The sequence below is a fragment of the Acidimicrobiia bacterium genome, assembly GCA_041393965.1.
In the GTDB taxonomy this organism is placed as follows: Bacteria; Actinomycetota; Acidimicrobiia; order Spongiisociales; family UBA5794; genus UBA5794.
Genome location: JAWKJB010000002.1, coordinates 687,778 through 745,448, shown reverse-complemented (window position 1 = coordinate 745,448; position 57,671 = coordinate 687,778). Strand labels below are relative to the sequence as shown.

The following is a 57,671-nucleotide window of genomic DNA, read 5'->3' as shown; positions in this document are numbered from 1 at the left end:
CCAGCGCAAAGGCGAGGACGCCGAGATCGTCACCCAGTACGAGATGTATGGCGTTGAGGCGCTCGGCTTGCTGAAGATGGACTTCCTCGGGCTTCGCAACCTTGCAACGATCGAGCGGGCACTCGAACTGATCGAGCGCAACACCGGACAACGACCAGACATCGACGGTGTTCCGCTCGACGACACCGAGGTGTACGCGATGTTCCGAGCAGGCGATTCGATGGGGGTCTTCCAGTTCGAGGGGGGTCCGATGCGGGCGCTCATGCGAAACCTCGGGCCGGACCGATTCGAGCATCTCATCGCGCTCAACGCCCTGTACCGGCCAGGACCGCTGCTTGCGGGCATGCACCTGGAATACGCCGATCGGAAGAATGCGAAATCGGCTGTCGGGTATCTCCACGACGATCTCGAGCCCGTCCTGTCCGGCACCTACGGGATCATGGTGTACCAGGAGCAGGTGATGCAGGCGGCACAGAACATCGCGGGTTTCTCGATGATCGAAGCCGACAGCCTCCGTAAGGCGATGGGCAAGAAGATCCCATCGGTGATGCGCGAACAAAAAGAGAAGTTCGTCGCCGGTTGTATTGCGAAGGGCTATGGCGAGGATCTCGGCAAGGAGCTCTTCGGCTTCATCGAGAAGTTCGCCGGGTACGGGTTCAACAAGAGTCACTCGGCCGCGTACGCCCTGGTTGCCTACCAGACCGCATGGCTCAAGGTTCACTACCCGGTTGAGTACATGGCTGCGCTGTTGACTTCCGCGAAATCGAACAAGGACCGCACCGCCGCGTACCTCCACGAATGCCGAATGATGGGCATCGATGTCGATGTCCCTGGCGTCAATGTGTCAGAACGGGACTTCCTCGCGCACGAGGGACGAATCATCTTCGGCCTTTCAGCGGTGCGCAATGTCGGTGAGGCCGTCACCGACCTGATCGTTGCCGAGCGCAACAACAACGGTCTCTTCGCGTCTTTCTTCGATTTCATCGACCGGGTCGATGTGCAGGTCCTGAACAAGAGGACGATCGAGTCAATGATCAAGGCGGGGGCGTTCGACAACCTTCACCGCTCACGAAGAGGACTGCTGGAGGTTGCGCTCCAGATTGTCGATGCCACCATGGCGCGGCGCAGAGCCGAAGAGGTTGGACAGTTCAGCCTGTTCGGGGGCGATGCTGCGGATATGGCCGAGGTTCGTCCCGAGATTCCGCACCACGAGTGGGACAAGAAGGTGCGGCTCGGGTTCGAGAAGGAGATGCTCGGACTCTATATCTCGGACCATCCGCTGTTGGGTGTTGAGAAGACGATGCGAGCGATGACCGACACCGCGATTCCCGACCTATGGGAGCGTGAAGACCGTTCCCAGGCGACGATCGGCGGGGTCATCAGCGGACTCAACCGTCGATTCACCCGCGCACAGAAGCCGATGGTGTACTTCACCGTCGAGGACCTCACCGGCACCGTCGAGGCGGTTGCGTTCCCCAATGTCGTGGAGGAGTACGGACCGATGATCGCAGAGGATGCGGTTCTCGTCCTGCGCGGCAGGGTCGACCACGCGGGGGACTCGATCAAGTTCATCGTGCAGGGAGTCACCGAGCCACAGCTCGGTGGTGACACGAGTGTGAGGGTGCGGGTGTCTGCGTCGCGCATGTCGGCGACGGTCGCAGAGAAACTCAAGACCGTGCTCTCCAACCATCCCGGTGCGGCACCGGTATACATCCACATGACGGGGGACAAGGGTGAGCGGATCGTCAGGGTGAGCCCTGAGCATTCGGTCGACCCGCGCTCAGGCCTGTTCGCCGAACTGCGTGAGCTGTTCGGACCGCAGTCGGTGATGTGATCAGGTCGACGGCAGGGGGATGTCGGAGACCAACGCAGCGAGATCGTCGAGCGTTGCCGGTGGTGGCACCCTCCACATCACCTCGTGGACTGGCAGCCCGTGTCTCGCGGAGAGCTCGGTGGCGGCGTCTGCCTGTCGCTGTGCTTCGCCTGCCCATCGCTTCAGGTTGGCGGCGGCGACCTCCCCGAGCGCGGCATCCTCGACGATCGGTGGCTTGTTCCGCTTCGCCGCCGCGACCCACGAGGCGGGCAGCATCTGGTTGAAAAGTATGGCGGCAGGCTCGATCCGGATGTCAGCGAGCTCATCGAAGAATCGTCGAGTTTCGTGGATCGGCGTTGGATCCGCCGTTGTTGCAATGAGCGTCTCGGCGTTGCGCAGATGTCGCTCGATGGTCTTGGAACGAACCGTCAGACGGTCGTACATCGTGCCGAGGTCCAGCAGGAAGTCGGCAACCTCGGACAACATCGGTCCCCCGAGCACCGTATCGGCAAGTCGGAGCATCGGGCGCGCGGTGAATCGATACAGCACCGATCGCCCCGGAACCCGTGTGCCGGTCAGCCACCGCAGGAGCCGTCCCGAGAGCAGATGTCCGGTCCGCGCCGGTGCGAGAAAGAAGTCGATGCCCCCGGCCGATGGGGGCGTGTCGACGACGATCGCGTCGAAACGCCCCGACTCGATGTGTTCGGCCATCCGCTCACCCGCGGCGTATGACTGCGCCGCAGGGAACCGGTCGGCGATCGCCCTGAAGTAGGGATTGACGAGGAGACGGTCGACGACATCCGGTTCGGCGTACCGGTGAATGATCGCCTCCCAGGACGCGGCCACATCGAGCATCGCCGCAAACAGGTTCGGTTCGGACGCCACCCGATGCGGATCGTCTCCGAGGGCATCGAGTCCGAGGGCATCAGCGAGTCGGCGGGCAGGGTCGATTGTCATCACGAGCGTCGTTGAGCCCGACCGCGCGAACGCCACACCGAGGGCTGCTGACAGCGTTGTCTTCCCGACCCCTCCGGCCCCGGTGACGATCACCGTGGTGGTCATAGCATCTCCAAGGAGTCCGCAAGACGCAGCGCTACTTCTCCCGGTGTGAGGACGCCCATCAGATACGGGAGCGTGGCCTGGTAGTCCAACATCTCGAGCCAGTGCTCCTGGAGGCGCTCGACGGAGCGTTGATGGATGGCGGCGTCGCGAAACGGACCTTCCGGGAGCGTGGCGATGGCATCGTCACTGATGGACATCGTCGTCACGAGGCGGTTGACGACGACCGTCGGCGGGGGACAGAGACCCTCGTTTCTGATCGTCGCGATCGCTTCCATGGTCTCTATCACGGGAAGCTCCGCGGGTGTCGTCACGAGCACCACCCGCGTCGTGTCGCGGTCGGCGAGTGTGGTGGCGAGCTCTGCCGCCTGGCGCTGGACATTCCCCGTCGGAACGATCGCGGCGATGGTCTCGGGTGCCCTGAGATATGACTGGAACTGTCCGAGGGAAGGCGTGTCGACGAGGACGGCGTCCCACTCGTGTTTCCACAGCTCGAAGATCGGCTTGCCGATCGAGATGATCTCCCGAACTCCCGGAGCCGTGTCGACCAGCACATTGAGCGCAGCCGTCACGGCGCCGGTTGGAGCTCCGTGGGGAACCCTGAGCTGGGTCTTGAGGTATTCGTCGAGGGCGGCGGCACGCACCATCGTCATCGCCCACAGGCCCGGCCGGACCTGGACCGGCCGGTAGTCGAGGGCAGTCACTCGGAGATGCGCGCCGAGTCCGAGACCTGACCCGAGGTCGACGGCAAGGACACGACGACCCCTTCGTGCCTGTTCGATCGCAAGGGCCGCCGTGAGCGCAGACTTGCCCGTGCCTCCCTTGCCTGAGACGAGAACAAGCTCGGATGTGGCCATGGGCGGATCGTACCGTCACAAGCCGCGGTGCACCTGCCTACGATCATCACGGTCGATCAAGGATGGCATTGTGGCTCAGCTTGACATGGACGAGTTCCTCGAGCGTTTCGAACGGCGAGCGAGAGCGGTTCGTGAGCGGGGTGTTCCGCCGCTCGAGGGGGATGCCCGGCGGGTGTTCATCGAATCCGCCGAGAAGGACTACCTGGACTATTCGCTTGTTGCCGCCGCTTCGTGGACGGTTGAAGACGGCGAGCTCGTTCTTCGAATTCCGCTTTCGGGCGACTAGTGGTGATCGCTCCCGAGCGACAGAGCACTAGACCGACGGGTCGGTGATTCCGGCGGCGGCGCGCCGTGATGCGGCCTTTCGTTCGGTTTCGAGGCGGGCGAGGTCGTACTCGCTGTGGTCGACGAAGGACATGGCCTCTGCGATCCGTCGATGCCCTGCCACCTCTGCGATGGCTCGGTGCATCTCTTGGCAGACGCGCCGATAGTCGGGATGGCCGCCCTGTTGGGTTCTGAGTTCGATGAGGTGGAACGCTTCTCTCGCGTTGAGGTTCATGACGAATCGAATCCTGCTGGCGAACGGAACGGCGTATTGCGCCACGGTTCGAGAGATGCTGTGGGTGATGTCCTCGACGAGGAGTGCTGCCCGTTCCATGGCCTCGTCCCACATTGCACGCGCACCGATGTCGTCGATGGCAGGCGGTGTGGCGTATCCGTGGTCGGTGGTGAGATCCTGCCATTCGATCGTCAGCATGCGGTGCCGTTGAAGATCGCGGAAGATCCCGTAGTCGCACAGGACATCGAACCGGTAATAGGTCTGTTCCATGCCGCGGCCGGGCTTGTGTCTCCGGTTGGTACGGTCCCCAACGAAGGCCGTGAAGATTGCATCGATCTCGTCGTCGGTCATGTCATCGACGAGTCCCCTGATCTGGGCATCCGGGAGATCGGTGTGGGCGTACAGGGCCGCGGCGGCCACCTTTTGCTCACCGTGTGGGTCGAAATCGACGAGGGTCACGATCGGAGCCGGGTCAGGCTCGACACCGAGCACTGCGGCACGGTTCCCCATCGCCTCGGCGATCTCCGTGAAGTACCGTGACCACGCCCCGCCGCGGTCCGGGACATCCACCCGTTTCATGAAGGCGGGGATCATCTTTCGCAGCTCACCGAGGATGAGGTCGGAACACATCCGCACCTCTTGCAGAGGATGGCTCCGCATCCGAACCAGCAGCGCCTCGTAGGCCTGGCCGGAAGCGAAGATCCCCACATTCGAGGTCGTCGAAGCCGGAAGGAGTCCCCTTGCGTCATCGCATGCCTTTGCTCTGATCGTCGATCGCCATACATAGTCCGAGTCGCCGTCGGCCTTCGGGTACAGGGCTTCGTAGTGCTCGACGAGTCGGGCCACCACATCCGAGTAGGTCGCAAACGACCTGTCCATGTCGTGTCGATACCGGTCGGTGAGACCCACCGTGTCGATCTCGGAAGGAATGTGGTAGCGGTACCTCCCACCGAGTTGCTTGTCGTAGAAGATGTAGCGCGTCGACTGCTCAAGATACGAGGCGAGCCGTCCCCACTCAAGCACCTTGGTGAGGATGTTCGAGGCCTGCTCGACCGCGATGTGGGCTCCGCCGAGCTGTGCGACGGAGTCATCGCCGTATTGGGTGAAGACCCGGTCGTACAGTTGCTGCGCCCGTGCCACGCCGACATGACTCACGGAGCCAGCCGGGTCGGCGTCGAGGCCGAACGATGCCTCGGACGCGAACTCGTCGAGGAACAGCCTGCGAATCGACTTCGGTGAGCGACTGTAACGGGCGAACAGCGCACCCTTGACGACCTCAGGGAGTCCGATGATCCCGAACACCGGAAGGTCCGTGTTCGTGAAATGGCGATTGAGGATGGCGAGTTCCGAATCGGTGAATTCCTCGATATGGAAGACCGGATCTGCTGTCATTGTTGCCCCGCGCGAATCGCCGGATTCGATGTCGGCAACCGTACCGGAGCCGATGTCCGTCGGCAATCGGTGCCCGGCGGTAGCCTCCGAGGGATGATCGCTGTTCGAGTCGTACTCGGTGCACTCATCGTGCTCCTCGCTGCCGTCGTGGTCCTCCCAGCCGTCGTGCTCGTCGATCTCGTCACGGGCGGCTCAGGGCTCGGGCTGTGTCCGGACGGGCTCGGTACCTGCGAGACCTCCCTGTTCACCCTGCTTGAGCTTGCCTTGGTCTTCGGTGCTCTCGCAGGTGGCCTCGGCTTCGGTATTGCAGGGTGTTGGCGCATGCTCACACGCCACCGACGCCGACCGGTGAGTTGAGGCATCCGTTCATGCTCAGATCGCCTCATGCGGCACTTGGGCCGCTACCACGAAGAGGCCCGATGCCTCAGCAACGGTGATTCCGCCGGTTGCCATCGCCCCTTCGATGGACAGCCGCTTGCCCCGCCGTTCGATGACCCGCCCCGTGAGGAGGAAGGTTGCGGATGTCTCAGCCTTCCTTCGGAAACGGATGTCGAGGTTCGCGGTGAACACGAACACACCCTCGGTCAGCATGGCAGCCCACGCAGCAATCTCGTCGAGCGCCGTCGCGATGACACCACCGTGGAGGATGCCGTCGAATCCGGAGAACTCCTGTCTCGGCACGAATGGCACCGTGACGGTTCCGTTGTCGACGGTGAACCCATCGAGATGCAGACCGATGGCGTTGTCGGCTCCGCAGCCGAAGCACCGTGCATACTCGCGACGGAGCGCCGCAATCGTCGTTTCGTCAGGAATCATCGCCGGACCACACCATAGGTAGCATCGTTGCTCATGACCGCATCCAAGGGTGGCGATCGTACCTTCACCACGGACGACAAGCGCAACGCCTCGGTGATCCTGAACGGGATCACACGGCGATATCCCGATGTCGGCACCGCGCTGGACTACCGGGACCCGTGGCAGCTCCTCGTTGCCACGGTTCTGTCCGCGCAGACGACGGACGACAATGTCAACCGGGTGGCGCCTCAACTGTTCGCCGCGTACTCGACCCCGGAGGATCTTGCCGCCGCGAATCCCGAAGAGGTCGAGCAGATCATCTACTCGACGGGCTACTACCGACAGAAGACCAAGAGCATCATCGCGCTCGCGGGCGACCTCGTCGATCGGTACGGCGGGAAGGTCCCGGCCGATCTCGACGAATTGGTGAAGCTGCGCGGTGTCGGTCGCAAGACGGCCTCCGTCGTGCTTGCCGAAGTGTGGGGGCTCCCAGCGATCGCCGTCGACACCCATGTCAAGCGAGTGGTCAATCGGCTCGGTCTCACCGCCGAGACCGATCCCGTGCGAATCGAGGAAGATCTCAAGGAATTGTTCCCGAAGAAGCGCTGGTCGGGAGTCTCGATGCCCATCATCCGGTTCGGTCGGGACCTCTGTGATGCGCGCAAACCGCGGTGCTGGGAGTGTTTCTTGCGAGACCGTTGTCCATACGAGCCGAAAACGCCGCGTCCCGCGCGATGAGCACTGAGCTGCGTACGGCCTTTCGGCGAAACCCACGCGATCGCGCCATCGTCGTCCTGGCTCTGCCTGCGTTGGGAACCCTCGCGATCGACCCTGTCGTGACGATCGTCGACACAGCCTGGGTTGGTCGGCTCGGTACGGCCCAGCTCGCTGCGCTCGCGATCGCTGGTGCGGTGTTCGCTGCCGTGTTCTCCGTATTCAACTTCGTCCAAGTGACGATCACACCCTTGATTGCCGGCGAGGTCGCACGGGGGAAACTCGGCAAGGCTGGGCGGATCGCCACCGGTTCGATGTGGATCGCCGTCGCGCTCGGCGCAGGACTCGGGTTCGTCTTCATCGCCTTGACGCCGGCCATCACCAACCTGTTCGGTGCCGATCCGACGGTTGGATCCGAAGCCATGGTGTACCTGAGGATCCGGTTCGTTTCACTGCCATTGCTTCTCCTGACCACCGTCGGACATGGTGTCTACCGGGGCCATCAGAACACGACGACACCGCTGTGGGTCGCGGTCGGGATGAATATCGTGAACCTGATTCTCGATCCGCTGCTGATCTTCGGCTTGGGGCTCGGCATCGCTGGGGCTGCGTGGGCGACCGTGATCGCACACGCGACCGCAGCCGTGTGGTTCCTCGTCCTCATCCTCGGCGTCGATCGGGTCAAGCTGGGCGTGGGGCTTCTTCGCGGCAAGCTTGAGTCTCTTCCCGTCGGTGATGTGCTGCACGCCGGCTGGCCGATGATTGTTCGTTCGCTTGCCCTGCTCGGAGCGATCACGGCAACGACCTTCGCTGCCTCACGAATCGGGACCGCTGAAACGGCGGCACATCAGGTCGCACTCCAGGTGTGGCTCTTTCTCGCCTTCGTCCTCGACTCGTACGCCATCGCAGCTCAGGCGATGATCGGTTCAGATTTCGGAACGCGAAACATCGCAGCGGCGAGATCGCTTGCGAACCGGCTGCTCGCGCTTGGTGTGATCACCGGCATCGGCCTTTCGGTGATGCTCGTCATTTCCGCTCCGCTGCTTCCCATCCTGTTCGATCTCCAACCCGCGGTGGAATCGTTGCTTTCGGACATCTACATCTTCGTGATCGTGCTCCAGCCCCTGACCGCCTTGGTGTATGTCTGGGACGGGGTCGGCATCGGCGCATCGGCCTTTCGATATCTCGCCGTGTCGATGGTCGTCGCCGGGATCGCGACGGTGATCTGTCTCGTGGCATTCGGCGATTCGCTCGTCGGGGTCTGGGCGTCCCTCGGCGTGCTGACGCTGGTCAGGTTGTTTGCACTCGCCGGTTGGCATCGCTGGGGGCCGCTCGGCGTCGTACGAGATCCATCCCCCGCGTCTCGGGGAGCCTGAGGATCAACAGGATCGAGATCACGAGCCCGGCCCCAAGCACTGCAACGGTTGTGGTGAGTCCGTACCGGTCGATCATGAACCCTCCGAACAGAAAGCCCGCGATCGACCCGATGATGCCGATGTTGGTCAGCCATCCGCCTGCCGTTGCACGGAGCCTCGTCGGGAACAGCTCGGCACGCTGCGCAGCGATCGACGGCGCCAGCATCGTGGCGCCGAGAGTCGCGAGGAAGATCGCCGCGGCGAGGAACCATCCCGAGTCGAGGGTGTAGAACCCGACCCCTCCGACGAGCCCGATGGCGAGCGCAAGCGACGAGGTCTGGCGCCTGCCGACACGGTCGGCGAGGCGGCCACCGACGAGAAGGCCGACCGTTCCGACACCCGAGAACAGAATGAGGAGGAACCTTGCGGCGGACGCATCCCACGCGAGATCGTTGATCAACCGTTCCAGGACGAAGTCGAAGGCGGGACTTGAGAAGGCAGCGACGAAAAAAGCGACCCCGGCCAGTGGCCAGAAGTGCTTGTTGAGACCCATGCCGAGTGCCTTGACGAAGGGAAAAGGCGGAGCAGGCGTGAAGGCTCTGGACTCGGGCAGGAAACGGTTCAAGAGCGGAAAGGCGAGAAGGCCGAGCGATGCAAGGCCGAACAGGATGCGCCACGCGTTGTCGGTGCCCTCGGCGATCGGGAGAAGGAGGAGTCCGAAGCCGACTCCCATCGAACCGGAGAGACCGTAGAAACCGAGGGCCATGGCCCGAGACCCGGCAGGGACCTCCTCGGCGATGAGCACGATCGAGATCGAAGCGATCGCCACAACCCCGACGCGGACGGCCGACTGCGACACGGTGTATGCGACGACCGAAGGGACGAAGGCGGTGAGGGCGCTCGCAAGACAGACGAGGGCGAACGCCCCCAGCAGCGGTCGACGCCTTCCCGACCGATCGGCGATCATCGTCAACAGGACTCCGACGAGCGACACGGCACGCACAACGGCGAACACGGTGCTCATCTGCCCCTCGGAGAGCTGGAGGGATGTGCGAGCGAATGGGAGCGTGTGAGACATCTCGCTCCCGGCGAATCCGGCGACAAAGCCGATGATGGCGGTCAGGAAGATGATGCGCCGTGCGGCTGGTGTGAGGCGCGGCGCTCGCTGCTTGTGTTGCCCGTAGACGGACCCGGTCATGACGGCTTCAACTGTTCAATGGTTTGGGGGACGCACGCGGAGGTTAGCCAACGACCGTCAGAATCCCGGTGTTGTGGGTCTTGTGGGTGTTCGTTGGGAACAATCCCCCAATCCCTACCGTTGTGGATGCAGCCGATCCAAGGAAGAAACACGGTGGAAGTCTCACTCGTTGCCGCCCTGTTTGCCGGTGTGGCATCGTTCGTTTCGCCGTGTGTCCTTCCGCTCCTCCCGGGATACATCTCCCTGATGTCGGGCTACGACTTGCAGGCCATCTCCCAGGGGCAGGTGTCGACCCGGAGGGTGGTGATGCGCACGGCGCTGTTCGTTGCTGGCTTTACGGTCGTGTTCGTGTCACTCGGAGCCAGCGCGACGGGACTCTCCTCGTTCCTCAACAACTCCGTCTTCACGGTCATTGCAGGGTGGCTCATCATCGCGATGGGGCTGTTCATCGCTGTCACGGCGGTGTGGACCCCTTCGTTTCTCCTCCCGCTCATGAAGGAACGCCGGATCGAGTCGAGTGGAGCGACCCGATTCGGGTTGATCGGCGTGCCGATCATGGGTGGAGCGTTCGCATTCGGCTGGACCCCATGCATCGGGCCCTTCCTCGCGTCTGCGCTCGCGTTGGGGGCGGACCGTGACACCGTGCTCGAAGGGATGCTTGTGCTGTTCGTCTACAGTCTCGGCCTCGGCATCCCCTTCCTGCTCACATCGCTGCTTCTGACGAAGGCGTTCTCCGCCTTCAACTGGGTCAAGCGGTACCTCACCCAGATCACCGTCATCTCGGGACTGCTGCTTGCGTTCTTCGGCTGGTTGATGGTGTCTGGCAACATCACGGACCTGTCGAGCTGGTTCGCGGATGTTCTCCAATGGCTCGGCCTCGACAGCCTCGCCGATGTGTAGAGATGTAGGGTGACGGGTCGCATCTATTCCGCTGCGGACGCACGCCGAGTAGCCTCGCCCTTCCATGGAGCCGAACCTCGACCGTGCCGCGTTCGTCGATCTCGCCTCGCGCTACAGCGTCGTGCCGGTTGCCATCGAGGTCCTCGCCGATTCCTGGACGCCGTTGTCGGTGTTCCGCAGGCTCACCGGTGATGGAGACGGCTTTCTTCTGGAGTCCGTCGAAGGAGGCGAGCGCTGGGGGAGGTGGTCGTTCATCGGTTGGGATCCTGCCTTCACGCTCACGGCGATCGACGGGGTGTCTTCGCTGGATGACCCCTCCGTTGCCCTCAAGGATGGTGATCCCCTCGATGTGCTTGCGGAACTGATCGATCGGTTCACGGTCCCGGCGCCTTCCGAGCTCGGATTCACCGGACCGGTTCCCCCGCTTCATACCGGCGCCGTCGGCATGCTGGCGTACGACACCGTCCGGTACCTCGAGCGTCTTGGGGACGGTCCACCCGATGATCGTGGGCTCCCCGAATCGCTGTGGCAGTTCTGCGGGGGTATTGCGGCGTTCGACCGACTGCGCGAGACCGTGACACTGATCAGGAATGTCTTCGTCTCCGACGATCCGGATGCGGATTACACCGTCGCCGTCGAGGCGCTCTCGGCAGCGGCGGCACGGTTGGCAGACCAACCCCCGGTTACGGTGCGGCGCCGTCCCACCTTCGACGCGACACCTCAGACGACCCAGAACCTCACCCAAGCGCAATTCGAGGAGGCGGTGGTCAAGGCGATCGCCCACATTCGCGCCGGTGACGCCTTCCAGGTCGTGCCGTCGCTGCGATTCGAAACAGAGTTCTCGGGGGACGCGGTCAGCGTGTATCGGGCGCTTCGGCTCATCAATCCTTCCCCCTTCATGTTTCTCGTTCGCAGCGGTGAGTTCGCCGTCGTCGGCTCCTCCCCCGAGTTGATGTCACGGGTACGAGACGGTGTTGCCTACTCACGGCCCATCGCAGGAACGCGCCGGCGTGGGGCGACCGAGGCCGAAGATGTGGCTCTCGAAGCCGAGCTGCTCGTCGATCCAAAGGAACGGGCGGAGCATGTGATGCTGATCGATCTCGCTCGGAACGATCTCGGGAGGATCTGTGAGTACGGCACCGTCGCCGTCGACGATCTGATGGTGATCGAGCGCTACAGCCATGTGATGCACATCGTGTCGGGGATTTCGGGAAGGCTCATGCCCGAGGTGGGTCCGGTGGATGTCCTGAGGGCGACTTTCCCCCATGGGACCGTGACGGGAGCACCGAAGGTACGGGCGATGGAGATCATCGACACCCTCGAACCGACGCGCCGCGGCCCGTATGCGGGAGCGGTCGGCTATGTCGACTTCTCGGGGTCGGTCGACACGGCGATCGGCTTGCGCACCTGCGTGATCAACGGCACCACCGCATGGGTTCAAGCCGGGGCCGGCGTGGTCGTGGACTCTGATCCCGCCACGGAGTACGCGGAGTGCGTGAACAAGGCCACGGCCGTTCTTACCGCCATCGCGGCCGCGGCGGAGTTCGCCGACGAGTGTTGAGAGCTGTCAGCTCTCTCTCACATTCTTCTTACAACCGTGCCGTACGATCTCCGCACAAGCCATGATCGAAGGGACCGGGATTGTCTGGCGGAACGGTGTTGCTGATCGAAGATCACGACGAGATCGCCGACCTGCTTCGTCTCTACCTCGAGCGCGAAGGGTTCTCACTCGTACATGCGATCTCGGGTGAGGACGGCCTCGACCGAATGCACGAACGGGCACCCCGCGTCGTCCTCTTGGATCTCGGACTTCCCGGCATCGACGGGATTGCCGTGTGTCGTGAGATCCGCCGACGGTCGGATGTCCCGATCCTGATGCTTACCGCTCGCGACTCGGAGACCGACACGATCATCGGCCTCGAAGTCGGAGCGGACGACTACATCACGAAGCCCTTCTCGCCGCGCGAGGTGGTCGCACGCGTCCTTGCCGTGCTTCGTCGCGCCGAAGAACGACCGGTAACGGCTGCCGTCCGAACCGTGAGCGGATGCACCATCGACTCCGGCCGTCGGGAAGTCGTGCTCCCTGATTCCACCGTCGTGCGGCCGACCGCGAGGGAATTCGATCTTCTGTGGTTCCTCGCCGAACACGCCGGACTCGTCCTGACCCGCTCCCAGATCCTCGAAGGCGTCTGGGGCTACGACTACTTCGGAGAGACCCGCACCGTGGATGTACACATCAGACAGCTCCGCAAGAAGCTCCCCCCGCTCGTCATCGACACCGTGTGGGGCGTCGGCTACCGGATCGAGGTCTGATGCGGCGCAAGATCGTCGTAGCTGCCCTCGTCGTGGCCGCCGCGATGGTCACCGTCGGTGTCGGGGCGCTTGTTTTCATCCGGAACCGGGTCGATGCACGCGCTGCCGACGAACTCCACCGGCAGGCAGAGGTCACCGCAGCGCAGCTCGACAGCGACCTCGACCGGCTTCGCTTTCGCCCAACTGCCAACCTCGCCGCGACGGTGCGAGGCCTTCGCTCCGATCTCGAACGGTCCCTCGAACGCGCGCAGCGGCTCGGGGGACATGACATCGTCGAGGGTGAGATCATCGTCGGGTCTCGGAGCGCACCGATCGTCCCACCCCTCGTGGTTCTTCCGCTGGTGGCCGGCGAGACCCAAGCCGGTGAGGTGGTCTCGGTCGATGTCGCTGGGGAACGAATGCTCGTCGCCGTCGAGGAAGTCGAGACGCCGAATGTCACCGTGCGCGTCGCCGTTGGACGGTCCCAGCCGCTCGTTCCCCTCGATGTCGTCTCGATTCCGGTCGGCATTGCAATCACGGTCGGCGCCATCCTGGTCGTGCTATTCGGCGTCGTTGTCGGACAGTCGGTCACGAACCGGCTCTCATCGCTCGAACGGGCCGCATCGGCGGTCGGCCATGGGGACCTGTCGACGCGGGTCGACGACACCGGCAACGACGAGATCAACGCTGTGGCCGTCGCATTCAACGCCATGACGGATCAACTTGCGTCGTTGCGGGAGCGTGAACGCGACTTCCTCATGGCCGTCGGCCATGACCTACGGACACCCCTCACGACCATTCGAGGTTACGCGGAGGCGCTCCATGCCGGCGATATCTCGCCAAACGACCTCCCACGGGTTGCCGATGTGCTCAACAGCCAAGCGGATCAGCTGTCGAGGCTCGTGGAAGATGTGATGCTGCTTGGCCGTATCGAGGCGAACCAATTCACCATGCGACCCGAGCCCGTTGATGTCGCCGCACTTGTGCGCGGGGTCGCCGACGGGTTCGTCCCTCTTGCGGCGGCGTCCTCGTTGCGCCTGACCGTCGAATTGGCACAAACCGGTGACCGTGTCGTCGACCCCGACCGTCTGAGCCAGGTCCTCTCCAACCTGATCGAGAACGCCATGCGGTACACACCCGAGATGGGAACGATCACGCTTACGGTCACCGCTCGACGAGAGGAGTTCGCGCTGAGAGTCCACAACTCGGGTCATGGCATATCCGACAGAGATCTCCCGCATGTGTTCGAGCGGCTCTATGTCGCCGAGCGATATCGGGCGGTTCGACCATCCGGTTCTGGCCTCGGGTTGGCCATCGTCTCGGAGCTGGTCGATGCCATGGGCGGAACCGTGACATGTGACAGTGACGACCACAGGGGTACCTCGTTTTGCGTGTCCATCCCGGCTCCCCGAACCTGACGCCGGATACCATGGGCGGATGCTCTCGCAGATACTCGAAGCTGCCGATCGTCGAGCCGCGATCGCCGATTCGGACATCGACCGTCACCGATCGGCGGCAACGGTCGCCGCGCCGCCGCGGAGCTTCATCGACGCACTGAGATCACCGGGTCTTTCGGTCATTGCCGAGATCAAGCGACGATCACCCTCCGCCGGCGCCATCGCAACCGACCTCGATCCTGCGGGTCTCGCCGTCGCCTACCAAGCCGGTGGCGCGGATGCCATCTCGGTTCTCACCGAACCCGAGTTCTTCGGTGGTTCCCTCGATGATCTCACCGCGGTGCGCGCCGCCGTGTCGGTTCCGGTGCTTCGCAAGGACTTCACGCGTTCGAGCTCCCAGATCTGGGAAGCGCGGGCAGCGGGCGCGGACGCTGTGCTGCTCATTGTCGCAGCGCTCACAGACCAGGCACTCGTCGAGATGCTTGCCACCGCTTCGAAGGCCCGTATGGCCGCGATCGTCGAAGCGCACACCGTCGACGAGGCACGCAGGGCCGTGGGCGTCGGCGCGCAGATCATCGGTGTCAACAACCGTGACCTCACCACATTCGAGGTCGATCTCGGGGTTGCCGAACGAGTGGCTCAGGTGCTCCCGCCGTCGGCGGTCACGATCGGCGAGTCCGGCGTGTCGAATCTCGAGGGGGCGCAACGGATGGAGCGGGCTGGCTACGACGCGATTCTCGTGGGGGAGGCCTTGGTCCGTGGAGACGATCCAGCGCTCCTTGTCGCCTCACTCAAGGCTCAACGATGACCTGGGTGAAGATCTGCGGGATCACCGATGAGGCGGCCCGCGACGCCGCCATCGAAGGAGGAGCGGACGCCGTTGGCTTCGTGCTTGCTGCCGGGTCACCGCGATCGATCAGCATCGAGCGCGCGACCGCCCTCATGCGTGGCGTCCCCATCCTTCGGTTCATCGTGACCGTCGACCTCACGCCGTCACAAGCGTTGCATGCAGCGCAAGTGACTGCCGCCGACGGTATCCAGAACCATGGCAGGCATGCAACCGCGGTGGCCGCCGCGGCGATCGACGCAGGCTATTCCAGCCTCCATCCCGTCCGGGTCACCGCCCAGGGCCCCGACATCGATGTCGGATCGATTCCGGGTGCGAGCCTCCCACTGTTCGACACGGCTTCAGCATTTGTTCACGGGGGTACCGGCGTCGCGTTCGACTGGCATGTGCTCGAGTCGCCCGGCCGGCCATTCGTGCTCGCCGGCGGCCTCGGGGTCGACAATGTGGCCGAGGCGATCCGGGTGCTGTGCCCGTTCGGGGTCGACGCATCATCAAGGCTCGAGACCGAACCAGGGAGCAAGGATCCCGGTACCATCGCCGCGTTCGTGCGAGAGGCGAAAGGCACATGAGACTCGATCGGCCGGACCAGACGGGACGCTTCGGCGGCTTCGGAGGGTCGTTTGCGCCCGAGACGCTGATGCCCGCTCTCGCTCAGCTCGAAGCGGCGTTCGTCGACGCATGGTGCGACGACCGCTTCCACGCCGAGCTCGACGACCTGCTCGCCAGCTTCGTCGGGAGGCCGACACCGGTGTATCGAGCTGCTCGGCTCTCGGAGGAACTCGGACTTGACCTGTGGCTCAAGCGCGAGGACCTCGCCCACACGGGCGCGCACAAGATCAACAACACCGTCGCACAGGGACTGCTCACGCTCCGGATGGGGAAACAGCGCGTCATTGCAGAAACTGGCGCCGGGCAGCACGGGGTCGCTACGGCGACGGCCTGTGCACTCCTCGGATTGCAATGCCTCGTGTACATGGGTGCCAAGGACATGCAACGCCAGGCCCTCAATGTATATCGGATGGAGTTGCTCGGTGCTGAGGTCGTGCCCGTCACCTCCGGCGCAGGTACCCTCAAGGATGCCGTTTCGGCCGCTCTTCGCGACTGGGTCGCGAGTGTTGCGACAACCCACTACATCATCGGGTCCGTTGTCGGCCCGCATCCGTTTCCATGGATGGTCCGCGAGTTCCAAAAGATCATCGGGACCGAGCTGAAAGCCCAGCTCGATGGGTCCGACGGTCGTCCGTGTCCCGATACGATCGTTGCCCCGGTCGGGGGAGGATCGAACGCGATGGGGGTCTTCTATCCGTTCGTCGGAGACGGCGGCGTGGACCTGGTCGGTGTGGAGGCCGCAGGACTCGGAATCCCAACGGGGAAGCACGGTGCCTCCCTCGGGCACGGTTCGCGCGGGGTGCTTCACGGGGCCATGACCTACATGCTCCAGGATCCGTTCGGTCAGGTGCTCGAGGCACACTCGATCTCGGCGGGTCTCGACTATCCCGGTGTCGGTCCAGAGCATGCCTACTTCAAAGAGACGGGTCTCGTTCGGTATGTGAGTGCTACCGACGACGAAGCCGTCGAGGCATTCCACCGCCTCAGCCGGACGGAAGGCATCATTCCGGCGCTCGAGTCGAGCCACGCCCTCGCGTGGATCATTCGTGAGGCTTCCGCATTGCGGGGGAGGACCGTTGTCCTGAATCTGTCCGGTCGAGGTGACAAGGATGTCCAACAAGTTGCCGCTCACAGTGGATGACACCGGCCGAGACCGACTTGCCGCGATGTTCGCGCACGCGCGCACGGAGAACCGGGCCGCGCTCCTCCCGTATCTGACGGCGGGCCTCCCGACGGTCGCTGAATCCGTTGAGCTGTTTCGCGCCATGGCCGACGCGGGTGCGGATGGATTCGAGGTGGGGATCCCATATGCCGACCCACTCCTGGACGGCCCCGTCATCATGGCGGCCGGCGAGCGAGCGCTTGCAGCTGGTGTGACCGTCGATGTGAGCCTCGATATCGTGTCTCGGATCGTTGGCGAGACCGGCAAACCCGTGCTGGTGATGACCTATGTGAATCCGGTGCTGCGCCTCGGCGTCGATGTGTTCTTCGATCGGGTCGCAGCCGCAGGCGGGGCGGGTGTGATCGTTGCCGATCTCCCCGTGGACGAATCGCAGCCATTCTTGTCCGCAGCGGCCGCGACCGGCCTCGGTCTTGTGCTCTTTGCTGCACCCACCACCGACGAGCGTCGCCTCGAGGCGGTCGCTGCAGCGGATCCTGCGTTCGTGTACGCGGTCGCCGAGATTGGTGTCACGGGCGAACGCGAGGCCGCATCCGTGAATACGGAGAGCCTTGCGAGCCGCATCAGGGAACGCTCCCAAGCACCGATCGTGTTCGGCGTCGGGATCTCCACTCCCGACCATGTGGCCCGCGCTGCCGCTGTCGGCGACGGAGTCATCGTAGGAACCGCTGTTGTGCGGCGAGTGCTCGAAGCGCCGTCGCCCGAGGAGGCACGAGGGGTGCTTGCACGATTCGTCTCCGACCTTGCCGCAGCCGTCCAACGCCCTGTGTCGCCGTCCGCCCCTCAGCGTTGAGGTGCGGAGAGATGTGGATGGAGAGATGTGGATGTGGTACCGGGAGGGGGACTTGAACCCCCACGGGCTTGCGCCCAGTGGATTTTGAGTCCACCGCGTCTGCCATTCCGCCATCCCGGCAGGGAAGCCAATCGTACCGGCCGACTCGCCGTGTTCAACGCGGGGGTCGGCCGACCCATTCAAGTTTTTGCCGAATCGGGCGATACTACTGGAGTGGTCGTAGCATGCCATGGTGCTCGTCGACTGCGCGCTGAGCAGCAAGCACACAACACACAGTAGTCAGACCAGACCGGGGTTCCATATGCGGGTCTCGAGACCTTTCCGCAACCGAGGCGAGCGCCAGCGGGGTGCCGCCCTCGTCGAGATGGCGATCATCCTTCCCCTCTTGATCACGCTCGTGTTCGGCATTGTCGAGTACGGCTTGCTCTTCAAGGAGAAACTGACCGTGGCATCGTCAACCAAGTCTGCGGCACGCACGGGGGCAACGATGGGGACGCGCGAGTCCGCCGACATCCGGATGCTCGAGGCGCTTGAGGCCGGCCTGTTCGATCAGGTCGACGCGTCGGTGCTCATCAGCGTCGAGATCTTCCGTGCCGACCCCGTCACGGGGGCGAAGACCGGCGATGTCAACCATTACAGCTTCATTCCGAGTTCGGTGACCTGCAAGTGGACGCCGTGCCCCGATCCGGACGAACCCGGCTACGCCGGTTTCCCCGAGCCGTGGGCACCGGCGTTGCGTGACACGACCCTCGAGCCCGGGGGTGGGGGTGTCGACATGCTCGGCATCGAGGTCACCTACCACCACACCTCGGCGACCGACCTGATCCCCGGCGTCGACCGCGACCTGCACGAACGGGCGTTGATCCGTCTCGAACCTGATGTCTTCGGGATGTAGGGGTCTACGACGATGATGCCGATTCGCTCCATCGTCCATGCCACCTCCCGGCGATTGAAGAACCGCGAGCGTGGTGCCGTGCTCATCTTTGCCGCTGCCCTGCTCACCGTGCTCATGGCGATGGCAGGATTCGCCATCGACTTCGGTTGGCTCTACTGGCAGGGCATCAACATCCAGCATGGTGCCGACGCCGGTGCACTCGGTGGTGTCGTGTACGAACCCGAGGACGGAGGGGTCGGCGGCCTCGCCTTCGCTGCTGCGCGAGATGTGGCAAAGAAGAACGGCTACGACGATCTGGCCGCCGGGACGATCGTGACGCCTGCGGATGCGCTGTCGGACCCGACCGCCGTCGCGAACGACAACCAGCTGCGCGTCACCGTGACCCACGAGGTGCCGACCTTCTTCATGAAGGTGTTCGGCATCGACTCGGTTTCGATCACCAAGACAGCCGTTGCCGAGTATGTGCTGCCCCTTGCCATGGGAAGCAACGATCCGTACTTCGGTCAGGACCCGGTCCTCGGCCGGAACCCGAACTTCTGGGCGAACATCCACGGCTACTTCACCGGAAGGACGATGGGTGACCGCTTTGCGTCCCAGTGCGTCGACGGAGGAAGCACCAGCTCGTGCACACCGAACCCCGAGGCACGGCCAACCACGCCTGCGGGAATGAACAACGGCATTGCGGATTTCACGGGCGGCTACCTGTACGGCATCGAGGTCCCACCGGGTGGGAGCGATCTGCGGGTCGAGATCTTCGACGGCCCGTTCACCCGCGGTGGCAACGATTATGTCCTCGTCGGTGACAACCCGCAGGGAGGCAGCCAGGGCCCAACGACCATGTTCTTGCTGTACGCGCCCGATCCGACACCGCTCAACACGAGCGACGGGAACAAGTTGCTGTGCAAGGTCGTGATGCCTCCGCGAGATCCCTACATGCCGACCGCGAACAGCTCAACGACATGGCCCGAGGTCGACACCTACCTCCAGGCGAACCCCTATGTCTACAACGGGAAGACCTACGACGAGCTCAGCGACCTGTGGGACTCGATGTGTGGTGTCTCGTTCAACGAGGGAGAAGGGATCTACCCGCTCCGTGTCGTCATCGCCGATCCCGGTGCGAGCGATGATCGCGGGCTGAACCGTTTCTCGATGCGGGCCTTCACGACCGGGACCGCACCCCGGATGTACGGCCTCGGTGACATGGCGATCTACGCCAACTTCGCAGGGAACCAAGCAACCTTCAACCTTGCGGAGGTTCCGGAGGTGCACAGGGGCAAGGACCTCGTGATCGAACTCTGGGACCCGGACTCGGGGAACAACGGTGTCCGTGTCGAGCTCCCAGACGGGAGCCTCCCCGACTGCAGCTGGACGGCAACCGATGGGCGTTCGGGGGCCCTCGCACCGTGCGACTTCAACTTCTCACCGGGTTTCAACAACCACCACATGCAGATCCGGATCGAGATCGACCAGTCTTACACCTGCGGCGCGAACTGCTGGTGGACGCTGACCGTGGACTATCCCGGTGGTGCGAACGACACGACGACCTGGTCCGCACGCGTCGAGGGCAACCCCGTCAAGCTCGTCGAATAGCCCCCTTGACGATCCGGCGACGCGGGCTACCATCACAACGGTCGTCGATGGACGAATTGCGGTGTCCACCCGCGACATCACCACGCGGTGGTGACAGATCGTGGAATATCGACTACTCTGCGTAGGTATCCCGGAGATGCCGGGATGACGCAGGGGAGATGCGGGGGTCGAGACCCGGCGGGGAATCCCGCTGCTGATGCCGGAACGATGAGGGGCGGTATGAAGGCGAAGCGCTGGCAGGCAGACGAGCAGGGTGTCGCCCTTGTCGAGATGGCGATCGTCCTGCCGCTGTTGATCCTGATGCTGTTCGGGATCGTCGAGTTCGGACTCGCGTTCAACAAGCGGCTCACCATCGGGAACGCAAGCCAATCGGCCGCGAGGGTCGGTACGGCGGTCGCAAACAACGAGTATGCCGACATCGCGACGCTCGAAGCCCTCGAACAGGGGCTGATCTCGCTTCCGGGGAACGGGCAGGACACGATCAAGCTCGTGTACATCTACAAGGCAACCAGCACGGGCGGTGTGACGGGAAGCTGTCCTGGGTCGTACTGCAATGTGTACCAGTACGACTACGACGCGTTCGGCTGCAACTGGGACCCATGTCCCGACCCGGACCTCGGTCCGGTGGACTGGACCGGGCGCTGGGATCCCGAGAGCCGCAACGCGGTTGTCGGGAACCTCGATGTGATGGGTGTGAGGGTGTTCTTCTCCCACGAGTGGGCGACCAATGCCGTGCCTGTCGGTGATGTCTCATGCACCGCGCCGCCGAGCGGCTGTTGGGCGGACACGGCGATCATGCGCCTCGAGCCCCAGCAGCTCGGGGTCGGGTGAGCGGTGTGCGCATGAGGCGCCTCCTTGCTCGACTGAGGTTGCGTTCGGGGGAATCGGCGGTCGAACGCGGCGCCGTGTTGATCCTCGTTGCCGCCTCGTTGTTCGTCATCATGGGTATGGGCGCACTCGCCGCCGACTACGGCTGGCTCTACTTCAACCAGCTGAACACCCGGAAGGCTGCCGAAGCGGCCGCGCTCGCGGGCGTCGTCCACATGCCCCTTCCGAACTGCGGAACGCCCGATGTCGGAACCGACCCGCATACGACCGCGCTCGACATTGCTTCGCGTAACGGCTACTCGTCGGCATCGGGGGCGAGTGTGAGCCCGTCGCTCGGGGGCACTTGCGCACAGTTGACGGTGAACATCAGCAGGCCGATCGACACCTTCTTCCTGCGAGTCTTCGGGATCGACAGCCTGACCGTGTCCCAGACCGCAACCGCAGAACAGCTCCCGCCGCTCAAGCTCGGATCCGATGAGCCCTACCTCGGAGAGGATCCCGAGACGGCTGGGAGGAATCGGAACTTCTTTGTGGCCATCTCAGGGGAGGATCGTCGCAAGAACCAGGGTGACGCCGTTGCCGCCCAGCGGCGCGAGAACGGCAACAGCAACCCCGAATACCGCAAGCCCTCGTACCACTATGCCTTCGAGATCCCGGAAGGAAGCAGCATCGCCGGGGGATCGGTACAAGTCCAGATCTACGACCCGCAGGCACACGACGCGGGTGGTGTCGCCAACAGCGGCCCGAACGCCAACACCAACGACTGGCTCTACGACGACTCGGGAAGCACCGTCCAGGACGATGGGTGGGAGAGCCAGACGAGGTTCATCGTCTACAAGCCGGACGAGTCGCCGAACCAGTGGCTCGACAATGATCAGCAGGTTGCAGGATGCAACGACACCTTCCGCGGGCGAAGCGATGCGTACGGCGAGGAACACGCGAGCTACAACTCGGCGTGGGAAGACGAGTGGGTCACGCTCTGTACGATCTCACCGGTCGAGACCGGCATCTATGTGGTCGAAGTGACGAGCGACTACGACTCGGGTGTCGGAACGGACATGATCAACGGGTTCTCGATCCGGGGCGCAACGGCGGCGGGGTCACCGATCATGTCGTCGTCGGACCTCCAGGTCTACGGACTCGGCGCGATGTCCCTGTGGCAATTCGACACGGGATCGAATCCCGTCTTCAAGGTTGCGCGCCTCGATGAGGTCTACGCTGGTTCTCGTCTGGTGATCTCGCTGTGGGATGTGTCGGACATCGGCTCGAACGCGTCCATCGAATTCGTCGGGTCGACCTCACTCGGCGGCACGCCTCCCGGTTCGGAGCCGATCAACTGCCAGGTGCGGACGCTGAGCGACAATGTGCGCGTCCTCGAGAATGTCGGTGTGCCCCAGGGCGGCTGGGGGCCCGACAGTAACGGTGGCGACGGGACCACCTGCAAGCTGAACTTCTCGAATGGCCAGTACAACAACGACTGGGTCCAATTCCAGTTCGATGTCCCACCCGACTACGAGTGCCCTGCGGGGACGGGATCATCGCCAGCGGCGCCGGGATGTTGGATCTTCGTTTCCTACAGTGTGAGCGGATCGATCACCGACCGCACGGTCTGGGCCGCGGCGATCGACGGTCAGCCCATCCACCTCGTCCCGTAGAAGCGCTCCACCGCGGTACTGTGCTGCCATGGCCACGCTTGCGCTCCTCGATGGACACTCCCTCGCCTACCGGGCGTTCTACGCCCTTCCGCCGGACCTCGCCACCCCGAGCGGCCAGGTGACGAACGCGGTCTTCGGATTCACCTCGATGCTGATCAAGCTCCTCGACGAGGAGGCACCAGACGCCATCGCGGTTGCGTGGGATCGTAAGGAGAAGACCTTTCGTACCGAGCGATATCCCGACTACAAGGCGACACGGCAGACCGCTCCCGACCTGTTTCGTTCCCAGATCCCGCTCATCAGGGAAGTGCTCGAAACGATGCGGATCCCCCAGGTCAGCGTTGCGGGCTTCGAGGCCGACGACATCATCGCGACGCTGACGAAGCAAGGACGCGACCACGGCTACGCCGTCATGATCGTGACCGGCGACCGGGACGCCTTCCAACTCGCGACCGACGAGATCACCGTCGTGTACACGCGCCGGGGCATCTCGGACACGGTCCACGCGACGCCGGCGTGGATCGAGGAACGCTACGGCATCGATCCGGGCCGCTACATCGAATACGCGGCACTGCGGGGGGACACATCGGACAACCTGCCCGGTGTTCCCGGGGTGGGGGAGAAGACCGCCGCGAAGCTGATCAACGCCTATCCCTCCCTCGAGGATCTCTTCGATCATGTCGGGGATCAGACACCGAAGCTTGCTGAGAGTCTCGCGGCGTGCCGAGAACAGGTACTTCTCAACCGGGATTTGATGACGATGGTCGACACCGTGCCGATCGATGTGCCGTCCCCGTCCGACCTCGACCTTGAGCCTTTCGACCGAGATGCGGTACGAACGCTCTTCGATGAGCTCGCCTTTCGCAGTCTCTGGCAACGCCTCGAGGAGATGGGCGGCATCACGCCCATCGAGCGATCCCTTGCCGATGTGGAGGTCGTGTCGGCGACGACCGCCGACCAGGCGGCTGCTCTTGCATCCGCTGATCCGTTGGTGATCGATCCGGTGTGGGAGGCCGACGAGCTGATCGGATTCGTGGTTGCAGGCCGGACAACGACCTATGTGCCACTCGAGCTCGCTGAGGCCTTGCTCGCATCGGCTGCATCAGGTCCCGGTTTCGTCGCCCACGACGGCAAACCGTTCATCAGGGGACTTGTCGAGGCTTCGCTTCCGGTGCCGGACCTCCGGTTCGACACGATGCTCGCAGCCCATGTGATCAACCCCGCGCTACGGGCCCCGAGCCTGGAAGAACTTTCCCATCGCGAGCTCGGTGTCGATGTCGACGAGGCGGAGGACACATCGGGCGGCGGTGCACAGGGTTCCTTTGCGTTCGACGAGACGGCCATCGACCTCGACACACCCGCTCGCCGCGCGCTTGCCATCGCGGATCTCGTGGAGCCCCTCACCGACCAGATGGAGGCGCGGGGCGGCCTCGATCTGTACGCGACGATCGAGCTTCCCCTCGTCCCGATCCTTGCCGCCATGGAGGTTGCAGGCATCGGAATCGATGTGGAGTTCCTCACGACCTACGGCACGGAACTCGCACAACGGATCTCGGGTCTTGAGGAGGACATCCACGCACTGGCTGGTGAACCGTTCAATGTGAACTCGACCCAACAGCTTCGGGCCGTGCTGTTCGACGGATTGGGCCTTCCCGTGATCAAAAAGACGCCGAAGGGCGTCCCATCGACCGACGCATCGGTGCTCGAGAAGCTTGCAGACCAGCATGAGATCGTCGAGAAGCTCCTGTCGTTCCGGGAACTCGACAAGTTGCGATCGACCTATGTCGACGCACTCCTCCAGCTCGTCGATGATGACGGGCGAGTCAGAGGCCGTTTCAACCAGATGGGGGCAGCGACCGGGCGACTGTCGATGGAGCGCCCGAACCTCCAGAACATCCCGGCGCGTTCAGCCGAGGGCCGTTCGATCCGCCGAGCCTTCAGGGCCGCACCGGGAAGCCTGTTCCTCGTGACTGACTATTCCCAGATCGAGCTCCGAATCCTGGCGCACATGTCCCGCGATCCGGGCCTTGTTGCCGCGTTCATCGAGGATCTCGACATCCACGCTGCGACGGCCGCACGGGTCAATGGTGTCGCCGTCGAAGAGGTCACCGACGCGATGCGTCGAACCTCCAAGATGATCAACTTCGGACTCCTCTACGGCATGGAAGCCTACGGATTGGCCCAGCGACTCGATATCGATCGATCAGAGGCCCAAGAGCACATCGATGCCTACTTCGCCCAGTTTCCGGAGGTCAAGGCATTCATGGGAGGCATCGTGGCCGAGGCTCGCTCGAATGGGTTCACGACGACGATTCTCGGACGCAGGCGCTATCTGCCCGAACTCCACAGCCGGAACACGCGGGACCGCCAAATGGGGGAGCGGATGGCCCTCAACGCCCCGATCCAGGGGTCTGCGGCAGACATCATCAAGAAGGCCATGATCGATCTCGACGCCCGGCTGCGATCGGCGGGATCAGCCGCCGAGATGCTGCTCCAGGTGCACGACGAGCTCGTCCTTGAGGTACCGGCCGAGGAGATCGGGGAGGTGACCACGCTCACCGTCGACACCATGGAACAGGTCACCACCCTGACGGTTCCCCTGAAGGTCGCCTATGGGACGGGGCCCACCCTTGCTGACGCCGACCACTGACGGGGAGCAAAACCCCCCCCCAATCCCCGGTTCATCTTGTCGATTGGGCCCATTGACACCTATGCTGCGGGGGCCTTCACGGACCGCGTCAGCGCGCTCGAAGGCGTCACACCTTCAAGGAGACCATCCCGTCCATGCCCAACGACAACGATCGAGACCTCGCCGAAAGCGGTGAGGAGACCCCCCCCGCCACCGACGAGTCCGATACCGGCCCTGTCAACCAAGTCGCTGAACCCACCACCGCCGAACCGGCGCGCGCCGATGAACCCGTCGAGGCTGCTGCCGACGGGGACACAGGAGCAGGCGACGCAGAAGCAGGTCAGGAGCAGGACGAGGCCGAACCCACCGAACCGGTACGAAGGACCCGGGGGGATCGCCCCGCCATCAGCGCCCCGAAGAGCGTCGCCGATGTTGCGGATGACCTGTCGGCGGACGACTTCGCAGCAGCCATCGAACAGACCGTTTTCGAGTTCAAGGAAGGCGACATCGTTGTCGGAACGGTGGTGAGAGTCGATCCCGATGAGGTGCTCGTCGACATCGGGTACAAGTCCGAGGGTGTCATCCCCCCACAGGAACTCGCGGTTCGCAACAACGCCAACCCGAACGACATCGTCACGGTCGGTGAGGAGATCGAGACGCTCGTACTCCAGAAGGAGGATGACCAGGGCCGGCTCATCTTGTCGAAAAAGCGCGCCCAATACGAGCGTGCGTGGGGCAGGATCGAAGGTGTGATGAACGAGGGGGGAACCGTCGATGGGCATGTCATCGAGGTAGTCAAAGGCGGCCTTATCGTCGACATCGGGCTTCGGGGTTTCCTCCCTGCTTCGCTGGTCGACCTGCGCCGTGTTCGGGACCTGCAGCCCTTTGTCGGGCAGACCATCGAGGCCAAGGTGATCGAACTGGACCGCAACCGGAACAATGTGGTGCTTTCGCGCCGCGCACATCTGGAAGAGGAGCAGGCAGAACAGCGCCAAGCGTTCCTGACCGATCTGCAAGAAGGCGACATTCGCACGGGTGTGGTGTCGAGCGTCGTCAACTTCGGAGCTTTCGTCGACCTCGGCGGCATGGACGGTCTCGTTCATGTGTCTGAGCTCTCCTGGCGACATGTCAATCATCCCGGTGAGATCGTCACGGTCGGGGATCAGGTGAAAGTGAAGGTTCTCGAGGTCGACCACGACCGGGAACGGATTTCCCTTTCGATCCGGCAAACGGCCGAGGACCCGTGGGACCTGTTCGCTCGTGACACCGAGGTGGGAGCCGTTGTTCCGGGCAAGGTGACCAAGACGGTTCCGTTCGGCGCGTTCGTCTCGGTTGGGGAAGGCGTCGAGGGTCTCGTGCATGTCTCTGAGATCGCGATGCACCATGTCGAGAGCCCCGAACTGGAGCTCTCGCTCGGGCAGGAAGTAACGGTAAAGGTCACCGAGATCGATGCCGACAGACGACGAGTGAGCCTGTCGATCAAGCAGGCATTGCCCGAATGGGAGGAACGCTCATCGTGGAGCGAATCCAAGCCAAGCCAACCGCGTCGCAGGGAGTTCCAGCGTGAAGACGAAGCACCCGATGAGTCCGGCTTCTCAGCCGACTCGTCCCTCGAGGCAATCCTCGCTGAACTCAAAGAACGCGGCATCGGCAGAAGCTAGCCCCGCGATGCTTGACCGGATGATGCCCGTATGGCAACCTCCGGTGCGTGCGCGAGGAGCGGTCCTTGGTGCGCGATTTGGATCGACCGTAATCGTTGGGAGGACCATCTGACATGGGACGGCGCACGCTTGTACTCGTTATTGCCGTGTTACTCGCCGGAATCTCCGGGTTTGCTCTCTACCAGTATCTGACATCCGTAGAGGACGATATCCGCTCGGACATCTCCGAGGTGATCGTGTATCGCGCGTCGGCGCCGATCGAGGCGAGAACCCCCGGTGAGGAAGCCCAGGCACGCATCGTCGAGAGCACAGCGCTTCGACAGAATGTCGTGTTCGATGGCTCCACGATCCTGTGTCTCGGCGCAGCGGGAGAGAACGCATCCAAGAATCCCGATGAGTATGGGTGTCCTGGCAATCCTTCGGACCTCGCATCGGTCCTCAATGGGAATGTCGCGGCCGGACCGATCGCGACAAGCCAGCTGATCACGCAGGGCTCGTTTGTCGATGTTTCCGAGACGGAGACCCGCCTCAACGAGTCGCTCGCTCCCGGGAAGGTCGCGATCTCGATCACCGTCGATGGGGTTGCATCGAGCGGCGGCTTCATCAGGCCGGGGGACAATGTCAACATCCTCGCTTCGGCGCAGGTTTCCCCGTTCGAGTTCATCACGATGGTCTCGAACGATGAGCTGCGCGATCTGTTCTTCTCCGACATCTCGGCCGAGGACGCCCAGGCGCTCGCGGACGAAACGGCCCAGGTCAATCCCGATGACGACACCACGCCGAACAACCTTCTTGCCGCACTGCCGACCTCGTATGCGATCACGCAGAACATCATGCAGGAAGTCCAGGTGCTCGCGGTCGGGGCCGACACGAGGGTCGCGCCGATGGCCATCGGGCTCGAGCCCGTCGGATCGCAGATCATCGTCTTCGAGGTGACCCCGCAGCAGGCCGAACTCATCGAATACGCGAGGCAGTACACCGAGATCTCGCTGTCGCTGTTGCCCGCCGACGGATCCTATGTGCCGTACGATGCCCAGCCGATCGTGGTCGATGACATCTTCGGCCTCCTCGACAGAATCTCCGCAGAACTGGGACTGGTGACAGGTGCGAGCGGAAGCTGACGACGCAACGACCCGGTCGATCCTTGTCGTCGATACCAATGTCGACGCGGCTGAGCAAGCAATCGCATTGCTCAAGGGCCACAAGGTCTATCAGGCGAGAAACATCTCGGATGCCCAGCGAAAGCTCCTCGAGGAGGGTATCGAGCTTGCCCTGATCGGGCCGGGGTTCGCCCACGAAGCCGGTGTGGCTGAGGCGGCGCTGCTGCTCGACATCCAACCGTCACTCCCCATCGTGCTCGTTGCGGAGGCAACCACCACCGACATCCTCCGTGCTGCGATCAGGGCGGGTTACCGCGATGTCCTCGATGCTCCCCTCGATGACGCCAAGATGGAATCGATCCTCGGGCACATCACGAGGGCCGAGTCCATCGTCCAGACCGGAGGCGCAGCCAAGACGAAGATCGGCAAGGTCATCACGATCATGTCACCGAAAGGTGGCGCTGGCAAGACCATGACGACGGTCAACACCGCCATGGCCCTCGGCGCCATGTCCGGGGAGCCGGAGCGGGTCGTGATCCTCGACGCAGACCTGCAGTTCGGTGATGTCTGTATCTCCCTCCAGGTCGAACCCACGCACACGATCGTCGATGCCGCCCGTGACATCGACAAACTCGATGAGGCGTTGCTCGACAGCCTCCTCGCAAGGCATACGACCGGCATGCGGGTCCTTTCGGCGCCGCTGGAGCCGTCGCTTGCAGATGAGGTGTCCACACAGGTCGTTGTCAAGACCCTCGGCATGCTCAAGCGGATGTTCGACTATGTGATCATCGACACGGCACCGTTCCTCGATGAGCCCGTGTTGTCGATCCTCGAACGATCCGACACGGTGCTTCTGGTGGTGGACATGGATCTCCCTGCCGTCAAGAACGCGAAGCTCGCACTCGACACGCTCGAGCTCATCAAGTTCCCGTTCGAGAAGATCAAACTCGTCCTCAACAGGGTGAACTCCAAGGCTCGCCTCGACATCGACGAACTGGAGCGCTCTCTCGGCCTCGAGGTCCAGGCAGCAGTTTCATCTGATAAATTGGTACCGCGCGCGGTCAATGAGGGAGAGCCGGTTGTCTCGCTGTACCCGCGGTCACGCCCCGCGAAGGATCTGCGTGGCGTCGCCGCCCTCGTGTTCGAAGGGGAGCCGCTGCCGGATGAAACCGAAGAGAAGGCGCGGGGATGGTTCAAGTAGCCGTCCTGCGTCCACAACGGAGGCATGAAGCATGAGTCTCGCTGACAGGGTGAAAGCGGCAAAGGCCCACGACGACACCGGTGACGGGCAACGGACCGAGGTCAAGCAGGACCTTCGTCGCAAACTCCACTACAAGGTCGTCGAGGGTCTCGGACCGACCCTCTACAGCGCGCAGATGTCCGATGCCGAACTCAAGCTTCGGGTGATGGAGATGCTCGAATGGGCACTCGAGCAGGAGCAGTCGGTGCCGCTCGCCCGCGCCGACCGGCTCGCACTGCTCCAAGAGATCGCCGACGATGTGCTCGGATACGGCCCGATCGATCCCTACCTCGCAGATCCGGCCGTCACCGAGGTGATGGTCAACGGTCCCCACAGCGTCTGGATCGAGCGGGCGGGCCGTCTTTCGAAAACCGATACACGCTTTGTCGACTCGAACCATCTCGAGCGAATCATCGAGAAGATCGTCGGACAGGTCGGGCGGCGGATCGACGAGGGGCAGCCGATGGTCGACGCACGGCTCCCCGATGGTTCCCGGGTGAATGCGATCATCCACCCCCTTGCCATTGGCGGACCGTATGTGACGATCCGGAAATTCGCAGTCGATCCTTTCTCGGTCGAAGACCTCGTTGGGAACGGAACGATGAGCGAGCAGGTGGCAGGGCTCCTGAAGCGCTGTGTGGAGGGAAGGCTGAACATCATCGTGTCGGGCTCGACCGGCTCGGGAAAGACGACGCTGCTCAATGTCCTTTCGAACTTCATCCCCGCCGATGAGCGGATCATCACGGTGGAGGATGCCGCCGAGGTTCAGCTGAACCAGACGCATGTCCTGACGCTTGAGTCCCGGCCGGCCAACCTCGAGGGCACCGGTCTGGTGACCATCCGTGACCTCGTTCGCAACACGCTGCGTATGCGGCCCGACCGCATCATCGTCGGTGAGGTCCGCGGCGGTGAAGCGCTTGACATGCTCCAGGCGATGAACACCGGTCACGATGGGTCGCTCACAACGGTGCACTCGAACGCGCCGAGGGACACCCTCGCCCGTATCGAAACGATGGTGCTCATGGCAGGGATGGATCTGCCCGTGCGGGCAATCCGGGAGCAGATGGCGTCGGCGCTCGACCTGATCGTCCATGTGCACCGTCTCAGGGACGGGACTCGCCGCATCACCCATGTGACCGAGGTCGTCGGGATGGAGGGCGACATCATCACGCTTCAGGACCTGATGCTGTTCGACTACGGCATGGGATTCGATGACAACGGGAAGTACCGTGGCCATCTCAAGGCGACAGGGATCCGGCCCTCGTTCTCGGAGCATCTCGAGAACTTCGGCATTCACCTGCCACCCGAGCTGTTCCACCCCGAACCGTTCGCCAACCGATGAGACGACTCTCGTTCCTTGTGGGTGTCGGCCTTGTGGGTGTCGGTGCGTCACCGGCACTCGCGCAGGAATCAGAAACGGCTGCATCGGGAGCAGGGTCGGCCCTCGTCATCCTCGCGGCGATCGCGGGCGCGATCGCGGTGTTTCTCCTGATCATCATCCTGTTCGGCTCCGCGAGGAGCCGAACCGAGGCGTCGATCAACAAGCGCTTGTCGACCTACGGGGCGATGTCCGATGGGTCGTCCGGGATCTTTTCGCGGTTCCGGTTCCTTCGACGAGCGGCCCGCACGGCGGAATCGGCTGCCGCTCGCCGTGGCGCAACGAGCATGATCGAAGCTGCTCTTGAAACCGCCGATCTTCCCATCAAGGCCGGTGAGGCGATCATTGGCGCGATCGGGATCGCGGCGATGACGGGTATCGTGATCACCGCGGTCACGCGCTCGGTGCTCTGGGGCATCGTGGCGGCCGCCGTCGTCGTGCTCCTCGCCCTCACCTTTGTCAATCAGGTTGCTGCCAGACACCGCAAGCGGTTCGAGGATCAGCTCCCTGACACGCTCAACCTCATCTCGACCTCCCTTCGTGCCGGCTACTCGCTGCTTCAGGCCGTCGAGGCCGTTGGCGAGGAGGCGGCGGAACCGACCCGCCGAGAGTTCGGGCGAGCGATGGCCGAAATCCGTCTCGGGAAGAGCATCGACGACGCACTTGGCGATATCGCGACGCGGATGATGTCACAGGACTTCGACTGGACCGTACTGGCCATCAACATCCAGCGCGAGGTTGGTGGGAACCTTGCCGAGGTGCTCCAGACCACCGCCGAGACCATGGTGCAGCGGAACCGCCTTCGCCGGGAGATGAAGGCGCTGACCGCTGAGGGCCGTATCTCTGCCATTGTGCTCGCGATCATGCCGATCGGCCTCTTCGCATTCATCTCGCTCGTCAATCCCGGATACCTCGCGCCGCTCCTCGAGAACACCATCGGCATCGTCGTGATGATCGTGGGCGGTGTGTTCATTCTGATCGGGATCTGGTGGATGCAGAAGATCGTGAAGGTGGACATCTGATGGACAGCCTCCTCTTCGTGGTTCTCTCGATCGGGGTGACCGTGGGTGCCCTTGCCATCTATGTCGGCAACGGCGTCGTACGGTCCCAACGCAGCCGTCCCGGCAACCGTCTTGCATCGCTCAACACCCGCCAGGATCAGCTCGAGGTGGACTTCTCGCAACGCGCCATTGCACCGGTGATGCAGGGCCTCGGTCGTTTCGTGCTTCGGTTCACCCCGACGGGTTGGGTCCAGCGGGCACAGAAGAAGATCGTGTGGGCTGGCTGGGCAGAGCGCATGGATGGGAACACCTGGGCCGCCATCCGCATCCTTGCATTCATCGCGAGCATCGTGGCTGCCTTTTTCGTCGTTCCGCTCGTGGACGGAACGATGCTACGCGTTGCGGTCGGTGCGCTGATCCTCGTCGTCGGGTTCTTCGGTCCCGAGGCGTCGCTCAGCCGTGCCATCGACGACCGGCGCAAACAGATGGAGCGTCAACTCCCCGATATCATCGACCTGCTCGTGATATCGGTGGAAGCGGGCCTCGGATTCGAGGCTGCGATGGGGCGGGTCGTCGAAACCGTTCCGGGGGAGCTCGCAGAGGAGTTTCGGCGCACGCTCTCTGAGACGAGGGTCGGCGTTTCACGCCACGACGCCCTTCGCAACCTGGCTGAGCGTACCGATGTCGACGACCTCAACTCGTTCATCCTCGCGTTGATCCAGGCCGACCAGTTCGGTGTGTCGATCGCTCGCATGTTGCGGGTGCAGGCCGAGGAAATGCGGGTCCGTCGGCGACAACGGATCCAGGAGCGAGCCTTCGCGGCTCCGGTGAAGATGATCTTCCCGATGCTGTTGTGCATCTTCCCCTCGATCTTCATCATCATTCTCGGCCCTGCTGCCATCAACATCTCTGAGAACCTTCTGTAGCGGGCACATGGGCTCATCGCCACAGGGTCAGGCGCACGATCCGGGCGTTCCGTCGGGGCTGCGGCTCGTGCACGCCTTGCCCCTTGTTCCACTCTTTATGGTCGGTCTCTTTGCCTCGGGCCTGATCATCGACAACTCGTTCCTGTGGCACATCAGGGCAGGAACGGTGCAACACGAGATGGGCGCCGTCCTGTCCCACGATGTCTTTTCGTTCACGGAACTCGGAAGCCCGTGGCGTACCCAGTCGTGGGTTGCGGAACTCCTCTACGGTTGGCTCGAATCGGTGACACCTTCGTACCTGTGGGCGAGCTGGATGGTGCTCGTTGTCTCGGTGGTGATCATCGCCCTTGTCGGGATCTCGATGTACCGGCCGAACCCTTCGCCCGTCGTCGTCGGCTTCGCGATGATCGTCGCCGTGTGGCTCATCGGGCCCTTCCTCCAGCCTCGCCCCGTCATCTTCTCATTTCTCCTTCTCGCCGCCCTTGTGGTGGTCCTCCAGCACCGTGACCGGGTGTTGTGGGTGACGGTGCCGATCCTGTGGGTCTGGGCGGGCGTTCACGGGTCCTGGATCATCGGTGGGCTGCTCATCGTCCTCGAGTGGCTGAGAACATCGGATCATCGGATCTTCAGGGTCGGCCTGGTCGCGCTTGCTGCCACGCTTGCAACCGCCCATGGCCTCGGCACCTGGAGCGTCGTCGTCGACTTCTTCGGCGCGAGGGAGGCGCTCGCGCAGATGCAGGAGTGGAAGGTCCCGGATTTCGGTGGGGTCGCCCAAATGCCGTACCTGCTCGTGATCGCGGGCGTGATCATCGCCGCCGTGCGAGGGAAGCTCACATTGCGTGATCTGATCGTCGTGCTTCCGTTCATGTTCCTTGGAATGACCTCACGACGGACGGTGGTCCCCGCAGCGATCGTCCTCCTGCCGTGGGCGGCTCGCGCAATCCCCACCGTGACGGTTCCACGCTCACGCACGAGTCCAGCGATCGTCGGTGCGGTCATGGTCGTGCTCGGTATCGTCGCCGTCGTGCCGATGCTCTCGGCGACGACGGGTGAGCTGGATCCCGAACGCTTTCCCGGGAGGGCCGCCCGTGACGCGATCGCCGGTGCGAACGCGTTCTACGACGACGGAGTCGGCGGATTCCTCATCTTCGCCGAATGGCCGGATCGCCTCGTGTGGATCGACGATCGTGCCGAACTCCACGGCGCCCAGCGCTTCATCGACTACCGGAAGGCACGAGAGGGCGACTACGAAGCGGTCTTTGCCGAGTATGGGTTCGACGCCGCGCTCGCCAAACCGGACTGGCCGCTGACGGATCGGCTGGTTGCCGATGGCTGGCAGGTCGTGCACACAGACGCCGAGTTCGTTGTCCTACGCCCTTGAGCCATCGACACTGAACGCGTACGAGGGGCCCGGAGACCGGACCCCTCGTACGGTTGATTGACTCGATCTAGCCGAGCGTGTTGGCGATCGACTGGAATTCGGTGCTCACCGATGTACCGACAAGCGTGACGGCAACGATGGCAACGATTGCGATCAGAGCGACGAGCAGGGCGTATTCCACCATGCTGGCGCCGTCTTCATCGTTTGTGATGCGTGCCTGGAAGGCTTCCCACAGACGAAGCATGTCTTTCCTCCTGTTACAAGGCGATCCGTTCCTGAATCTACGGCACCATACCGGGATTGTGTATGGGTCGACTGACCCATACATTGTCGGGTTCTGGTCGGGTTCAGATTGCGTTGCCCGCGCCATCGGGTTGCCCACATCGTTGCCGTGTGGATTCTCGGGCTGCCTTACTCCCAGTCCTTGTCGAGCCCGAGTTTGAGGGACTCGACGACCGCCTGGGCGCGATCGTTGACGCCGAGCTTCTCGTAGATGGAGGCAAGGTGGTTCTTGACGGTCTTCTGCGAGATGAACAGCTCCTCTGCGAGGTCCTCCGTCCTGCTGATCCCACGCACGAGACACCGCAGAACTTCGCGTTCGCGCTCGGTGATGGAGTCGGCGGCCTCCGAGAGCCGGGGAGCGCGGTGCAGGTCGAGGGTTTCGTCGATCGCCTCGTCGTCGAAGAAGTTGTGCCCGGAAGCGGCTGCTCGGATCGCTGCGGCAAGGTCGGGGAGGGGCGTCGATTTGGAGAAGAAGCCGACGGCTCCGGCCTCTCGTGCCGCCGCCCCGTATTCGTCGGCAGTGTGCATGGTGACGACGAGGGTCGGCGGAACCTTCCGCAGGGTGCTGATTGCGGAGATGCCTGACCGTGAGGGCATCTCGACATCGACGAGCAGCACATCGGGATCGTATCGCTCGATCGCGGTCGCGATGTCGGCACCGTCGGAGACCGCGCCGACAACCTGGATATCGGGGATCGAATCGAGGGCCTGGGAGAGACCGTCGAGCAGGATTTGGTGATCGTCTGCTATGACAACCCTGATGTTCACGGTCGATCCCTCCACGAGATGGTGACGAGCGTACCTCCGCCACGCCGGGAGTCCACCGTGACATCTCCGTTGATGAGCGCGGCACGCTCGCGCATGCCGACGAGGCCGAAGCGACTGGCGGGCTCGATACCCGTGTCGAATCCTTCTCCGTTGTCCTCGACCGTCACTTTTCCTCCGGTCTCATCGATGCGTCCCCTGATCTCCACCACGGAAGCATCGGCGTGGCGTTGGGCGTTCCTGAACGCTTCCTTGAGAATCGCTCGTATCTCCGCGGCGATCGCCGGACGAGGTGGCGTGCGTTCGTCGAGGTCGACGACCACGGTCGGTCCCTCCGTGTCCACTTCGGCGACGAGGCTGTGAGCGAAATCGGTGAGGCTTCGGGACCGGTCGGCGCGGAGGTCCTGCACCTGGTGCCGGATGCGTTCGACGAGCATCGATACATTCGCCCGTGTTGCCTCGATGTTGCGTGTGTGTTCGGTATCGAGTTGGTTTGCAAGAAGGAGCATGTCGAGGGTGAGACCGACCGAAGCCACACTCGGCGCAATGTCGTCATGGAGTTCCCGGGCGAGCCGCACCCGTTCGCGCTGAACCGCGATACCTGCGAGCTCCTGAAGCATGGCACCGTTCTCGATCGCGAGACCGACCGGCTCGATTGCCGATCGGATCATCGTTCGTTGAGGATCGGTCAGTTCACCGTTGCCACCCCACAATTCGATGTTTCCTGCCTCGGCTCGGTGGGCAGGAATCTCGACGATGTGCGTCGGAGGGCCGCCGTCGTCGGTGCCCCGGCGCGCGAGAACGGTCCCCGAAGGGTCGACGATACGGGCTGCGTCCGTTGGGTAGATCACCGCAACATCCCTGATGGCGTCGTGCGCGGTGGCGACCGCGCTCACATTCGGCGAAGTGGCGACGGCGAGCAGGTCCTCGAGAAGTGCGTGGGCAGTTTTGAGACTTGCCATGCGCGAGCCGGCTGCATGCGCGGCGATCAGTGCTTCGCTCGTGACCACCGATTGGGCCATGATTGCGCGCTGTGCCTCGCTGAACGCGATGGCCGTGATCGCATAAAACGCGGGAAGCCGGATCACCTGGGGGCCAGCGGTGAGGGAATCGGCAACAGCGGCCGCGATCAAAACGCCGCCGGTGGCGATGATGGCTGTGACGGCTCCCGCCCGGATGCCTCCGCCGACGGAAGCGAGGAAGATCGAAGCCACCGGGAGCAGGGTGTAGCTGCTGTCGATCCCGTTGGTGAGTGAGACCGCAACGCAGTAGGCGGTGAGCGAGGCGCCGAGCAGCACGACCTCGCGCACCGGTCGCTCCGGAAACGGGGTGCGGGCGAACAACGCAGCGCCGACGCCGAGCGCGGCGATCACCGCCGCAAGCGCTGAGCTCGTTGTGAATCCGTCGGGGATGGCGGACGCTGCGACCGCGACCGTGAGCGCCAACAGGTGCAGGACGCCCGACGCAAGGCGCAACCTCGTCGCCCAACTCTGTATTCCTGTCACACCGGCAGGGTACAGTCCAACCCATGGGACGGGATGGAATGGAGCGTCAACCTGCCGTGTATGTCCTCGGTGGGGGTATCGGTGCTGGCAAGTCGACCGTGATCGGAGCCTTCGCCGCAGCTGGTTTTGTTGTGGTCGATGCCGACGAGTACGGCCATCGTATGCTTGCGTCGACGATGCCCTCGGGGCGGCGCGTGATCGCCCGTTGGCCCGAGTCGGTTGTTGACGGCGAGGTCTCGCGGCCCCGTCTCGCCGAGATCGTCTTCCACGATCCCGACGCGCTCGCGGAACTCGAGGCAATCACCCACCCGGAGATCACGGCGATGATCGAAGAGACCGTCGAGCAGGTCATCGCCGATGGGGTCGCCCCCGGGATTGTGATCGAGGTGCCGCTGCTGCGGCTGTTGTCGGACACCCCATGGCGCCGAATCGCCGTTGTTGCGCCCCGCGACATTCGGATCGAGCGGGCAACCGAGCGTGGGGCCGATCCGGACGATGTGCGTGCGCGCATGGAACATCAGGAGCCGGATGAGGCGTGGGCCGAGTGGGCGGATGTCATCATCGATAACGGAGGATCGCTCGACGCGACCCTCGCGGCCGTCGAAGAACTCATCACCGCCGGGGACGCTGGATGAAGTTCATCCCATTCGAGGTCGTCTCGGAGTTCCAGCCGAGCGGCGACCAGCCGGAGGCGATTGCCCGTCTCGTTGAGGGCATCGAACGCGGGGACCGTTTCCAGACCCTCATGGGTATCACCGGATCCGGTAAGTCGGCAACCATCGCGTGGACGATCGAACAGGTGCAGCGCCCGACGCTCGTCCTTGCACCGAACAAGGCACTGGCCGCGCAGCTTGCGAACGAGTTTCGCCAGTTCTTTCCGAACAACCGGGTCGAGTACTTCGTGTCCTATTACGACTACTACCAGCCTGAGGCGTACATCGCACAGACCGACACCTACATCGAGAAGGAGTCAACGATCAATGACGAGATCGACCGGCTGCGTCATGCCGCAACCGCCGCCCTTCTGACGAGGCGAGATGTCATCATCGTCGCCTCGGTTTCGGCGATCTACGGCCTCGGTTCGCCCGAGCACTACGAGGGGCAGCTGCTCCGGCTCGTGAAGGGGGTCGAGTTCCCCCTCGACGAGTCGATCAAGCGGCTCGTGAACATCCAATACGATCGCAATGAGGTCAACCTCACTCGGGGAACATTCCGCGTCAAGGGCGACACACTCGAGGTGTTCCCGACCTACGACGAAACCGTGATCCGGGTCGAGTACTGGGGTGACGAGGTCGAACGGATCTCACGGATGAACCCCATCACCGGTGAGATCATCGAGGAGCTGTCCGAGGTGTTCGTCTATCCGGCGACCCACTATGTCACCTCGTCGGAGATCATCGAACGAGCGATCGAGGGAATCGATGAGGAGCTCACCGAGGTGCTTGCCCGTTTCGAGCGGGAGGGGAAGCTGCTCGAGGCCCAGCGGCTCGGGATGCGAACCAGGTACGACATGGAGATGATGCGTGAGATCGGCTACTGCTCCGGTATCGAGAACTACAGCAGGTACCTCGACGGCCGCTCGGCGGGTCAGGCCCCGTTCACACTCCTCGACTACTTCCCAGAGGACTTCCTGATGGTGCTCGACGAGAGCCATGTGTCCGTGCCCCAAATCAACGGCCAATACGCCGGTGATCGATCGCGCAAGGATGTGTTGATCGAACACGGTTTCCGCCTTCCGTCTGCTCTGGACAACCGTCCGCTCATGTTCGAGGAATGGTATGAGCGGGTGAACCAGGCCGTTCTCTTGTCCGCGACGCCCGGGCCGTGGGAGTTGAGGGAATCCGCACAGGTGGTCGAACAGATCATTCGCCCGACCGGTCTCGTCGATCCTGCGGTGATCGTCCGCCCGACCAAAGGCCAGATCGACGACCTTGTCGCCGAGGTCAAGGACAAGGCGGCGAAGGATCAGCGTGTGCTCGTGACAACCCTCACCAAGAAGATGGCCGAGGACCTCAGCGACTACCTTCTCGAGCTCGGGGTGCGTGCGCGGTACCTCCACAGCGACATCGACACCCTCGAACGGGTCCAGATCCTACGCGATCTCCGGCTCGGGGAATATGACGCGCTGATCGGCGTGAACCTGCTGCGTGAGGGACTCGACCTCCCCGAGGTCGCCCTTGTCGCAATCCTCGACGCGGACAAGGAGGGCTTCCTCCGGTCGGGCACGAGCCTCATCCAGACGATCGGGCGGGCGGCACGAAATGTGGACGGGGCCGTCATCATGTACGCGGACGAGGTGACCGACTCGATGCAGCGAGCACTCAACGAGACGAACAGGCGACGGATGCGCCAGATCGAGTACAACCGGGAGCACGGCATCGACCCACAGACCATCCGCAAGAAGGTCTCCGACATCCTGGAGCTCGTGCAGTCAGGTGAAGCACCGTCGGGCGATCGTCGGGCAAGCGAGCTCCGCAGGCGCCAACCGCTCGATCTCACCACCCCTGATCTCCGTCGTCTGATCCAGAGCCTCGAGGAGGAGATGCACGATGCGGCCGCCGAACTTCGCTTCGAGTACGCGGCACGACTCCGGGACGAGATCAACGACCTCAAACGCGAGCTGCGGGAACTGACCGACGCCACTCGGTGATCGAGCGGCGAGCGTGCAGTACGGTACGGCTCGACATGGTGTCGCTCGATTCGCCGATTGCCAGACTCGGACCGTGGCTCGCCGTTGCAGTCGTTGCCACAGCGGCGCTCGGAGTCGCGCTTGTCGGCTCGGGCGGTGAACGCGCCTACGGGGGTGATTTCCCATCGTTCTACGCGGCGGGTTCGATCGTCCTCGACGGCAACGGGGACCAGCTGTACGAACCGACGGTGCAACAGGCGGCCCAGGCTGATCTCCTGCCCGATGGGCGTTTCCTCTACTTCGCATATCCACCGTTCACGGCGGCGGCGTATGCGACCATGGCATGGCTTCCGTACGGGGCCGCCTTTGTGCTTCACACGGTGCTCGCCATCGCCGCCCTCGTGGCTGCGGTGGTTGCCTTCCGGCCTTTGGCTCGCGGACTCCTCGACGGCCCGACACGCCTCGGGATCGCGGTGGGGGTCGCCCTCGCCACCTATCCCGTCGTCCGTGCCGTCCTCGGTGGTCAGAACGCGACTTTCACGCTGCTGCTCTTCGTACTCGTGGCGAGGTTCGATTCACAGGACCGGCCGACGGCGGCCGGTCTTGCTGCGGCGGCCATGCTGTACAAGCCCCAGTTCGGCATCCTCGTTCTCGTTGTGTTGCTTGTCGGCCGTCGGTGGCGATCGGTGGCAACGGCGGCGGCTGCATCGAGCGGCCTGTTCGCAGTCGGTGCCGTCGTGTCCGGTGTTGGATGGCTCGCGACCTGGTTCGACGCGGTGCTCGCGTTCGCGGACGAGAACCTCGTAGTCAACGGCGACAAGATGGTCGCGATGCTCGGATGGTTGCAGAACGCCATCGGCCGCGAATGGGGTACCGTTGCCGTCGCGCTCGCTCTGCTCGTCGTCCTCGCGATGCCTCTGCTGCGGGAGATCGCCATGCATCCCCGAGCCGAGATTTCGTGGTATGCCATCTCGCCGATTGTCGTCCTCGCCGCCCCGTCTGCCCTCTATTACGACACCGCCCTCGTCCTCGTTGTGCCTGCCGTTGCCTTCGCGTGGTTCCGCCCGGCGGCGGCACCAGGGGCGATCGCGGTCATCGGGCTCTCGTGGATCGGGGTGGCCGGGGACACCCTCGGCTGGAATCCGCTGTTCGTCCCGATCGTTGCGCTTGCCGTCATGTTCGCGATCGGTTCGGTTCGAGGGCATCGGATTCGTGTCACACCCACTCGGTACACTCGCTGATCGGTGAACCGCGGCGGGCACACCTGAGGCAGCGTCCGCCCACAAGGGCATGAACGATCATGCGGGGAGACATGTCGAGCGACGCGATTCTCGTCAAGGGTGCGAGGGAGCACAACCTCAAGGACATCGAGGTTGTCCTCCCGCGGAATCGGCTCATCGTCTTCACCGGCCTCTCCGGTTCTGGCAAGTCATCGCTCGCGTTCGACACGATCTACGCCGAGGGACAACGACGCTATGTCGAGAGTCTCTCGGCCTACGCCCGCCAGTTTCTGGGGCAGATGGACAAGCCCGATGTGGATTTCATCGAAGGGCTTTCGCCTGCGATCTCCATTGATCAGAAGACGGCGAGTCGGAACCCGCGCTCAACCGTTGGCACGGTTACCGAGATCCACGACTATCTCAGGCTTCTGTATGCCCGCGTCGGAGTCCCGCACTGTCCAAACGACGGCAACCCGGTGGCGCGCCAGTCTCCGCAACAGATCGTCGATCGCATCCTCGAACTCGACGACGGGACCCGATTCCAGGTGCTCGCGCCGGTCGTGAAGGGACGCAAGGGTGAGTACGACCAGCTCATTGCGGATCTCGTCAAGGCCGGGTTCTCACGGGCGAGGATCGACGGGCAGGTAGCCGACTTGACGGACGAGATCGACCTGGCCCGGTACGAACAGCACACGATCGAGGTCGTTGTCGATCGCCTCGTTCACAAGCAGGGTATCGAGCGTCGCTTGACCGATTCCATCGAGACAGCACTCGAACTTGCCGAAGGAACCGTCCTTGTCGACATCGACGGTGGACCGACCCTGTCATTCTCCCAAGCGTTCGCCTGCCCGAACTGCGGACTGTCGTTCGAGGAGCTGCAGCCGAGGAACTTCTCGTTCAACAGCCCGTACGGTGCGTGTGAGGCATGCTCAGGGATCGGAACCCGGTATCAGGTCGACGCAGACCTCGTCGTTCCGCAACCGGATCGAACACTTGCCGAAGGCGCAATCGCTCCGTGGCGTGGGCGGCATCGCATGACCTACTATCAGCGGCTTCTTGCATCGGTCGGCTCCGTCCATGGCATCGATCTCGACACACCGTGGGCGGATCTGCCGCCTGAAGACCGTCGCTTGCTGCTCGAGGGCGGAGGCGACGAGGCGTACACCGTCCGGTATGAGAACCGATTCGGGCGACAGCGCTCGTACGACGCGAGCTACGAAGGTGTTCTGCCGTGGATCGAACGGCGGTACGCCGATTCGGATTCCGACGGAGCCAGGGCCTCCTATCAGCAGTACATGCGTGAGATCCCATGCACGACCTGTGCCGGTGGCAGGCTGAACGCTGTGTCGCTCGCTGTCACCATCGGTGGCGTCAGCATCGCCGAGCTCTCACGCATGAGCCTCGGGCGAGCTCTCGAACACCTCACCGGGGTGTCGCTCGGCAAACGGGACTCGGTGATTGCGGCTCCGATCATCAAGGAGATCGCCGAACGCCTCAACTTTCTCGTCGCGGTGGGCCTCGACTACCTCACGCTTGCCCGCTCCGCGGCGACGCTCGCCGGCGGGGAGGCACAGCGCATCCGACTCGCGACCCAGATCGGGTCAGGGCTCGTTGGCGTGCTCTACATCCTCGACGAACCATCGATCGGGCTCCACCAGCGGGACAACCAGCGCCTCATCGAGACCTTGCTTCGGCTCCGTGATCTCGGCAACACGCTGATCGTCGTTGAACACGACGAGGACACGATTCGGATCGCAGACCATATCGTCGATATCGGGCCGGGCGCAGGGGAACACGGCGGACTCATCGTCGTGTCGGGCTCCGTTGACGATCTTGAGGCGGAGCCGTCCTCGATCACCGGCAGATACCTCTCAGGGGAGCGTCGCATCGAGGTCCCCGCGCGGCGCCGCGACGGACGCGGAGAGCACATCACGATCCGCGGCGCCGAGGAGAACAACCTCAAGAGCATCGATGTCGACTTCCCGCTCGGGACGCTGACCGCGGTGACCGGTGTCTCGGGGAGCGGCAAGTCGTCGCTCGTCCAGCAGATCCTGAGCAAGGCGCTGCACGGGTCGCTGCACGGGTCGCGGATGCGGGCCGGGCGCCATCGAAAGATCGAAGGACTCGACCTCATCGACAAGGTGATCAACATCGATCAATCCCCGATCGGACGAACACCCCGATCGAATCCTGTCACCTACACCAAGGCGTTCGACGCCATCCGGCAGCTCTTCGCATCCACGGAGGATGCCCGAATGCGCGGCTACAAGCCGGGAAGGTTCTCGTTCAATGTGGCGGGTGGGCGTTGTGAGACCTGCAAGGGAGACGGGACCCTCAAGATCGAGATGCATTTCCTCCCCGATGTGTATGTCCCGTGCGACACCTGTGGGGGACTCCGATACAACCGGGACACCCTCGAGGTGAAGTTCAAGGGCCATTCCATCGCCGATGTCCTCGACATGTCGATCGAAGAAGCGCTCACCTTCTTCGAGAATCAGCCGAGGATTGCGCGAATTCTCGGAACGCTGTTCGATGTCGGCCTCGGCTACATTCGGCTCGGCCAGCCCGCCCCGACGCTGTCGGGGGGTGAGGCCCAGCGAGTCAAACTCGCGTCGGAACTCGGGAAACGGTCGACGGGCCGCACCTTCTACATCCTCGACGAGCCGACAACCGGACTGCATTTCGAGGATATCCAACGACTCCTCGGCGTCCTGCAACGGCTCGTCGATACGGGAAACACGGTCGTTGTCATCGAACACAACATGGATGTGATCAAGTCGGCCGACTGGGTCATCGACCTCGGCCCCGAAGGGGGAGACGACGGTGGCGACATCGTGGCGGTCGGCACACCGGAGGAGATCGCCTCCGTTCCCGAGAGCTATACCGGGAAGTTCCTCCGTGAGGTCCTCGCCCGTTGAACGGGAGTCGCGGCGAGCAGCTCTGTCGCCCAGAGGACACCGAGCCACGCGATGGCAATGTTCTTGGCAAGTACCTCGAACGCCCACACGGGAGAGGTCGGGACGAAGACGGTGACCGAGGCGAGGCCGAGACACGCTGCGGCGATGTACCAGCTGCGAAGTCGAGCACTGGCATATGCAACGAACGGCGTGAGCCAGAAGATGAACTGGGTCGAGAAGAGTGGACTGACGAGAATGATCCCCAACACGGCAAGTCCGACCACGATAGTGAGATCACGGAAATCGGCGGCGCGTCCCGCAACCGCCCTGAGAGCGATCCCGACAAGGATCACTCCGGGGATGGCATTGATCACAACGGTCCAGTTGGGAAACCCCACATAGACGGCTCCCGCTGCACCCCCGATTCCGAGATCCGTCCCGGTGAGGTGGCGCCATACCAGCACGATGCTGCCGAGCATGGTCTCGCTGTGGAGACCGTCGAATGCCCTTGCGTCGCGAAAGCCGTGGGTGACCGCCACCGCGCAGAGGGCCACGGCGGACACACCGATGATCGCGGCGGCGAGGCGCCTTCGGCCCATCGTCCACGGGTGTGCGGCGAGAACGATGGGCCAGCCCTTCGCAAGAACACCAGCCATGGTCCACATGGCACCGTTGCGGTAGCGCCCGGAAGCGAATGCCGCTGCACCGAGGGCGGCGAGGAAAACCACCCACGGTTCGAGCCGGAACAGGACGAGCGGCAAGAGCGGAGCCGCGACCGCGAGGTATCGGTAGCCCACCCGATGGCGGGGATCGGTACGGTCGACGATCGCCACCGACCACACAAAGAGTGCGGCCATCGCCGGGACCCAGACCACGACGAGTGAGGTCCCGGTCATCTTGGCGAGCCAGGTGAGAATCGCGACGGGGACGAGCGACAGCGGCAGGTGTTCCACCGGGAACCCGAGATAGGGAATCTCGCCGCTGAGGATCAGGTCGCCGATGTCTCGGTACGCGTTGACATCCGACACGAGACCCGTGCGAAGTACATCGTTGATGTCCAGCACCGCGAAAAGGAACGAGAAGACGAACGCGAACAAGCTTGCGAGCGTTGCGGCGATCACGAGTCGAGGAATACGGTCGCGCTCTGTCGGTGGTGTGGAGTCCATCGGTGTGGCACGCTATACGCGAGATGATCGATGACGAAGCACCACCCCAGAGCTCATGGGACGATCTCGCGGAGTGGTGGCGCCGCGAGGTCGCAGACGATCCCGTGTACACGACCGACCTTGGCCCACTGTACGGGTCGCTGATCGACGACATCGATGGTGTGGTCTGCGACCTCGGCTGCGGGGAAGGGCGGGCGATGCCGCTCACCGGTTCGGGAACCATCGGTGTCGATTCCTCACGAGAGCTGCTCCGAACGGCAATCCGACGAGGTCCATGTGTCCTTGCGGACATGCCGGACCTGTCGGCGTTTCGTACCGACGCCTTCGATCATGCCGTCTCCGTGTATCTCGTTGACCTCATCTTCGATCACGCAGCGTTCTTCGCAGAGACGGCACGGATCGTCCGCACCGGCGGAATCCTGGCCATCGTCATCAACCATCCGGTCTACACGGCACCGGGGTCGGCCCCGATCAGTGACCTCGACGGAGAGGTGCTCTGGCGGTGGGGGAGGTACCTTGACGCAGGATCAAGCGTCGAACCGGCAGGGAGCGCGGAGGTTCGATTCCACCACCGACCGCTTGGGATGCTGCTCACCGCTGCTGCGAAGGCGGGATGGTGTCTCGATCGCCTTGAGGAGCGTGCGCTCAGCGCCGAAGCGATCGCGGTGATGCCAGGCTACGACGGCCAGGACTGCGTGCCTCGACTGCTTGGAGCACGCTGGCGAAACGGATCGTCGGCCACTCCGCTCGCCGATCGTGGAGGCAGCGGTACGGCGTCGTAAACTCCGTCCATGCCTGCTCGACCCACACCGGAGGCCGTCCCGGACGGCCCCGGGGTCTATGTGTTTCGCAATGAGCATGGCCAAGCCCTCTACGTCGGGAAGGCCAAATCGCTGAGGAAGCGAATCGCCAACTACTTCCGAGCGGACCTTCCGCCCCGGACGAGGACCATGGTTGACGCCGCAACGGACCTCGAGTGGATCGTCACCGATTCCGAGGTGGCTGCGCTCATGCTCGAGTTTTCCCTCGTCCAGGAACATCAACCCCAGTTCAATGTCCGGCTCAAGGACGACAAGTCCTTCCCGTACCTCGCCATCACCCGCACCGACGAGTGGCCGAGGGCGAGCGTGATGCGGGGGCGAAAGCGCAAAGGTGTCGACTACTTCGGCCCCTACGCGAGGGCATACGCGATCCGCCAGACCCTTGACGGGCTGCTCCGGACCTTCCCGATCCGGACCTGCACCGACGCCAAGTTCCGCAGGCACGAAGCCTCGGGGCGGCCGTGTCTGTTGTACCACATCGACAAGTGCGCGGGTCCATGTGTCGGTGAGGTCACACGGGAGGAATACGAACAGCATGTCGATGGGCTCGCCGCGTTCTTGAGCGGTGAATCCGAAACGCTCATCGCCGATGTCGAGCGGTCCATGGCCGAAGCGGCGGCAGAACAGGCATTCGAGCGTGCCGCAAGACTTCGCGACAAGGCGTCCGCGATGCGAACCGCTCTCGAGCGTCAGGAGCTCGTCACCGAGACTCGGGACGATCTCGATGTGATCGCGATCGACGAGGATGATCTCGAGTTCGTGCTCGTCGTCTTGTATGTTCGTCGTGGAAGGGTGACGGGACGCAAGACCATGGTGGTCGACCGGGTTGAGGATCTCAGTACCGGGGAGTTCGTCGGTCGTATGCTCGGTCAGCTGTATGGCGACGACATCCCACCTCGGGAGGTCCTCGTGTCGGTCGAGCCAGACGATGCCACCCTGTGGACGGCATGGCTTGCCCACCGGCGGGGGTCGGCGGTCTCGTTGCGTGTGCCGCAACGCGGGAACAAGCGCCGCATCATGGAAACGGCGAAGGCGAATGCATCTGAGGAATTCAACCGACACCGGCTCAAGCGCCATAGCGACCACAACGCCCGCGCTCGGGCCCTTCGCAGCCTCCAAGAATCGCTGCAGCTCCCCATGTCGCCCCTCCGGATCGAGTGCTACGACATCTCCACGATCCAGGGCCGTTTCACGGTCGGGTCGATGGTTGTTTTCGAGGACGGCCTCCCGAAGAAGAACCAGTACCGCAGGTTCAAGATCCGGACCCTCGACGGTCAGGACGACTTCGCCGCGATGGAAGAGGTCCTTCGGCGCCGCTTTGGCGCGTACCTCGCGGAACGGAGCCTCCCGGTCGACGAACGCGGCCGCTTCGCGTATCCGCCGAGCCTCGTTGTCATTGATGGGGGCAAGGGGCAGCTCGGTCGAGCCGTCGCCGTGCTCGACGACCTCGACCTTGACATCCCCGTCATCGGGCTTGCGAAGAAGCTCGAGGAGGTGTTCGTTCCCCGGCGGAGGGACCCCATCATCATCGAGCGAGGGGAGGAGTCGCTCTATCTCCTTCAACGCGTCCGCGACGAAGCACACCGCTTCGCCATCTCGTATCACCGCCAACTTCGGAGTCGTTCGATGCTCGACTCGATGCTCGACGATGTCCCCGGCATCGGGCCCGGACGCAAGAAGGCACTCGTGAAGCGCTTCGGGTCGGTCAAGCAGATGCGGGCCGCGACCGAATCCGACCTTGCAGAGGTGGTACCCGATAGCGTTGCCGCAGATCTGCACATCGTACTCCACGGAGGAACACCGACATGAGCGAAACCGGACCTGGTGTCGTCATCATCACCGGGCTTTCGGGTGCCGGACGGAGCCATTCCGCCAATGTCCTCGAGGACATCGGCTATTTCGTCGTCGACAACCTCCCGATCCAGCTCATCCCGACCCTGGTGTCGACCATCGGCTCGGGTGAGGGGAAACGGCGCAAGATCGCCGTCGTTGCCGACACGAGGGCTGGCATGACCGCGGAGGGGCTCGACGCCGCGCTGATCGACCTCCATCGGTCGGGTTTGCCAACCACCGTGCTGTTCCTCGACGCTGATGACCGAACGCTGGTGCAGCGTTTCGAGGAAAGCAGGCGGCCACATCCCGTCGACAGTGGCTCACTGGCAGAGTCGATTGCGGCGGAACGCCACTCGTTCGAGGATGTGCGAGCAGCCTCCGATGTGATCGTCGACACCTCCGACCTCTCCGTCCACGATCTGCGTGACCGGCTCAGGGAGGCCTTCGCCGACGCCGACACGAGCCATACGATGCGGGTCGATGTGACCAGCTTCGGATTCAAGAAGGGGCCTCTGCGCGTCGTCGATGTCATGTTCGATGTGCGGTTCCTTCCGAATCCGCACTGGGTTCCGGAACTTCGCGGACTCACAGGCCTCGACGAGGAGGTCGAACGCTATGTGTTCGACCATCCGGAGGCAGGGACCTTCCTTGCCAAGGCGACCGACCTGTTGGACTTTCTCATTCCCCACTATGTGACGGAAGGCAAGTCGTACCTGACCATCGGCGTCGGCTGCACAGGGGGGCAGCACCGAAGCGTGGCTCTCGCGGAAGCCATCGGACGCCATCTCGCGTCGACCGGTGTCACGACCTCGGTCCACCATCGGGACCTCTCGACCGCATGACCGTCGGGGACGCGGCGCCGCAGACCTTGCTGAAGCAACTGTTGCTCGACCCCGAAGGCCCCGCAGTGGTTGCCGTCGGTGGCGGGCACGGACTGTCGAAGGCACTCAGGGCCGCTCTGAGCTACGCGGGCCGTGTCGATGCCATCGTCTCGGTATCCGATGACGGTGGATCGAGCGGCCGCCTCGTGTCCCAGCTCGACATACCGCCCCCCGGCGACATCCGCAAGTGCCTCCTTGCGTTGACGCCGGACGGTTCGGTCTGGAAGCAGATCTTTGACTACCGGTTTGATGAGGCAGATGTGGCCGGACATTCGCTCGGCAACCTCATTCTTGCCGCTCTCGCCGAGATCGAGCACGATTTCGAAGCTGCGCTGAGTCGGGCCGAATCCCTACTCCAGGCATCCGGAAGTGTGATACCCGCCTGCAAGGACCGCCTGACCCTCGTCGCCGACACCGAGGGGGGTCGTGTCGAAGGGCAGGTTGCGATCCAGCGCCACCGTGGCACCATCCACGCGATCGAGGTGCGCCCTGCGAGTGCCGCTGCGACACCAAGGGCCATCACCGCCATCGAGAGCGCAGATCAGATCATCTTGGGGCCGGGAAGCCTGATGACATCCACCATCGCTGCCATGCGGGTTCCTGGGATCACGGAGGCAATCAACGAATCGGGCGCACAGCTCGTCTATGTCGGGAATCTCATCACCCAGGATGGGGAGACCCTTTCGATGGACGGCATCGACCATCTCGATGCTCTCCTCAGGCTGACGGGTGTGCGCCCGCCCGGTACTATCGTCGCGAACGAACACGCGATGGACATTGACCCCCCGCTCCAACCGGTTGTCTTCGACGCAGAGATCCTCGCCACCTATGGTGCTGATCTCGTCACAGCGGACCTCGTCGACGAATCCGAGACATGGCCGAGCCATGATCCGATGAAGCTCGGGGCTGTTCTCAACGCACTCTCCCGATAAGGCGCAGGAGCCAAGCATGAAGGTAGCGATCAACGGATTCGGCAGGATCGGAAGGAACTTCTTCCGGGCCGCCAAGGGTGGCAAGGTGGCAACGGATCTCAGGAGGGCCCTGTCGACCATTGATGTGTCAGATGGGGACTCGATCATGGCGGCGTGGAAGGACATCACGGGACGACTGAAAGGTATCGATATCGTTGCGATCAACGACCTCGGCGATGTCGAAGCGAATGCCCACCTGCTCAAGTACGACACGGTCCATGGCACCTATCCAGGGGATGTGCAGGTGGTCGACGGGGACATCGTCGTCGACAGGGACCGCTTCAAGGTGTTCGCGGAGCGTGATCCGGAGAAGCTTCCGTGGGGCGAACTCGGCGTCGATGTGGTGATCGAGTCGACCGGTGTGTTTCGCACCCATGAGGCTGCATCGAAGCACCTGACCGCGGGAGCCAGGTATGTGGTGGTGTCGGCGCCCATGTCTGATCCTGATGTCTCGATCGTTCTCGGCGTCAATGACGAAGCACTCGACCTCGAGAACCATAGGGTGATCTCGAACGCGTCGTGCACGACGAATTGTCTCGCTCCGATGGCGAAGATCATCCATGAGGCCTTCGTGATCGAGCAGGGCATGTTCACCACGGTGCACGCGTACACCAACGATCAGAGCCTGTCGGATGTCCTCCACAAGGACCCGCGTCGGGCGAGAGCGGCGGCGGCGAACATCATCCCCACCTCCACCGGTGCTGCGTCTGCGGTCGGCAAGGTGCTTCCCGAGTTGGAGGGCCGCCTTTCGGGCACAGCGCTGCGTGTCCCGGTCGTCGACGGGTCCATCACAGACTTTGTCGCGATGGTCGACGAGGAGGTGACGATGGAGTCGGTGAATGCCGCGTTCAGAAAGGCTGCCGACGGATCGCTTCGCGGGATCGTCCGATACACCGAGGACCCGATCGTGTCGTCGGACATCATTGGTGATCCTCACTCGGTCATCTTCGACGCGGCGTCGACGATGGTGTCGGGCAACACGGTCAAGGTGTTCGGCTGGTATGACAACGAATGGGGATATTCGAGCCGGCTCGTGGACCTCTGCCGCAAACTTGCCTGACGGACTCAGGACCCTCGACGACATCGATCTGACCGGACGAACGGCGCTCGTCCGAGCCGACCTCAATGTCCCACTGCGGGGATCCGAGGTTGCGGACGATTTTCGGATCATCGCCAGCCTGCGAACGATCGATGAGGTCCGCGAGCGGGCCGCGCGTGTCGTCGTCGCGAGCCACCTCGGTCGACCGATCGGCCACGACCCCACGCTTTCGATGGGTCCGGTATCGAAGCGACTCTCCGAACTCGGAGGCTTCCCGATTGTCCAGGCACCCGGCGTCGTCGGGGATGCGGTCGATCGAGTCCTTGCCGACGCGGCGGACGGCGTCGTCGTGATGCTCGAAAACACGCGGTTCGAGCCGGGGGAGGAGCGAAACGATCCTGCACTGGCGCTTGCCCTTGCCGGTCTTGCCGATGTTCTCGTCAGCGATGCGTTCGGAACCGCACACCGGTCGCACGCTTCCAATGTGGGGGTCGCGGCCTACATCCCGGCCGTGGCGGGACGGCTCATGGAGGCCGAGATCGTCGCCTTCGATCGGCTGCTTCACGAACGAGAGCAGCCGTATGTCGTTGTCATGGGGGGTGCAAAGGTCTCGGACAAACTGAAGGTGATCGAGAACCTGCTCCCTGACGCCGATCTCATGCTCATCGGTGGGGGCATGTGCTTCACGCTGCTCGCCGCAGCAGGTTTCGAGATCGGATCGTCCCTCGTCGAGCACGAGATGATCTCGTCGGTCGAGCGACTGCTCGAATCCGACCACGGTGACCGCATCGTGCTTCCGGTCGACATCGTGGTCGCAGACCGGTTCGCCGCCGATGCCGAGCACGCGATCGTCGATGTCAGGCAGATTCCCGGCTCGTGGATGGGCCTCGACATCGGCCCACGATCGACGGAGCGGTTCGCCGGCGCCATCAGGGAGGCGGAATCGGTGTTCTGGAACGGCCCGATGGGGGTATTCGAGTGGGAACCGTTTCGCTCGGGAACCGAAGGGATCGGACGGGCCGTCGCACGGAGCAGCGGCTATACGGTTGTCGGGGGCGGAGACTCGGTTGCTGCGATCCGTATGCTCGGACTCGAGGATGCCGTGTCGCATGTGTCGAGTGGCGGTGGGGCAGGCCTCGCGATGTTGGAGGGGGAGACCCTTCCCGGCGTCGCCGTGTTGGAAACGGGGCCACAACGAGAGGAGCCAGCGTGAGTCGCAAGAACCTGATCGCCGGGAATTGGAAGATGAACGCGACCCATCTCGAAGCCATCCAGATGGTCCAGAAGCTCAGCTACCGCCTCGATGTTCCCGACTTCGACCGCGTCGAGGTCGTTGTGTGCCCACCGTTCACGGCGTTGCGTTCCGCTCAGACCGTCATCGAAACCGATCATCTCTCGATTCGCCTCGGAGCCCAGAATGTGGATTGGCACACCGAAGGTGCGTTCACCGGGGAGGTCGCCCCCGGCATGCTCGCCAAGCTCGGCGTGTCGTATGTGATCGTCGGGCATTCGGAACGAAGGCAGCTGTTCGGTGAGACCGACGAGATCGTCAATCGGAAGGTGGGCGCGGTCCTTGCAGCTGAGATGACGCCGATCATGTGCGTGGGGGAGACCGAAGACGAGCGCGACGCGGGACTCGCCGAAACCAAGGTGGAATCCCAGGTCGTCGCGGGGCTTGAGGGGGTCGCCCGAGACGCGATCGCTGGCATGGTGATCGCCTATGAGCCGATCTGGGCCATCGGGACGGGGCGAACCGCGAGCGCCGACGACGCGGGAGCAATGTGCTCACTTGTCCGCAATACGGTCGAGCGGGTTGCCGCTGGCGCTGGCGAATCGGTACGGGTCCTGTACGGGGGATCCGTGAATCCCGGCAACATCGCAGGCCTCATGGCGAAGCGTGATGTGGATGGGGGACTCGTTGGTGGGGCGTCGCTTGATCCGGACACCTTCGCTTCGGTGGTTCGATACTGGGTGTGACGATGGCCGACTACACGCTCGTCGCCGAATTCGATGTCATCCGCAGGGTTGGATGGCAAGGATCCGATGATCTCGCAAACCACCTCGATGCGGTGACCGAACGGCTGAGGCAGAGCAACGATGTGCGGCGGATCGAATCGGGCGCCGATCTCGATACCGGCCGAGTGACGCTGGAGGTCGACTTCGAAGCGTGGAACATCAACCGGAACGAGCACAGCCGATCCGTCCTCGCGGTCGCGATCCACGCGGCGGGCGGGAGGCACAGGGGCCTCATCGCCGGGCGGGAATCGGAGTTCATCGAGCCCGGTGACGGCAGCTGGTCCGCGCTTCGAGGCGCCACATGGACGACACGGAAGTTCGAGCTGGTGCGTCTTGACGAGTCGTGAAGTCGTTACGCTCGCTTCATCATGACAGCACCTTGCACGCTTGTCCTTCTTCGCCACGGTGAGAGCACATGGAACCGTGACAATATCTTCACCGGCTGGACCGATGTTCCCCTGTCGGCGGTGGGGGAGGAGGAGGCGGTCGCTTCGGGCCGCCTCATGGCAGATGAATCCCTGTCGCTCGATGTTGTGCACACATCGGTGCTGACAAGAGCCATCGACACGGCGAACCTCGCGCTTGCCGAGATGGGCATTGGTTGGCTTCCCGTTGCCCGGCATTGGCGGCTCAACGAGCGCCACTACGGGGCCCTGCAGGGTTTGAACAAGAAGGAGACCGCCGAACGCCACGGTGCCGAACAGGTGCATATCTGGCGGCGGTCGTACAACACGCCGCCGCCTGCTCTCGACCGCGATGACGATCGTCACCCACGCCACGATCGACGCTATCGCCATCTGCCGCCGGAACTTCTTCCCGACACCGAATGTCTTGCCGATGTCGTCGACCGGATGCTTCCCTACTGGTATGACCGGATCGTGCCGGAACTCGTCGACGGCAAGTCGGTCCTTGTTGCGGCGCACGGCAACAGCCTTCGAGCGCTGGTCAAGCATCTCGACGGCATCAGCGACGACGCCATTCCAAACCTGAACATCCCAACGGGGATCCCCCTCGTGTACGAACTCGACACCTCCATGCGGGTCATGTCGTCCCGGTATCTAGGAGATGCGGAAGCGGCAGAGGCCGCAGCCACTGCCGTCGCCAGGGAAGCTGGCTAGTTCAGGCTCGGTCGCCGACACCGGGTCTCGTGATGGTCGTTCTGATCCCGTATGTGATCTACGGACCCCGATCCTCGGCGTCACCGCGAGCGGTTCCCGATAGTTGCGGTAGTCCCGGTTCGTCACCATACTTCCGAGCACCCGCCATCTCGGGCGGGTTTGTTCGTGAGAAGGGAATCGAACAGTGCTCGACGGAATCGTCTCGGTCCTGCACCTGCTTGTGTCGCTGGCGTTGATCTTTCTGATCCTGTTGCATGCCGGCAAGGGTGGGGGCATGGGGGACATGTTCGGTGGTGGCATGAGTTCGGGGAATGTCGGTGGCTCGACGGTCATGGAGAAGAACCTCGACCGCCTCACGGTGATCCTTGCCGTGCTGTTCACCATCACGACATTCGTGTTGACCTGGATCCTCGCAACCAACTGAATTCGTCCAACAGAGGATCCTTCCAAGGACGGGAACCATGCGCCGACAACGATTCGTAGCGGGAGTCACGGCGCTTGTGGTGCTCGCCATCGCCGCCGCTGCATGCACATCGACGCCGGCGCCAACGACGACCACCACGGTGCCCACAACCACGACGATGGCCCCAACCACTACCGTTGCGCCGACCACGACCACCGAACCGCTCCCGACCCATCCCACGGGTGGTGAAGTCGTGATTGCGGTCGACGACGAGCCACCCACGCTGAACCCGTTTCTCCCCGGCGGCGACAAGGTCGTGGGAGCGCTGCTCTCCCAAGCCTATGCCGCAGGCATCTACGATGTCGACGCTGACACGCTGAGCTATGTGCCTGAGCTGATCACCGAGGTCCCGACCGTCGACAACGGCGGCGTGGTCCTCAACGCCGACGGCACGATGACCGTCAGGTACACGATCCGAGACGAAGCCCAATGGGATGACGGAACACCCGTGTCGGGGTACGACTTCAAGTTCACCCTCGACACGATTCTCAATCCTGACTATCCGATCAGCAAGGCCAACTACCAAGACATCATTTCGATCACCGCGGGTGATAAGACTTTCGAGTTCACGATGGCAAGACCGACCCTCCAGCACGAGCTGATGTTCGGACAGATCATCCCGAAACACATCGTCGAGGGGACCGACTTCTTGACTGATTGGAACGACAAGCGTTGGGCATCCGCTGGTCCGTTCGTGTTGGAGTCGTGGACGAAGGGATCCTCCATCAGGCTCGTGCGCAACGAGAACTACTGGAAGACCGATCCCGAGACCTCCCAGCAGCTTCCCTATCTCGACGCGGTGACCTTCGTCTTCGAAGACGACACCCCTGCGATGATCGAGTCGTTTGCCCAACGCGAACACGATGTCTTCAGCCCCGATCCCACGATCGCCAACATCCAGACCCTCCAGGGCCTCGAACCGCAAGGTGCCGACATTCAAGTCGTCGCGGGACCGGTGTGGGAACACCTCAACTTCCAGTTCGGACCCGGTCGCTTCAACCGCAACGAAAACAGCTGCAACGAGGTCTACGAGATGCGCCTCGCCGTCGCCCAGACCGTCGACCGGGACCTCCTGACGACCGACATCCTCGGGGGTGAAGTCCCGCCGCTCCAGTCGTACATCGACGCCTACGCACCGGAGGCGTCTCAGGAAGCGTGGGCGCAGTATTCCGTGGACCACGACGCCGCCGCGGCCAACTATGCCGCCGCCGTCGCCGCCACGGGACGCGAGTGCAAGGTGATCTTTTCGACGAACACCCTCAACGATGAACGCGACCGGATGTCGGTGATGTTCTCCGAGATGTTCGCTGCCGTTGGGATCCCGTACGACAATGAGCTGGAAAACAGCCTCCTCTATTACGGCGACACCCTCGCGACCGGCGGCTGGGACATGGGGGAATGGACCTGGCAGGGTTCACCGGGGCTTTCGGGGCTCGTCGGAATCCACGATGTCTTCGACCCTGACTCCCCACCACCGTTCGGCTCGAACTTCTACCGCTGGGGTACCGAGGACTCATCGATCATCGACGAAACCACGGCACGGTTCGCTGAGCTCCGGGACCTGATGAACGCGACGGTCGACTCGAGTGAGATCCTCGAATACATCGCAGAGGCCGAGAACATCCTCGCCGACAACCTCGTGATCATCCCCCTGTACCAGCAGCCGGTCAGCCTCGCCGTGTGGGAGGACGAGATCGTCGGCGTCAGACACAACCCGACCCGGGCAGGGTTCACCTGGAACATCGAGTTCTGGCATCGCGCCGAGTAACCGTGAACGGTTCACCGGGACGGCGGAGCCGGTACTGAGGACCGAAACCCGTGAACTGCTCGTATACTCCCGCGCCGTTCGTCGGAGTGGCGGAATTGGTAGACGCGCTAGGTTGAGGGCCTAGTGGGAGCATATCCCGTGGAAGTTCGAGTCTTCTCTCCGACACCGTTCGCACCGCGTACCCTGGGTTCGCGGCCCACACATATGTCGGTTCCCAGCCCACAGAACGCCGCTTATGTTTTCGCACGCGAATCGTCCCGTCGGGATTGAGATGTGTACATTTCGTATACGGTCTGGTATGGTGGGCGTGTGAGCGTCCCCGTCACTGCCCGATTGGATGAATCCGTTGTCGAGGCACTGGACCGCGCAGTAGAAGCCGGTGTTGCTTCGAGCCGGGGTGCAGTGGTAGCCCGGGCCGTCGCAGAATGGCTCGCCCGACATGGGGAAGAAGCCATTGTCGAGTCCTACCGACGACGATACGCAGAATCTGACTCCGCCCACCATGACCTCGTCGAAAAGCTTGCCGCTTTCTCGTTGGCAGCATGCCTGGCCGACGCCGAGCGCTGATCGCTCGAGGCGAGGTTTGGGACGCCGACATCCCGGGAGTGGGCCAGCATCCCGTTGTGGTGGTGACACGTGACTCGGCGATCCCGGTCTTGTCGTCCGTTGTGTGCGTGTTGGTGACGAGTACCTTCCATGGTCATGTGGCCGAAGTCGAGTTGGGCGCGGACGAAGGTCTTGGCAGGCCGTGCGCAGCGAACTGCGACAATGTGTTCACTTTGCCAAGACGGGTTCTGTCGCGGCGGCGGGGGATGCTCGACCGTCACAAACTGAGTGAGTTGGATCGAGCCCTGATGGTGGCCCTCGGCCTTGCTTGAACGCTCCATGGTGGAGGTCACCCATCTCGTTCGGGACACGGGTACCCAGGGTACGCGACCCCCGAACATGGGGGTCCAGGGCCCGCGGAAGCTCGATGCCGCAATCAGGATGGTCGCACCGATCATGGGAGACTGGCGACAACGACCTCGTAGTCCGAACCCGGCGAGCGAGTCCACGCGATTCTCGCCGGGTCGCCGGATGCCACGGTGGGTGCAAACCCTTCGCCGATTACCTCGGGCGGTTGCCACTTGGTGCCATCCCATCTTCGAACAACGATCTTGTTCTCGGCTATCCACGCGAAATAGACATTCGAATCCATGTCGGTGGCCACGACTGCGTCGCTCGCTGGGCCTGGGCTGAGCAACTCGGGACCCATCCAGATCCCAGCGACCTGTCGGGCGTCGACGATCCGGAAACGATCTCAAGATTGGCGGCCGAGATTCCGGCGCCGTTCGATCGGTAACAACCCGTCACGCCTGCATGATGAGGTCGACGGATATCTCCACTGCTGTGCTTGTGCCTCGGTTCTCGAGCCAGTGATTGGTGTTTCTGTCCTCGGGCCAGCCCACGCCCGGCCCGTAGTCCGTGGCAACTCCATCGCGATGGTCGGTGATGGTACCCTGTAGCACATAGACCATCCCGGGTCTACCGATGTGGTCGTGAGTCGGGCCGAAGACGGCTCCGGGCTCGAAGGTGAACAGGCGCATCCGCAGCTGACATCCTGCCATCCCTTCAATCTCGGGGCCAAGGTCAACCGTTGCCAGCAGCTCCGTCGTGACTCCGTTCGCTTTGGGCATGGTCGATTCGGGTTCCATGGTGCTCCTCTTGTCGTTTCGAGATGCCGGGTCGCTCCGAACCGCTCACATGGCTCGCACTGCTAGGCGGCAGAGCGGCGTCGCCTTCGCATCATGAGATTCATGAGCCATCGAGGTGGCTGCGGCATGCCGATTTGCTCCATTATTCCCATCCGATCGGGGATCCCCCAGTGTTCGATTATCACTCCATCTTCGAAGCGACAAATGTCGATGACGTTCAGAGTCAAGGCCGTCCCCGTTCCTGGGAGCGGCCCAAAGCTCCCAAGATGCGTGCCCGTTCCTGAGAGAAGGAAGCAGATCTTGTCCCTTTCGGCAATGGTGTCGACTATTCGCAGTCGGATGTCCGGAATCGCTCGGCGTAGGCTTGTGATGCCTCTCTTCAAGCCCTCGAGGTCTGGGGTAGGGAACCCCGCCTGATGCTCAACAAAACTTGGGTGGAATAGCGCGTCGAGTTGCGCAAGGTTCCCGGAGTTGAATCCTTCCTCTATGACACGGTTGAAGATGCGTACGTTTTCGTCTCGTGCTTCTTGGCCTCTGTCGTTCATGGATCGATCCTTCA

At 63.3% G+C, this 57,671-nt stretch carries 52 protein-coding genes and 2 tRNA genes (1 of these 54 running past the window's edge); 42 read left to right on the top strand and 12 right to left on the bottom strand.

Annotation, left to right across the window (positions count from 1 at the left end):
- A protein-coding gene (gene dnaE, locus R2823_08505; GenBank protein ID MEZ5176228.1) for a DNA polymerase III subunit alpha crosses the window boundary here: on the top strand, window positions 1–1,834 show its 3' portion. 1,670 nt of this gene lie to the left of the window's left edge; 1,834 of the gene's 3,504 nt are visible here — the last part of the coding sequence; its start codon lies off the left edge, out of view; it ends in the stop codon at window positions 1,832–1,834.
- On the opposite strand, the gene R2823_08500 is transcribed toward dnaE, so the two are convergent.
- Together R2823_08500 and R2823_08495 are read right to left on the bottom strand one after the other, a co-directional pair.
- Window positions 1,835–2,875, bottom strand: a complete 1,041-nt coding sequence (locus tag R2823_08500) for an ArsA-related P-loop ATPase (protein MEZ5176227.1) — start codon at window positions 2,873–2,875, stop codon at window positions 1,835–1,837.
- A complete protein-coding gene (locus R2823_08495; protein ID MEZ5176226.1) occupies window positions 2,872–3,729 on the bottom strand; it encodes an ArsA-related P-loop ATPase in 858 nt (285 codons plus the stop codon). Before R2823_08495 ends, R2823_08500 begins: the two co-directional genes overlap by 4 nt.
- Before the next feature lie 70 nt (window positions 3,730–3,799).
- Here R2823_08495 and R2823_08490 point away from each other — a divergent pair, with 70 nt between their 5' ends.
- Window positions 3,800–4,015: a hypothetical protein gene (locus tag R2823_08490; GenBank protein ID MEZ5176225.1), complete on the top strand. Its 216-nt coding sequence runs from the start codon at window positions 3,800–3,802 to the stop codon at window positions 4,013–4,015.
- A 27-nt stretch (window positions 4,016–4,042) separates the two neighbouring features.
- Here the strand turns inward: R2823_08490 and R2823_08485 are convergent, their stop codons facing one another.
- Window positions 4,043–5,746, bottom strand: coding sequence for an FAD-dependent thymidylate synthase (locus R2823_08485; GenBank protein MEZ5176224.1), 1,704 nt, complete (start codon window positions 5,744–5,746; stop codon window positions 4,043–4,045).
- 27 nt (window positions 5,747–5,773) lie between these two features.
- Here R2823_08485 and R2823_08480 point away from each other — a divergent pair, with 27 nt between their 5' ends.
- Window positions 5,774–6,037: a hypothetical protein gene (locus R2823_08480; GenBank protein ID MEZ5176223.1), complete on the top strand. Its 264-nt coding sequence runs from the start codon at window positions 5,774–5,776 to the stop codon at window positions 6,035–6,037.
- A 15-nt stretch (window positions 6,038–6,052) separates the two neighbouring features.
- Here the strand turns inward: R2823_08480 and R2823_08475 are convergent, their stop codons facing one another.
- Window positions 6,053–6,496 (bottom strand): PaaI family thioesterase, encoded by a 444-nt coding sequence (locus R2823_08475; GenBank protein ID MEZ5176222.1) that lies wholly within the window; start codon window positions 6,494–6,496, stop codon window positions 6,053–6,055.
- A gap of 33 nt (window positions 6,497–6,529) precedes the next feature.
- Here R2823_08475 and nth point away from each other — a divergent pair, with 33 nt between their 5' ends.
- Both nth and R2823_08465 read left to right on the top strand, forming a co-directional pair.
- On the top strand, window positions 6,530–7,213 hold the full coding sequence (gene nth / locus R2823_08470; GenBank protein MEZ5176221.1) for an endonuclease III: 684 nt from the start codon (window positions 6,530–6,532) through the stop codon (window positions 7,211–7,213).
- Window positions 7,210–8,565 (top strand): MATE family efflux transporter, encoded by a 1,356-nt coding sequence (locus tag R2823_08465; protein MEZ5176220.1) that lies wholly within the window; start codon window positions 7,210–7,212, stop codon window positions 8,563–8,565. The genes nth and R2823_08465 overlap by 4 nt, the downstream gene beginning before the upstream one ends.
- Here R2823_08465 and R2823_08460 read toward each other — a convergent pair.
- Window positions 8,480–9,742 (bottom strand): MFS transporter, encoded by a 1,263-nt coding sequence (locus R2823_08460; GenBank protein ID MEZ5176219.1) that lies wholly within the window; start codon window positions 9,740–9,742, stop codon window positions 8,480–8,482. The genes R2823_08465 and R2823_08460 overlap by 86 nt on opposite strands.
- Before the next feature lie 153 nt (window positions 9,743–9,895).
- Between R2823_08460 and R2823_08455 the strand changes: the two genes are divergently transcribed.
- The 8 genes from R2823_08455 (at window position 9,896) to trpA (ending at window position 17,760) form a co-directional block, all read left to right on the top strand.
- The gene (locus R2823_08455; protein MEZ5176218.1) at window positions 9,896–10,642 is read left to right on the top strand and encodes a cytochrome c biogenesis protein CcdA; all 747 of its coding nucleotides are present in this window, start codon (window positions 9,896–9,898) and stop codon (window positions 10,640–10,642) included.
- A 64-nt stretch (window positions 10,643–10,706) separates the two neighbouring features.
- Window positions 10,707–12,203, top strand: coding sequence for a chorismate-binding protein (locus R2823_08450; GenBank protein ID MEZ5176217.1), 1,497 nt, complete (start codon window positions 10,707–10,709; stop codon window positions 12,201–12,203).
- 95 nt (window positions 12,204–12,298) lie between these two features.
- Window positions 12,299–12,955: a response regulator transcription factor gene (locus tag R2823_08445; protein ID MEZ5176216.1), complete on the top strand. Its 657-nt coding sequence runs from the start codon at window positions 12,299–12,301 to the stop codon at window positions 12,953–12,955.
- Window positions 12,955–14,352, top strand: coding sequence for a HAMP domain-containing sensor histidine kinase (locus R2823_08440; GenBank protein MEZ5176215.1), 1,398 nt, complete (start codon window positions 12,955–12,957; stop codon window positions 14,350–14,352). Before R2823_08445 ends, R2823_08440 begins: the two co-directional genes overlap by 1 nt.
- Window positions 14,353–14,371: 19 nt before the next feature.
- Window positions 14,372–15,139, top strand: coding sequence for an indole-3-glycerol phosphate synthase TrpC (gene trpC, locus R2823_08435; GenBank protein MEZ5176214.1), 768 nt, complete (start codon window positions 14,372–14,374; stop codon window positions 15,137–15,139).
- On the top strand, window positions 15,136–15,747 hold the full coding sequence (locus R2823_08430) for a phosphoribosylanthranilate isomerase (GenBank protein MEZ5176213.1): 612 nt from the start codon (window positions 15,136–15,138) through the stop codon (window positions 15,745–15,747). Before trpC ends, R2823_08430 begins: the two co-directional genes overlap by 4 nt.
- Window positions 15,744–16,928, top strand: coding sequence for a tryptophan synthase subunit beta (trpB, locus tag R2823_08425; protein MEZ5176212.1), 1,185 nt, complete (start codon window positions 15,744–15,746; stop codon window positions 16,926–16,928). The genes R2823_08430 and trpB overlap by 4 nt, the downstream gene beginning before the upstream one ends.
- Window positions 16,897–17,760, top strand: a complete 864-nt coding sequence (trpA, locus tag R2823_08420; GenBank protein MEZ5176211.1) for a tryptophan synthase subunit alpha — start codon at window positions 16,897–16,899, stop codon at window positions 17,758–17,760. The genes trpB and trpA overlap by 32 nt, the downstream gene beginning before the upstream one ends.
- A 34-nt stretch (window positions 17,761–17,794) precedes the next feature.
- On the opposite strand, the gene R2823_08415 is transcribed toward trpA, so the two are convergent.
- A tRNA-Leu gene (locus R2823_08415) sits at window positions 17,795–17,880 on the bottom strand.
- Window positions 17,881–18,061: 181 nt separating this feature from the next.
- Here R2823_08415 and R2823_08410 point away from each other — a divergent pair.
- The 12 genes from R2823_08410 to R2823_08355 all read left to right on the top strand — a co-directional run bounded on the left by R2823_08410 (window position 18,062) and on the right by R2823_08355 (window position 34,044).
- Entirely contained in the window at window positions 18,062–18,655 is a 594-nt protein-coding gene (locus tag R2823_08410) for a TadE/TadG family type IV pilus assembly protein (protein MEZ5176210.1), read from the top strand.
- Between the two features lie 12 nt (window positions 18,656–18,667).
- Window positions 18,668–20,245, top strand: a complete 1,578-nt coding sequence (locus tag R2823_08405) for a TadE/TadG family type IV pilus assembly protein (protein MEZ5176209.1) — start codon at window positions 18,668–18,670, stop codon at window positions 20,243–20,245.
- A 219-nt stretch (window positions 20,246–20,464) separates the two neighbouring features.
- Window positions 20,465–21,076 carry a TadE/TadG family type IV pilus assembly protein gene (locus R2823_08400; protein ID MEZ5176208.1) on the top strand — a complete coding sequence of 204 codons (612 nt, stop codon included), beginning with the start codon at window positions 20,465–20,467 and terminating at the stop codon, window positions 21,074–21,076.
- 11 nt (window positions 21,077–21,087) lie between these two features.
- A complete protein-coding gene (locus R2823_08395) occupies window positions 21,088–22,728 on the top strand; it encodes a pilus assembly protein TadG-related protein (GenBank protein ID MEZ5176207.1) in 1,641 nt (546 codons plus the stop codon).
- 28 nt (window positions 22,729–22,756) lie between these two features.
- On the top strand, window positions 22,757–25,378 hold the full coding sequence (gene polA / locus R2823_08390) for a DNA polymerase I (GenBank protein ID MEZ5176206.1): 2,622 nt from the start codon (window positions 22,757–22,759) through the stop codon (window positions 25,376–25,378).
- Between the two features lie 134 nt (window positions 25,379–25,512).
- Window positions 25,513–27,018, top strand: coding sequence for a 30S ribosomal protein S1 (gene rpsA, locus R2823_08385; protein MEZ5176205.1), 1,506 nt, complete (start codon window positions 25,513–25,515; stop codon window positions 27,016–27,018).
- 113 nt (window positions 27,019–27,131) lie between these two features.
- Window positions 27,132–28,139: a Flp pilus assembly protein CpaB gene (gene cpaB, locus R2823_08380; protein ID MEZ5176204.1), complete on the top strand. Its 1,008-nt coding sequence runs from the start codon at window positions 27,132–27,134 to the stop codon at window positions 28,137–28,139.
- Complete coding sequence (locus R2823_08375; protein ID MEZ5176203.1) at window positions 28,123–29,319, top strand: AAA family ATPase; 1,197 nt, start codon at window positions 28,123–28,125, stop codon at window positions 29,317–29,319. The genes cpaB and R2823_08375 overlap by 17 nt, the downstream gene beginning before the upstream one ends.
- Before the next feature lie 31 nt (window positions 29,320–29,350).
- Entirely contained in the window at window positions 29,351–30,700 is a 1,350-nt protein-coding gene (locus R2823_08370) for a CpaF family protein (GenBank protein MEZ5176202.1), read from the top strand.
- Window positions 30,697–31,758 (top strand): type II secretion system F family protein, encoded by a 1,062-nt coding sequence (locus R2823_08365; protein ID MEZ5176201.1) that lies wholly within the window; start codon window positions 30,697–30,699, stop codon window positions 31,756–31,758. Before R2823_08370 ends, R2823_08365 begins: the two co-directional genes overlap by 4 nt.
- Window positions 31,758–32,663: a type II secretion system F family protein gene (locus tag R2823_08360; GenBank protein ID MEZ5176200.1), complete on the top strand. Its 906-nt coding sequence runs from the start codon at window positions 31,758–31,760 to the stop codon at window positions 32,661–32,663. The genes R2823_08365 and R2823_08360 overlap by 1 nt, the downstream gene beginning before the upstream one ends.
- Before the next feature lie 7 nt (window positions 32,664–32,670).
- Entirely contained in the window at window positions 32,671–34,044 is a 1,374-nt protein-coding gene (locus R2823_08355; GenBank protein MEZ5176199.1) for a hypothetical protein, read from the top strand.
- A 67-nt stretch (window positions 34,045–34,111) separates the two neighbouring features.
- Here the strand turns inward: R2823_08355 and R2823_08350 are convergent, their stop codons facing one another.
- From R2823_08350 to R2823_08340, 3 genes are all read right to left on the bottom strand, one after another.
- The gene (locus R2823_08350; protein ID MEZ5176198.1) at window positions 34,112–34,288 is read right to left on the bottom strand and encodes a Flp family type IVb pilin; all 177 of its coding nucleotides are present in this window, start codon (window positions 34,286–34,288) and stop codon (window positions 34,112–34,114) included.
- A 167-nt stretch (window positions 34,289–34,455) separates the two neighbouring features.
- Window positions 34,456–35,094, bottom strand: a complete 639-nt coding sequence (locus R2823_08345) for a response regulator transcription factor (GenBank protein MEZ5176197.1) — start codon at window positions 35,092–35,094, stop codon at window positions 34,456–34,458.
- The gene (locus R2823_08340; protein ID MEZ5176196.1) at window positions 35,091–36,596 is read right to left on the bottom strand and encodes a histidine kinase; all 1,506 of its coding nucleotides are present in this window, start codon (window positions 36,594–36,596) and stop codon (window positions 35,091–35,093) included. The genes R2823_08345 and R2823_08340 overlap by 4 nt, the downstream gene beginning before the upstream one ends.
- Window positions 36,597–36,619: 23 nt before the next feature.
- Here R2823_08340 and coaE point away from each other — a divergent pair, with 23 nt between their 5' ends.
- From coaE to uvrA, 4 genes are all read left to right on the top strand, one after another.
- A complete protein-coding gene (gene coaE / locus R2823_08335; protein ID MEZ5176195.1) occupies window positions 36,620–37,231 on the top strand; it encodes a dephospho-CoA kinase in 612 nt (203 codons plus the stop codon).
- Window positions 37,228–39,246: an excinuclease ABC subunit UvrB gene (uvrB, locus tag R2823_08330; protein ID MEZ5176194.1), complete on the top strand. Its 2,019-nt coding sequence runs from the start codon at window positions 37,228–37,230 to the stop codon at window positions 39,244–39,246. Before coaE ends, uvrB begins: the two co-directional genes overlap by 4 nt.
- Before the next feature lie 35 nt (window positions 39,247–39,281).
- On the top strand, window positions 39,282–40,466 hold the full coding sequence (locus tag R2823_08325) for a glycosyltransferase family 87 protein (GenBank protein MEZ5176193.1): 1,185 nt from the start codon (window positions 39,282–39,284) through the stop codon (window positions 40,464–40,466).
- 71 nt (window positions 40,467–40,537) lie between these two features.
- Window positions 40,538–43,363 (top strand): excinuclease ABC subunit UvrA, encoded by a 2,826-nt coding sequence (gene uvrA, locus R2823_08320; protein ID MEZ5176192.1) that lies wholly within the window; start codon window positions 40,538–40,540, stop codon window positions 43,361–43,363.
- Here the strand turns inward: uvrA and R2823_08315 are convergent.
- Entirely contained in the window at window positions 43,324–44,508 is a 1,185-nt protein-coding gene (locus R2823_08315) for a hypothetical protein (protein ID MEZ5176191.1), read from the bottom strand. The genes uvrA and R2823_08315 overlap by 40 nt on opposite strands.
- 23 nt (window positions 44,509–44,531) lie before the next feature.
- On the opposite strand from R2823_08315, the gene R2823_08310 reads away from it, so the two are divergent.
- From R2823_08310 to R2823_08250, 13 genes are all read left to right on the top strand, one after another.
- The gene (locus R2823_08310) at window positions 44,532–45,290 is read left to right on the top strand and encodes a class I SAM-dependent methyltransferase (protein ID MEZ5176190.1); all 759 of its coding nucleotides are present in this window, start codon (window positions 44,532–44,534) and stop codon (window positions 45,288–45,290) included.
- Window positions 45,291–45,299: 9 nt separating this feature from the next.
- On the top strand, window positions 45,300–47,138 hold the full coding sequence (gene uvrC / locus R2823_08305) for an excinuclease ABC subunit UvrC (GenBank protein MEZ5176189.1): 1,839 nt from the start codon (window positions 45,300–45,302) through the stop codon (window positions 47,136–47,138).
- A complete protein-coding gene (rapZ, locus tag R2823_08300) occupies window positions 47,135–48,004 on the top strand; it encodes an RNase adapter RapZ (GenBank protein MEZ5176188.1) in 870 nt (289 codons plus the stop codon). Before uvrC ends, rapZ begins: the two co-directional genes overlap by 4 nt.
- Entirely contained in the window at window positions 48,001–48,975 is a 975-nt protein-coding gene (gene yvcK / locus R2823_08295; GenBank protein ID MEZ5176187.1) for a uridine diphosphate-N-acetylglucosamine-binding protein YvcK, read from the top strand. Before rapZ ends, yvcK begins: the two co-directional genes overlap by 4 nt.
- A gap of 145 nt (window positions 48,976–49,120) precedes the next feature.
- Window positions 49,121–50,074, top strand: a complete 954-nt coding sequence (gap, locus tag R2823_08290) for a type I glyceraldehyde-3-phosphate dehydrogenase (protein MEZ5176186.1) — start codon at window positions 49,121–49,123, stop codon at window positions 50,072–50,074.
- Window positions 50,016–51,266 (top strand): phosphoglycerate kinase, encoded by a 1,251-nt coding sequence (locus R2823_08285; protein ID MEZ5176185.1) that lies wholly within the window; start codon window positions 50,016–50,018, stop codon window positions 51,264–51,266. Before gap ends, R2823_08285 begins: the two co-directional genes overlap by 59 nt.
- Window positions 51,263–52,030: a triose-phosphate isomerase gene (gene tpiA, locus R2823_08280; protein MEZ5176184.1), complete on the top strand. Its 768-nt coding sequence runs from the start codon at window positions 51,263–51,265 to the stop codon at window positions 52,028–52,030. The genes R2823_08285 and tpiA overlap by 4 nt, the downstream gene beginning before the upstream one ends.
- A 2-nt stretch (window positions 52,031–52,032) precedes the next feature.
- Window positions 52,033–52,416 carry a hypothetical protein gene (locus tag R2823_08275; protein ID MEZ5176183.1) on the top strand — a complete coding sequence of 128 codons (384 nt, stop codon included), beginning with the start codon at window positions 52,033–52,035 and terminating at the stop codon, window positions 52,414–52,416.
- Window positions 52,417–52,437: 21 nt separating this feature from the next.
- Window positions 52,438–53,187 carry a 2,3-diphosphoglycerate-dependent phosphoglycerate mutase gene (gpmA, locus tag R2823_08270; protein ID MEZ5176182.1) on the top strand — a complete coding sequence of 250 codons (750 nt, stop codon included), beginning with the start codon at window positions 52,438–52,440 and terminating at the stop codon, window positions 53,185–53,187.
- Between the two features lie 184 nt (window positions 53,188–53,371).
- A complete protein-coding gene (secG, locus tag R2823_08265; protein ID MEZ5176181.1) occupies window positions 53,372–53,611 on the top strand; it encodes a preprotein translocase subunit SecG in 240 nt (79 codons plus the stop codon).
- Window positions 53,612–53,648: 37 nt separating this feature from the next.
- A complete protein-coding gene (locus R2823_08260) occupies window positions 53,649–55,418 on the top strand; it encodes an ABC transporter substrate-binding protein (GenBank protein ID MEZ5176180.1) in 1,770 nt (589 codons plus the stop codon).
- An 80-nt stretch (window positions 55,419–55,498) separates the two neighbouring features.
- Window positions 55,499–55,583, top strand: a tRNA-Leu gene (locus R2823_08255).
- A 377-nt stretch (window positions 55,584–55,960) separates the two neighbouring features.
- Complete coding sequence (locus R2823_08250; GenBank protein MEZ5176179.1) at window positions 55,961–56,296, top strand: type II toxin-antitoxin system PemK/MazF family toxin; 336 nt, start codon at window positions 55,961–55,963, stop codon at window positions 56,294–56,296.
- A gap of 471 nt (window positions 56,297–56,767) precedes the next feature.
- Here the strand turns inward: R2823_08250 and R2823_08245 are convergent, their stop codons facing one another.
- Both R2823_08245 and R2823_08240 read right to left on the bottom strand, forming a co-directional pair.
- Window positions 56,768–57,112 (bottom strand): cupin domain-containing protein, encoded by a 345-nt coding sequence (locus tag R2823_08245; GenBank protein ID MEZ5176178.1) that lies wholly within the window; start codon window positions 57,110–57,112, stop codon window positions 56,768–56,770.
- Between the two features lie 62 nt (window positions 57,113–57,174).
- The gene (locus R2823_08240; GenBank protein MEZ5176177.1) at window positions 57,175–57,657 is read right to left on the bottom strand and encodes an ester cyclase; all 483 of its coding nucleotides are present in this window, start codon (window positions 57,655–57,657) and stop codon (window positions 57,175–57,177) included.
- Window positions 57,658–57,671 lie beyond the last annotated feature (14 nt).

Excerpts from the sequence above, each read along its gene's own strand:
- R2823_08500 (MEZ5176227.1), bottom strand. The coding sequence starts at position 2,875 with ATGACCACCACGGTGATCGTCACCGGGGCCGGAGGGGTCGGGAAGACA.
- R2823_08495 (MEZ5176226.1), bottom strand. The coding sequence starts at position 3,729 with ATGGCCACATCCGAGCTTGTTCTCGTCTCAGGCAAGGGAGGCACGGGC.
- R2823_08480 (MEZ5176223.1), top strand. The coding sequence starts at position 5,774 with ATGATCGCTGTTCGAGTCGTACTCGGTGCACTCATCGTGCTCCTCGCT.
- R2823_08475 (MEZ5176222.1), bottom strand. The coding sequence starts at position 6,496 with ATGATTCCTGACGAAACGACGATTGCGGCGCTCCGTCGCGAGTATGCA.
- nth (MEZ5176221.1), top strand. The coding sequence starts at position 6,530 with ATGACCGCATCCAAGGGTGGCGATCGTACCTTCACCACGGACGACAAG.
- R2823_08465 (MEZ5176220.1), top strand. The coding sequence starts at position 7,210 with ATGAGCACTGAGCTGCGTACGGCCTTTCGGCGAAACCCACGCGATCGC.
- R2823_08460 (MEZ5176219.1), bottom strand. The coding sequence starts at position 9,742 with ATGACCGGGTCCGTCTACGGGCAACACAAGCAGCGAGCGCCGCGCCTC.
- R2823_08450 (MEZ5176217.1), top strand. The coding sequence starts at position 10,707 with ATGGAGCCGAACCTCGACCGTGCCGCGTTCGTCGATCTCGCCTCGCGC.
- R2823_08440 (MEZ5176215.1), top strand. The coding sequence starts at position 12,955 with ATGCGGCGCAAGATCGTCGTAGCTGCCCTCGTCGTGGCCGCCGCGATG.
- trpC (MEZ5176214.1), top strand. The coding sequence starts at position 14,372 with ATGCTCTCGCAGATACTCGAAGCTGCCGATCGTCGAGCCGCGATCGCC.
- R2823_08430 (MEZ5176213.1), top strand. The coding sequence starts at position 15,136 with ATGACCTGGGTGAAGATCTGCGGGATCACCGATGAGGCGGCCCGCGAC.
- trpB (MEZ5176212.1), top strand. The coding sequence starts at position 15,744 with ATGAGACTCGATCGGCCGGACCAGACGGGACGCTTCGGCGGCTTCGGA.
- trpA (MEZ5176211.1), top strand. The coding sequence starts at position 16,897 with ATGTCCAACAAGTTGCCGCTCACAGTGGATGACACCGGCCGAGACCGA.
- R2823_08410 (MEZ5176210.1), top strand. The coding sequence starts at position 18,062 with ATGCGGGTCTCGAGACCTTTCCGCAACCGAGGCGAGCGCCAGCGGGGT.
- R2823_08405 (MEZ5176209.1), top strand. The coding sequence starts at position 18,668 with ATGATGCCGATTCGCTCCATCGTCCATGCCACCTCCCGGCGATTGAAG.
- R2823_08400 (MEZ5176208.1), top strand. The coding sequence starts at position 20,465 with ATGAAGGCGAAGCGCTGGCAGGCAGACGAGCAGGGTGTCGCCCTTGTC.
- R2823_08395 (MEZ5176207.1), top strand. The coding sequence starts at position 21,088 with ATGAGGCGCCTCCTTGCTCGACTGAGGTTGCGTTCGGGGGAATCGGCG.
- polA (MEZ5176206.1), top strand. The coding sequence starts at position 22,757 with ATGGCCACGCTTGCGCTCCTCGATGGACACTCCCTCGCCTACCGGGCG.
- rpsA (MEZ5176205.1), top strand. The coding sequence starts at position 25,513 with ATGCCCAACGACAACGATCGAGACCTCGCCGAAAGCGGTGAGGAGACC.
- cpaB (MEZ5176204.1), top strand. The coding sequence starts at position 27,132 with ATGGGACGGCGCACGCTTGTACTCGTTATTGCCGTGTTACTCGCCGGA.
- R2823_08370 (MEZ5176202.1), top strand. The coding sequence starts at position 29,351 with ATGAGTCTCGCTGACAGGGTGAAAGCGGCAAAGGCCCACGACGACACC.
- R2823_08365 (MEZ5176201.1), top strand. The coding sequence starts at position 30,697 with ATGAGACGACTCTCGTTCCTTGTGGGTGTCGGCCTTGTGGGTGTCGGT.
- R2823_08360 (MEZ5176200.1), top strand. The coding sequence starts at position 31,758 with ATGGACAGCCTCCTCTTCGTGGTTCTCTCGATCGGGGTGACCGTGGGT.
- R2823_08355 (MEZ5176199.1), top strand. The coding sequence starts at position 32,671 with ATGGGCTCATCGCCACAGGGTCAGGCGCACGATCCGGGCGTTCCGTCG.
- R2823_08350 (MEZ5176198.1), bottom strand. The coding sequence starts at position 34,288 with ATGCTTCGTCTGTGGGAAGCCTTCCAGGCACGCATCACAAACGATGAA.
- coaE (MEZ5176195.1), top strand. The coding sequence starts at position 36,620 with ATGGGACGGGATGGAATGGAGCGTCAACCTGCCGTGTATGTCCTCGGT.
- uvrB (MEZ5176194.1), top strand. The coding sequence starts at position 37,228 with ATGAAGTTCATCCCATTCGAGGTCGTCTCGGAGTTCCAGCCGAGCGGC.
- R2823_08325 (MEZ5176193.1), top strand. The coding sequence starts at position 39,282 with ATGGTGTCGCTCGATTCGCCGATTGCCAGACTCGGACCGTGGCTCGCC.
- uvrA (MEZ5176192.1), top strand. The coding sequence starts at position 40,538 with ATGTCGAGCGACGCGATTCTCGTCAAGGGTGCGAGGGAGCACAACCTC.
- R2823_08315 (MEZ5176191.1), bottom strand. The coding sequence starts at position 44,508 with ATGGACTCCACACCACCGACAGAGCGCGACCGTATTCCTCGACTCGTG.
- R2823_08310 (MEZ5176190.1), top strand. The coding sequence starts at position 44,532 with ATGATCGATGACGAAGCACCACCCCAGAGCTCATGGGACGATCTCGCG.
- uvrC (MEZ5176189.1), top strand. The coding sequence starts at position 45,300 with ATGCCTGCTCGACCCACACCGGAGGCCGTCCCGGACGGCCCCGGGGTC.
- rapZ (MEZ5176188.1), top strand. The coding sequence starts at position 47,135 with ATGAGCGAAACCGGACCTGGTGTCGTCATCATCACCGGGCTTTCGGGT.
- yvcK (MEZ5176187.1), top strand. The coding sequence starts at position 48,001 with ATGACCGTCGGGGACGCGGCGCCGCAGACCTTGCTGAAGCAACTGTTG.
- gap (MEZ5176186.1), top strand. The coding sequence starts at position 49,121 with ATGGCGGCGTGGAAGGACATCACGGGACGACTGAAAGGTATCGATATC.
- R2823_08285 (MEZ5176185.1), top strand. The coding sequence starts at position 50,016 with ATGACAACGAATGGGGATATTCGAGCCGGCTCGTGGACCTCTGCCGCA.
- R2823_08275 (MEZ5176183.1), top strand. The coding sequence starts at position 52,033 with ATGGCCGACTACACGCTCGTCGCCGAATTCGATGTCATCCGCAGGGTT.
- gpmA (MEZ5176182.1), top strand. The coding sequence starts at position 52,438 with ATGACAGCACCTTGCACGCTTGTCCTTCTTCGCCACGGTGAGAGCACA.
- R2823_08260 (MEZ5176180.1), top strand. The coding sequence starts at position 53,649 with ATGCGCCGACAACGATTCGTAGCGGGAGTCACGGCGCTTGTGGTGCTC.
- R2823_08250 (MEZ5176179.1), top strand. The coding sequence starts at position 55,961 with ATGCCTGGCCGACGCCGAGCGCTGATCGCTCGAGGCGAGGTTTGGGAC.
- R2823_08245 (MEZ5176178.1), bottom strand. The coding sequence starts at position 57,112 with ATGGAACCCGAATCGACCATGCCCAAAGCGAACGGAGTCACGACGGAG.
- R2823_08240 (MEZ5176177.1), bottom strand. The coding sequence starts at position 57,657 with ATGAACGACAGAGGCCAAGAAGCACGAGACGAAAACGTACGCATCTTC.